General features: G+C 35.6%; 47 protein-coding genes (1 of these 47 running past the window's edge). 27 read left to right on the forward strand and 20 right to left on the reverse strand.

Annotated elements, in window-relative coordinates:
* Nucleotides 1-142: 142 nt before the first annotated feature.
* From rimO to QS62_RS03815, 4 genes are all read right to left on the reverse strand, one after another.
* On the reverse strand, nt 143-1,477 hold the full coding sequence (gene rimO, locus QS62_RS03800) for a 30S ribosomal protein S12 methylthiotransferase RimO (RefSeq protein WP_066106174.1): 1,335 nt from the start codon (nt 1,475-1,477) through the stop codon (nt 143-145).
* 156 nt (nt 1,478-1,633) lie between these two features.
* On the reverse strand, nt 1,634-2,968 hold the full coding sequence (gene gudD / locus QS62_RS03805) for a glucarate dehydratase (RefSeq protein ID WP_066106177.1): 1,335 nt from the start codon (nt 2,966-2,968) through the stop codon (nt 1,634-1,636).
* 47 nt (nt 2,969-3,015) lie between these two features.
* Nucleotides 3,016-4,353, reverse strand: a complete 1,338-nt coding sequence (locus QS62_RS03810; protein WP_066106179.1) for an enolase C-terminal domain-like protein — start codon at nt 4,351-4,353, stop codon at nt 3,016-3,018.
* A gap of 39 nt (nt 4,354-4,392) precedes the next feature.
* Nucleotides 4,393-5,748, reverse strand: a complete 1,356-nt coding sequence (locus tag QS62_RS03815; RefSeq protein ID WP_066106182.1) for an MFS transporter — start codon at nt 5,746-5,748, stop codon at nt 4,393-4,395.
* Between the two features lie 348 nt (nt 5,749-6,096).
* On the opposite strand from QS62_RS03815, the gene garL reads away from it, so the two are divergent.
* The 4 genes from garL to QS62_RS03835 all read left to right on the forward strand — a co-directional run bounded on the left by garL (nt 6,097) and on the right by QS62_RS03835 (nt 10,189).
* Nucleotides 6,097-6,867, forward strand: a complete 771-nt coding sequence (garL, locus tag QS62_RS03820; protein WP_066106187.1) for a 2-dehydro-3-deoxyglucarate aldolase — start codon at nt 6,097-6,099, stop codon at nt 6,865-6,867.
* 46 nt (nt 6,868-6,913) lie between these two features.
* Entirely contained in the window at nt 6,914-7,801 is an 888-nt protein-coding gene (garR, locus tag QS62_RS03825) for a 2-hydroxy-3-oxopropionate reductase (RefSeq protein WP_066106189.1), read from the forward strand.
* 67 nt (nt 7,802-7,868) lie between these two features.
* On the forward strand, nt 7,869-9,011 hold the full coding sequence (locus QS62_RS03830; RefSeq protein ID WP_066106192.1) for a glycerate kinase: 1,143 nt from the start codon (nt 7,869-7,871) through the stop codon (nt 9,009-9,011).
* A gap of 26 nt (nt 9,012-9,037) precedes the next feature.
* Nucleotides 9,038-10,189, forward strand: coding sequence for a CdaR family transcriptional regulator (locus QS62_RS03835; RefSeq protein ID WP_066106195.1), 1,152 nt, complete (start codon nt 9,038-9,040; stop codon nt 10,187-10,189).
* A gap of 289 nt (nt 10,190-10,478) precedes the next feature.
* On the opposite strand, the gene garD is transcribed toward QS62_RS03835, so the two are convergent.
* Nucleotides 10,479-12,035, reverse strand: a complete 1,557-nt coding sequence (gene garD / locus QS62_RS03840) for a galactarate dehydratase (RefSeq protein ID WP_066106198.1) — start codon at nt 12,033-12,035, stop codon at nt 10,479-10,481.
* Nucleotides 12,036-12,579: 544 nt separating this feature from the next.
* On the opposite strand from garD, the gene aceE reads away from it, so the two are divergent.
* The 6 genes from aceE (at nt 12,580) to bioA (ending at nt 24,713) form a co-directional block, all read left to right on the forward strand.
* A complete protein-coding gene (aceE, locus tag QS62_RS03845) occupies nt 12,580-15,243 on the forward strand; it encodes a pyruvate dehydrogenase (acetyl-transferring), homodimeric type (protein WP_066106200.1) in 2,664 nt (887 codons plus the stop codon).
* A 31-nt stretch (nt 15,244-15,274) separates the two neighbouring features.
* Complete coding sequence (gene aceF, locus QS62_RS03850) at nt 15,275-17,161, forward strand: pyruvate dehydrogenase complex dihydrolipoyllysine-residue acetyltransferase (protein ID WP_066106202.1); 1,887 nt, start codon at nt 15,275-15,277, stop codon at nt 17,159-17,161.
* A gap of 103 nt (nt 17,162-17,264) precedes the next feature.
* Nucleotides 17,265-18,689, forward strand: coding sequence for a dihydrolipoyl dehydrogenase (lpdA, locus tag QS62_RS03855; protein WP_066106205.1), 1,425 nt, complete (start codon nt 17,265-17,267; stop codon nt 18,687-18,689).
* 171 nt (nt 18,690-18,860) lie between these two features.
* Nucleotides 18,861-21,263, forward strand: a complete 2,403-nt coding sequence (lon, locus tag QS62_RS03860) for an endopeptidase La (protein WP_066106208.1) — start codon at nt 18,861-18,863, stop codon at nt 21,261-21,263.
* Between the two features lie 116 nt (nt 21,264-21,379).
* Nucleotides 21,380-23,248, forward strand: coding sequence for a peptidylprolyl isomerase (gene ppiD, locus QS62_RS03865; RefSeq protein ID WP_066106211.1), 1,869 nt, complete (start codon nt 21,380-21,382; stop codon nt 23,246-23,248).
* 169 nt (nt 23,249-23,417) lie between these two features.
* The gene (gene bioA, locus QS62_RS03870; protein ID WP_066106214.1) at nt 23,418-24,713 is read left to right on the forward strand and encodes an adenosylmethionine--8-amino-7-oxononanoate transaminase; all 1,296 of its coding nucleotides are present in this window, start codon (nt 23,418-23,420) and stop codon (nt 24,711-24,713) included.
* An 83-nt stretch (nt 24,714-24,796) separates the two neighbouring features.
* Here the strand turns inward: bioA and vapC are convergent, their stop codons facing one another.
* Both vapC and vapB read right to left on the reverse strand, forming a co-directional pair.
* Nucleotides 24,797-25,198, reverse strand: a complete 402-nt coding sequence (vapC, locus tag QS62_RS03875; RefSeq protein ID WP_066106216.1) for a type II toxin-antitoxin system tRNA(fMet)-specific endonuclease VapC — start codon at nt 25,196-25,198, stop codon at nt 24,797-24,799.
* Nucleotides 25,198-25,437, reverse strand: coding sequence for a type II toxin-antitoxin system VapB family antitoxin (gene vapB, locus QS62_RS03880; RefSeq protein ID WP_066106219.1), 240 nt, complete (start codon nt 25,435-25,437; stop codon nt 25,198-25,200). Before vapB ends, vapC begins: the two co-directional genes overlap by 1 nt.
* A 329-nt stretch (nt 25,438-25,766) precedes the next feature.
* Between vapB and bioF the strand changes: the two genes are divergently transcribed.
* From bioF to bioC, 3 genes are read left to right on the forward strand one after another with little or no spacing between them, the layout of a single operon-like run.
* Nucleotides 25,767-26,951 (forward strand): 8-amino-7-oxononanoate synthase, encoded by a 1,185-nt coding sequence (gene bioF / locus QS62_RS03885; RefSeq protein WP_066106222.1) that lies wholly within the window; start codon nt 25,767-25,769, stop codon nt 26,949-26,951.
* Nucleotides 26,948-27,595 carry a DUF452 family protein gene (locus QS62_RS03890; protein ID WP_066106225.1) on the forward strand — a complete coding sequence of 216 codons (648 nt, stop codon included), beginning with the start codon at nt 26,948-26,950 and terminating at the stop codon, nt 27,593-27,595. Before bioF ends, QS62_RS03890 begins: the two co-directional genes overlap by 4 nt.
* Nucleotides 27,586-28,341 carry a malonyl-ACP O-methyltransferase BioC gene (gene bioC / locus QS62_RS03895; RefSeq protein WP_066106228.1) on the forward strand — a complete coding sequence of 252 codons (756 nt, stop codon included), beginning with the start codon at nt 27,586-27,588 and terminating at the stop codon, nt 28,339-28,341. Before QS62_RS03890 ends, bioC begins: the two co-directional genes overlap by 10 nt.
* Nucleotide 28,342: 1 nt before the next feature.
* On the opposite strand, the gene QS62_RS03900 is transcribed toward bioC, so the two are convergent.
* From QS62_RS03900 to pflA, 6 genes are all read right to left on the reverse strand, one after another.
* On the reverse strand, nt 28,343-29,419 hold the full coding sequence (locus tag QS62_RS03900; RefSeq protein WP_066106231.1) for a glycosyltransferase family 9 protein: 1,077 nt from the start codon (nt 29,417-29,419) through the stop codon (nt 28,343-28,345).
* A complete protein-coding gene (locus tag QS62_RS03905) occupies nt 29,419-30,387 on the reverse strand; it encodes a glycosyltransferase family 8 protein (RefSeq protein ID WP_066106234.1) in 969 nt (322 codons plus the stop codon). Before QS62_RS03905 ends, QS62_RS03900 begins: the two co-directional genes overlap by 1 nt.
* A gap of 77 nt (nt 30,388-30,464) precedes the next feature.
* A complete protein-coding gene (gene adk / locus QS62_RS03910; protein ID WP_066106237.1) occupies nt 30,465-31,109 on the reverse strand; it encodes an adenylate kinase in 645 nt (214 codons plus the stop codon).
* Nucleotides 31,110-31,182: 73 nt separating this feature from the next.
* Entirely contained in the window at nt 31,183-32,451 is a 1,269-nt protein-coding gene (locus QS62_RS03915; RefSeq protein ID WP_066106240.1) for an AmpG family muropeptide MFS transporter, read from the reverse strand.
* 18 nt (nt 32,452-32,469) lie between these two features.
* Nucleotides 32,470-33,486: a UDP-glucose 4-epimerase GalE gene (gene galE / locus QS62_RS03920; RefSeq protein ID WP_065238766.1), complete on the reverse strand. Its 1,017-nt coding sequence runs from the start codon at nt 33,484-33,486 to the stop codon at nt 32,470-32,472.
* Nucleotides 33,487-33,511: 25 nt separating this feature from the next.
* A complete protein-coding gene (pflA, locus tag QS62_RS03925) occupies nt 33,512-34,252 on the reverse strand; it encodes a pyruvate formate lyase 1-activating protein (RefSeq protein ID WP_066106243.1) in 741 nt (246 codons plus the stop codon).
* A 561-nt stretch (nt 34,253-34,813) separates the two neighbouring features.
* Between pflA and mutH the strand changes: the two genes are divergently transcribed.
* The 10 genes from mutH to QS62_RS11975 all read left to right on the forward strand — a co-directional run bounded on the left by mutH (nt 34,814) and on the right by QS62_RS11975 (nt 44,455).
* Nucleotides 34,814-35,500, forward strand: coding sequence for a DNA mismatch repair endonuclease MutH (mutH, locus tag QS62_RS03930; protein WP_066106246.1), 687 nt, complete (start codon nt 34,814-34,816; stop codon nt 35,498-35,500).
* Nucleotides 35,501-35,556: 56 nt separating this feature from the next.
* Nucleotides 35,557-36,273 carry a TerC family protein gene (locus QS62_RS03935; protein ID WP_066106249.1) on the forward strand — a complete coding sequence of 239 codons (717 nt, stop codon included), beginning with the start codon at nt 35,557-35,559 and terminating at the stop codon, nt 36,271-36,273.
* Nucleotides 36,274-36,453: 180 nt separating this feature from the next.
* On the forward strand, nt 36,454-37,410 hold the full coding sequence (locus QS62_RS03940) for an AEC family transporter (protein WP_066106252.1): 957 nt from the start codon (nt 36,454-36,456) through the stop codon (nt 37,408-37,410).
* A gap of 208 nt (nt 37,411-37,618) precedes the next feature.
* A complete protein-coding gene (gene thiB / locus QS62_RS03945; protein ID WP_066106255.1) occupies nt 37,619-38,611 on the forward strand; it encodes a thiamine ABC transporter substrate binding subunit in 993 nt (330 codons plus the stop codon).
* A complete protein-coding gene (gene thiP / locus QS62_RS03950) occupies nt 38,611-40,206 on the forward strand; it encodes a thiamine/thiamine pyrophosphate ABC transporter permease (RefSeq protein ID WP_066106258.1) in 1,596 nt (531 codons plus the stop codon). Before thiB ends, thiP begins: the two co-directional genes overlap by 1 nt.
* The gene (thiQ, locus tag QS62_RS03955) at nt 40,199-40,861 is read left to right on the forward strand and encodes a thiamine ABC transporter ATP-binding protein (RefSeq protein ID WP_066106262.1); all 663 of its coding nucleotides are present in this window, start codon (nt 40,199-40,201) and stop codon (nt 40,859-40,861) included. Before thiP ends, thiQ begins: the two co-directional genes overlap by 8 nt.
* A 66-nt stretch (nt 40,862-40,927) precedes the next feature.
* Nucleotides 40,928-41,938: a biotin synthase BioB gene (gene bioB, locus QS62_RS03960; RefSeq protein ID WP_066106264.1), complete on the forward strand. Its 1,011-nt coding sequence runs from the start codon at nt 40,928-40,930 to the stop codon at nt 41,936-41,938.
* Between the two features lie 185 nt (nt 41,939-42,123).
* The gene (gene fic, locus QS62_RS03965; protein WP_066106269.1) at nt 42,124-43,239 is read left to right on the forward strand and encodes a protein adenylyltransferase Fic; all 1,116 of its coding nucleotides are present in this window, start codon (nt 42,124-42,126) and stop codon (nt 43,237-43,239) included.
* Nucleotides 43,240-43,402: 163 nt separating this feature from the next.
* A complete protein-coding gene (locus tag QS62_RS03970; RefSeq protein ID WP_066106272.1) occupies nt 43,403-44,275 on the forward strand; it encodes a VirK/YbjX family protein in 873 nt (290 codons plus the stop codon).
* Between the two features lie 9 nt (nt 44,276-44,284).
* Nucleotides 44,285-44,455 (forward strand): hypothetical protein, encoded by a 171-nt coding sequence (locus QS62_RS11975; RefSeq protein ID WP_156550049.1) that lies wholly within the window; start codon nt 44,285-44,287, stop codon nt 44,453-44,455.
* A 220-nt stretch (nt 44,456-44,675) separates the two neighbouring features.
* Here the strand turns inward: QS62_RS11975 and QS62_RS03975 are convergent, their stop codons facing one another.
* The 7 genes from QS62_RS03975 to QS62_RS04005 all read right to left on the reverse strand — a co-directional run bounded on the left by QS62_RS03975 (nt 44,676) and on the right by QS62_RS04005 (nt 52,322).
* Complete coding sequence (locus tag QS62_RS03975; RefSeq protein ID WP_082966127.1) at nt 44,676-45,944, reverse strand: O-antigen ligase family protein; 1,269 nt, start codon at nt 45,942-45,944, stop codon at nt 44,676-44,678.
* Nucleotides 45,945-46,043: 99 nt separating this feature from the next.
* The gene (infA, locus tag QS62_RS03980; protein WP_013746899.1) at nt 46,044-46,262 is read right to left on the reverse strand and encodes a translation initiation factor IF-1; all 219 of its coding nucleotides are present in this window, start codon (nt 46,260-46,262) and stop codon (nt 46,044-46,046) included.
* 126 nt (nt 46,263-46,388) lie between these two features.
* Nucleotides 46,389-46,961 carry a hypothetical protein gene (locus QS62_RS03985; RefSeq protein WP_197496259.1) on the reverse strand — a complete coding sequence of 191 codons (573 nt, stop codon included), beginning with the start codon at nt 46,959-46,961 and terminating at the stop codon, nt 46,389-46,391.
* 21 nt (nt 46,962-46,982) lie between these two features.
* Nucleotides 46,983-48,413, reverse strand: coding sequence for an undecaprenyl-phosphate galactose phosphotransferase WbaP (gene wbaP / locus QS62_RS03990; RefSeq protein WP_066106275.1), 1,431 nt, complete (start codon nt 48,411-48,413; stop codon nt 46,983-46,985).
* A gap of 138 nt (nt 48,414-48,551) precedes the next feature.
* Nucleotides 48,552-49,943 carry a mannose-1-phosphate guanylyltransferase/mannose-6-phosphate isomerase gene (locus QS62_RS03995; protein WP_066106278.1) on the reverse strand — a complete coding sequence of 464 codons (1,392 nt, stop codon included), beginning with the start codon at nt 49,941-49,943 and terminating at the stop codon, nt 48,552-48,554.
* Between the two features lie 109 nt (nt 49,944-50,052).
* Complete coding sequence (locus QS62_RS04000) at nt 50,053-51,144, reverse strand: glycosyltransferase (RefSeq protein WP_066106281.1); 1,092 nt, start codon at nt 51,142-51,144, stop codon at nt 50,053-50,055.
* 2 nt (nt 51,145-51,146) lie between these two features.
* On the reverse strand, nt 51,147-52,322 hold the full coding sequence (locus QS62_RS04005; RefSeq protein WP_066106285.1) for a glycosyltransferase family 4 protein: 1,176 nt from the start codon (nt 52,320-52,322) through the stop codon (nt 51,147-51,149).
* 282 nt (nt 52,323-52,604) lie between these two features.
* Between QS62_RS04005 and QS62_RS04010 the strand changes: the two genes are divergently transcribed.
* The 4 genes in view from QS62_RS04010 to QS62_RS04025 are tightly spaced (at most 1 nt apart) and all read left to right on the forward strand, a layout consistent with a single transcriptional unit that may run on beyond the window.
* Nucleotides 52,605-53,396: an ABC transporter permease gene (locus QS62_RS04010; RefSeq protein WP_066106367.1), complete on the forward strand. Its 792-nt coding sequence runs from the start codon at nt 52,605-52,607 to the stop codon at nt 53,394-53,396.
* Nucleotides 53,393-54,628, forward strand: a complete 1,236-nt coding sequence (locus QS62_RS04015; RefSeq protein WP_066106288.1) for an ABC transporter ATP-binding protein — start codon at nt 53,393-53,395, stop codon at nt 54,626-54,628. Before QS62_RS04010 ends, QS62_RS04015 begins: the two co-directional genes overlap by 4 nt.
* A complete protein-coding gene (locus QS62_RS04020) occupies nt 54,625-55,899 on the forward strand; it encodes an FkbM family methyltransferase (protein WP_082966128.1) in 1,275 nt (424 codons plus the stop codon). Before QS62_RS04015 ends, QS62_RS04020 begins: the two co-directional genes overlap by 4 nt.
* A gap of 1 nt (nt 55,900) precedes the next feature.
* Nucleotides 55,901-57,671, forward strand: partial view of a glycosyltransferase gene (locus QS62_RS04025; protein WP_066106294.1) — the beginning only. Its footprint extends 1,844 nt past the window's final position; the window shows 1,771 of its 3,615 coding nt (coding positions 1-1,771); its start codon is at nt 55,901-55,903; the stop codon falls past the right edge of the window.

Below are 57,671 nucleotides of genomic sequence, written 5' to 3' on the forward strand. Positions count from 1 at the left end.
CTCATTCCAATAAGATTTTCAGGCAAGAGTGAGAGGGAACCCAAAGCTATTTTATAGAAGTTTTTGCTAAAATTTAGGTTTGTTAGCGGTCTGAAGTGCCCGATTGGGCACTTTTTAAATGATGGAAAAATTGAAGGACAAGTTAGATAGTTCCCCACAAATCATATTCATCAGCATTGTGGATTTTTACCATTACAACATCACCAACTTTCACTTCTTGATCGCTTAAGTTATCAATATAAACCATACCATCAATCTCAGGAGCATCTGCCATTGAACGACCAACGATACCTTCCTCATCAATTTCATCGATCATCACTGGCAAAGTTTTACCAATTTTTTGTTGTAAACGTGCTGCGGAAATTTGTTGTTGCAGCTGCATAAAACGATGGAAACGTTCTTCTTTAACTTCTTCTGGTACTTGATCTGCCATTTCAGTGGCTGGTGCACCTTCAACAGGGCTAAATTTAAAACAACCAACACGATCTAATTGTGCTTCTTGAATAAAATCGAGCAACATTTGGAAATCTTCTTCAGTTTCTCCTGGGAAGCCAACAATAAAGGTTGAACGTAAAGTTAATTCTGGGCAAATTTCACGCCATTGTTTAATCCGCTCTAACGTGCGATCAATCGCCCCTGGACGTTTCATTGCTTTAAGAATTTTAGGGCTAGCGTGTTGTAATGGAATATCCAAATAAGGTAGGATTTTTCCTTGCGCCATCAATGGAATTAATTTATCCACGTGTGGATAAGGATAAACATAATGCAAACGTACCCAAACACCTAATGTGCCAAGTTGTTCACATAAGGTAATGAGATCATTTTTGATCGGCATACCGTTCCAGAAAACGGTTTTCGATTTTTGCTCTTTTTGATTTTTATCTAACGCATAAGCTGAAGTATCTTGCGACACAATCAGTAATTCTTTAACGCCAGCATCTACTAAACGTTTTGCTTCGTCTAAGATAGTATTAATTGGACGGCTATCCAAATCACCACGCATTGAAGGGATAATACAGAAAGTGCAACGATGATCGCAGCCTTCTGAAATTTTGACATAAGCGTAATGTTTTGGTGTTAGCTTAACGCCTTGTTTTGGTACAACATTGATATAAGGATTATATTCTGGTTTTGGTGCATATTTATGAACATGGTTCATTACTGCTTCATAACTATGTGGCCCAGTAATTTCCAATACTTTTGGATGCACTTCACGAATTTGATTTTCTTTCGCCCCTAAACAACCAGTAACAATCACTTTGCCATTTTCTTCTAATGCTTCACCAATTGCTTCAAGTGATTCTTGGACTGCACTGTCAATAAATCCGCAGGTATTCACAATCACTAAATCTGCATTTTCATAGGTTGGCACAATGTTATAACCCTCTGCACGTAATTCCGTCAGAATACGTTCAGAATCCACTAAATTTTTCGGACAACCAAGACTTAAAAAGCCAATATTTGGAGTAGTAGTCATATCTTTTGTTATATTCGTAGTAGAGTTTTTAATAGGTGGCGAATTGTACAGAATTTATGAAGTGAATGCTAATGTTTGTTGGGGAATATTGATGAGAAAAATTCGCCAATAGCAAAGGCTATTGGCGAATTGGTTAGTAGTGCAAATACTAGTAAATTATCTTACTAAACAAGGTTTCTTGTTATCGAAAGTCCATCCTGGGATAAGGAATTGCATTGCCATTGCATCATCACGAGCACCTAGTCCCATATTTTTATAAAGTTCGTGAGCTTTCATTACTTGATCCATATCGAGTTCAATACCAAGACCTGGTTTTTTCGGTACTTCAACTAAACCATTAACAATTTTTAATGGCTCTTTAGTAAGACGTTGATTACCTTCTTGCCAGATCCAGTGTGTATCGATAGCAGTAATATCGCCAGGCGCAGCAGCGGCAACATGTGTAAACATTGCTAAAGATACATCAAAGTGGTTGTTAGAGTGTGAACCCCAAGTTAAACCCCATTCATTACACATTTGTGCAACACGAACAGAACCTTGCATTGTCCAGAAGTGTGGATCAGCAAGAGGAATATCAACAGATTGTAATGAGATAGTATGTCCCATTTGACGCCAGTCAGTAGCAATCATATTCGTTGCTGTCGGTAATCCAGTAGCGCGACGGAATTCTGCCATTACTTCGCGACCAGAATAACCTTGTTCTGCACCACAAGGGTCTTCAGCGTAAGCAAGAACACCACGTAGTTGTTTACCAACTTTGATTGCTTCATCGAGCGACCAAGCACCATTTGGGTCTAATGTAACACGTGCATTAGGGAAGCGTTTAGCCAATGCAGTTACTGCTTCTGCTTCAGCTTCACTATGTAATACACCACCTTTGAGTTTAAAATCGTTGAAGCCATATTTTTCATATGCCGCTTCAGCAAGGCGAACAACGGCTTCTGGTGTTAATGCTTCTTCGTGACGGATACGATACCATTCACAAGGATCATTTTCTTGGCTTTGATAAGCTAAAGTGGTTTTCTTTCTATCGCCAATAAAGAAGAGATAACCTAACATTTCCACCGCGTCACGTTGTTGTCCATCACCTAATAATGAGGCCACAGACACGTTTAAGAATTGTCCTAATAAGTCAAGCATCGCTGCTTCAATAGCAGTCACAACGTGAATAGTTGTTCTTAAATCGAAAGTTTGTAAACCACGACCGCCTGCATCACGATCAGAGAAAGTTTTACGAACAGCTTCCATTACGTTTTTATATTCGCCTAAACCTTTACCTAATACTAAAGGTTTAGCATCTTCTAAAGTTTGACGAATTTTTTCACCGCCCGGGACTTCACCTACACCAGTATGACCACTGTTATCTTTTAGAATGACAATATTACGAGTGAAGTAAGGGGAATGCGCACCACTTAAATTTAATAACATACTGTCATGGCCGGCAACAGGGATGACTTGCATTTCAGTGATAATTGGGGTTGATGAACTCATAGTAAACTCCTATTTTTTTCTAAAATTAGTGAATAATAAATCTTAACTTAACGTACCATTGCTGGTCGTTTGCGATCAAATTTCCAACCAGGATAATAGAACTGCATTGGAATTGCATCATTGCGAGCGCCACTTGGTAACTTCTTATGTAGTTCATGAGCAAGCAAGACTTTTTCCATATCGAGTTCGATACCTAAGCCTGGTTTATCATTGAGTTTGATTTTTCCATTAACAATTTCTAATGGTTCTTTAGTTAGGTGTAGATCACCTTCTTGCCAAATCCAATGCGTATCTAATGCAGTTGGATTTCCAGGTGCAGCAGCGCCAACGTGTGTAAACATGGCTAATGAGATATCAAAATGGTTGTTTGAATGACAGCCCCAAGTTAAGCCCCATTCGTTGCATAATTGTGCAACTCGGCTTGCGCCTGTCAGTGTCCAGAAATGAGGATCAGCAAGAGGGATATCTACAGCTTGCAACATAATAGAATGTGCCATTTCACGCCAGTTAGTGGCAACCATGTTAGTTGCAGTTGGAATACCGGTAGCGCGACGGAATTCAGCCATCACTTCTCGGCCTGAGTAGCCTTGTTCTGCTCCGCAAGGATCTTCTGCATAGGTTAGAACATGGTGCATATTTTTACATAAGCGGATAGCTTCTTCTAAAGACCAACAACCATTTGGATCAAGCGTAATTCGTGCATCTGGAAAATGCTTTTTCAATGCAGTGACAGTTTCAATTTCTACTTCACCAGCGAAAACACCGCCTTTCATTTTAAAATCTTTAAAACCATAACGGTCTTTTGCAGCAGCAGCCAATTCAACAACAGCTTCTGTAGTCATTGCGGTTTGGCGTCTAATACGATACCACTCATGTTTACCGTTAGTTGGTTGTTGGTAAGGGAGATCAGTAATATGGTCATCACCAACATAAAATAGATAACCAAGAACAGTGACTTCATCGCGTTGTTTACCAGGGCCGAGTAATTCCGCAACAGGAACATTTAGGAATTGCCCCATTAAATCAAGTAATGCCGCTTCTAATGCTGCAACAGCATTAACACGTAATTCAAAAGTCCAAGCGCCTTTACCAAAAGTATCATAATCTGCGTCAAGATAACCATTGTGCATATCATTGACGATACGATTTAAAATTGAAATTGGGCGACCAACTACGTGTGGAATGGCTTCTTTTAATGCGTTTAGAATAGTTTCACCACCTGGTGCTTCACCTACGCCGGTATGACCAGCGCTATCTTTTAAGATCACTAAATTACGGGTGAAATAAGGGGAGTGAGCTCCCCCTACATTCATTAGCATACTATCGTACCCTGCAACTGGGATAACTTGCATTTCAGTGATTTGTGGTACAGATTGAGTATTCATTTTTGCTACCTCATTAAATGTTGGTATATATCAGTACAATTATTTGATTGGTTTTAATTCCATACGTTTAATTGGTCCAACGATGAAGAGGAAGCTAAATGCTGCAACTAAAGCGTGGACTGCAACGAAGACTAATGCCCATTCGAAGTGACCTGTACTTTTCACGATATAACCGATAGCGATTGGTGAAACGATACCAGATAAGTTACCGCACATATTAAATAAACCGCCTGCTAAACCACTGATTTCTTTTGGTGCAGTATCAGCCATTACCGCCCAACCTAATGCACCAACACCTTTACCGAAGAATGCAAGTGACATAAAGAGAACAACCATATAAATTGAATCTACATAGTTACAGAATATCATGGTCATTGAACCTAACATACCAAGTACGATTGGTGTTTTACGTGCGATAGAGAGTGAGTTTGTTTTCTTCATTAACGCATCTGAAATCACACCGCCAGCGAGACCACCTAAAAAACCACAGATAGCTGGGATAGCAGCGATAAAGCCAACAGATTTAAGATCTAATCCTCTTTCAGTCGCTAAATAGACTGGGAACCAAGTGATAAAGAAGAAAGTTAAGCAGTTAATACAGTATTGACCGAGATAAACACCGAGTAACATACGATTGCTGAGAAGTTGTTTTACATAACCAAATTTAGGACCTTCGTTTTTACCATCTTTTTTACCTTGATCCATATTAGTTAATGCACCACCAGCTTCAATATAGTCAATTTCAGCCTGATTGACTTTTGGGTGATCTTTTGGATTATAGATAACTTTTAACCAAACAACGCTGATTAATAGACCTACAGTACCCATAAAGATAAAGACAGACTCCCAACCTAATTCAGCTGTCAACCATCCCATAATTGGTGCAAAGATTACTGTTGCAAAGTATTGGGCAGAGTTGAAAATAGCAACCGCAGTAGCACGTTCTTTTGCAGGGAACCAAGCTGCTGCAATTCGACTGTTTCCTGGGAAAGATGGTGATTCAGCTAAACCAACAAGGAAACGCAGAGAGAAGAGAATAATTAATGCCCAAGCACCAGAGAATAAACCAACGGCGCCTTGTAGTAAGGTAAAGAGTGACCAGAATACAATTCCTAAAAAGTACACTTTTTTAGAACCGAATTTATCAAGTAGCCAACCACCAGGTAATTGACCTAATACATATGCCCAGGAGAAAGCTGAAAATACCCAGCCCATACCGGCAGCATCAATACCAATAGCATCAGACATTGGTTTACCTGCAATTGCTAAGGTAGCTCGGTCACCATAGTTAATTGCAGTAACAAAGAAGAGTAATACCACAATGGCCCAACGGACATTGGTACGTTTAATTACTTCTGCAGTAGTAGAAGTAGAATTGAGAGTGTTGTCGTTCATAATGATGACTCCTATGGGTTACAGATTTAAGTGTCCAGCATTATAGGAAAACACCCCATTTTAAGAATTAACGGAATATCAGAAGATCAGGCTGCCAAAATAAAATTTATTTGTGCATTTGCCAGAGAAAATGTGATTGTTATCACAAAAAAAGACATTTTTAGTCCATTTTTCGTGTAAAAAGTAACCATTGTTAAAATCAGTTTTGTGATTTTTTATCATTGAATTGTGCTATTGCATAGTTTAATAGCTAAAAAAGTTTTTATATTTGTGCTGTTGAATAGTGTTAATTTAAAAAGGCTCTATTAGACTTTTTCACAAATTATTTCCCACTGAAAGGACAAGGTTATGAACGAAAAATATCTTCCAAATCTATTTAAGCAAAAATTACTACAAGGTGAAACGCTAATTGGTTGTTGGAGTGCATTAGGTAATCCAATTACAACTGAAGTTTTAGGATTAGCAGGTTTTGACTGGTTGTTATTAGATGGTGAACATGCTCCAAATGATGTTTTATCTTTTATTCCCCAATTGATGGCTTTAAAAGATAGCAGCAGTATGCCAATCGTACGTCCGCCACAAAATGAACCAGTAGTGATCAAACGTTTGTTAGATATTGGTTTCTATAATTTCTTGATTCCATATGTAGAAACAGCAGAAGAAGCTGTACAAGCAGTGGCATCTACTCGTTATCCACCAGCGGGAATTAGAGGTGTATCTGTTTCTCATCGTAGCAATGGTTATGCAACAGTACCTAACTATTTTTCTATGATTAATGACAATATTGCAGTGATTGTACAAATTGAAAGCCAATTGGCGGTAGATAATGTAGATGAAATTGCTGCAGTGGAAGGTGTGGATTGTATTTTCGTTGGACCAGGTGATCTTTCAGCTGCGTTAGGTTATTTAGGCCAACCAAATCATCCTGAAGTACAAAAAGTAATTAAACAAATTTTTGAGTGTGCGAAGAAACATGGCAAAGCGTGTGGAATCTTGGCACCAGTAGAACAAGATGCACGCCGTTATCTTGAATGGGGTGCAACTTTTGTTGCAGTAGGTAGTGATTTAGGTGTGTTCCGCGGAGCGACCCAAAACTTATGCAACACATTTAAAAAGTAATTAAGTAAACATTGTATATTTTCCATTAATAAAAAGAGGTGAAATTATGAAAATCGGATTTATCGGACTTGGTATTATGGGTAAACCAATGAGTAAAAACTTGTTAAAAGCAGGTTATTCTTTGGTAGTAATGGATCGCAATCAAGAAGTAGTAAAAGAAGTTGTTGCTGCTGGTGCAGTGAGTGCTGAAACACCAAAAGCAGTAGCAGAACAAGTAGATGTAATCATCACCATGTTACCAAATTCACCACATGTTAAATCAGTTGTTTTAGGTGAAAATGGCGTTGTAGAAGGAGCGAAAGCAGGTAGCGTTGTGATTGATATGAGTTCTATCGCACCATTAGCAAGCCGCGAAATTTATGCTGAATTAGAGAAAAAAGGCATTGATATGCTAGATGCACCAGTTAGCGGCGGTGAACCTAAAGCAATCGATGGTACTTTATCTGTTATGGTCGGCGGTAAAAAAGAAGTATTCGATAAATATTATGACATCATGAAAGCAATGGCTGGTTCAGTAGTTTATACTGGCGACATTGGTGCAGGTAATGTAACAAAATTGGCTAACCAAGTTATTGTTGCATTAAATATTGCGGCGATGTCAGAAGCATTGATGCTTGCGACCAAAGCAGGTGTAGATCCAGAATTAGTGTATCAAGCAATTCGTGGTGGCTTGGCAGGAAGTACAGTATTAGATGCGAAAGCACCAATGGTATTAGATCGTAATTTCAAACCAGGCTTCCGTATTGATTTACATATTAAAGATTTAGCAAATGCAATTGATACATCTCATGGTGTAGGAGCATACTTACCACTAACAGCATCAGTAATGGAAATGATGCAAGCATTAAAAGTGGATGAATTAGGTAGTGCTGATCATAGTGCATTAGCTCGTTACTATGAGAAATTAGCAGGCACAGAAATTAAACGTTTCTAAGGAATATTGAGAGGAGCTATATGCTCCTCTGTTTCCCTAAGGAAAAGATTAAAGCGAGATTGTTAACATGAAAGTTGTAATTGCACCCGATTCTTATAAAGAGAGTCTTTCCGCAATGCGGGTGGCGAATGTTATAGAAAAGGGATTTAAACAAGTTTTTCCCGATGCAGAATATGTAAAAGTGCCTGTTGCTGACGGGGGAGAAGGTACAGTTGAAACCATGGTGGAAGCTACCAATGGTAAAGTTATTACAGTTGATGTTGTTGGACCACTCGGTGAAGTTATGCCGGCGTTTTGGGGCATTTCAGGTGACGAAAAAACAGCTTTCATTGAAATTGCTTCTGCCAGCGGACTAGAACAGGTGCCATTAGAAAAACGCAATCCGTTAATTACGACAACTTATGGTGTTGGTCAATTAATTCTTTCAGCATTAGATTATGGTGTTACACACTTTATTGTTGGTTTAGGTGGTAGTGCTACTAATGATGCAGGAGCAGGAATGCTGCAAGCATTAGGTGTTCAGTTATTGGATAGCGAAGGCAAGCAAATTGGTTATGGTGGAGCAGAGTTAGCTCGTTTGGCTAAGATAGATGTTTCTGGTTTAGATGCAAGATTGGCAAATTGTCAATTTGAAATTGCTTGTGATGTGACTAACCCATTAACAGGAGAGCGTGGCGCTTCAGCTATTTTTGGACCACAAAAAGGTGCAACTCCAGAAATGGTAAAACAACTGGATTCAGCATTAAAACATTTTGCAAACATTATTGAGCGTGATCTTGGTATTGCGGTAGCAGAAATTCCAGGAACAGGTGCGGCTGGTGGTTTAGGTGCGGCATTTGCTGGATTTTTACATGGAAGTTTAAAAAGCGGTATCAAAATTATTGTTGAATTATTGGCATTAGATAAAAAAGTAGCTGATGCAGATTTGGTGATTACTGGCGAAGGCCGCATTGATCACCAGAGCATTAATGGTAAAGTACCTGTAGGCGTTGCTGCAGTGGCGAAAAAATACCATGTTCCAGTAATTGGCATTGCCGGTTCTTTAGGTAAAGATATTGAAGTAGTGCATGATTATGGTATTGATGCTGTATTCAGTATCTTGAATAAAGTTTGCACTTTCCCAGAAGCAATGCAAGATGCAGAGCAAAATCTTGAGATTACTGCACGTAATGTGGCTGAAGTCATAAAAATGCAATTTTCAGCTTCTTAATTGAAAAAATGATAAATGGGTGAGTTATGACAGTGTATTTATTGGATGAAAAACTAGCGCAGAAAATTGTCGAACGCACAATGGATATTATTAACTGTAATATTAATATTATGGATGCGAAAGGCAGAATTATTGCTAGCGGCGATTTAAATCGTGTAGGTGAAATTCATGATGGTGCGCTACTTGCCCTTTCTCAAGGAAGAATCGTTGATATTGATAAAGCAGTTATTCATAGTCTGCATGGTGTGAGGCCAGGGATTAATTTACCGTTAAAATTGGATGGTAAGATTATTGGTGTTATTGGTTTAACAGGTGACCCGACTAGTTTAAAAGAATTTGGTCGTTTAGTCTGTATGACTGCTGAAATGATGCTCGAACAAGCTAGATTGTTTGATATGTTGGCGCAAGATACTCGTTTAAAAGAAGAGTTAGTATTGAATCTGATCAATAATAAGGACAATTCAGCAAGTTTAGTTGATTGGGCTAATCGGTTAGGTGTCGATCTTTCAATGCCGAGAATTGCCTGTGTTATCGAAGTGGATAGCGGGCAATTAAGTATTGAAAATGCGCGTAGTGAATTACAAAATCTACAATCTTTGCTGAAAGTACCAGAACGCGATAACTTAGTGGCAATTTCATCGTTAACTGAATTAGTTGTATTAAAACCCGCACTAAACGCATTTGGACGCTGGGATGTCCAAGAACATTTAAATCGTATTCAACAATTACTTTCACGTATGAATGAAAATGCAAAATTAAATGTTCGTATTGCTTTAGGCCATTATTTTCCGGGTGAAAATGGGGTTTCGCTTTCTTATCATACTGCAAAAACCACTTTAAAAATTGGTAAAGCTCGCTTACCAAAACAACGTATTTATAACTATCAAGAGCTCATTCTGCCAGTGTTATTAGATCAATTAAAAGACGGTTGGCAGAAAGAAGAGTTAGAACGTCCGATTCGTAAATTACAACTAATGGATACTAATGGTATCTTATGCAAAACATTATCAGTTTGGTTTGAAAATAATATGCAAACTGTTGCAACAGCTAAGGCGTTATATGTGCATCGCAACACTTTGGAATATCGTTTAAATAAAATAGCTGATTTAACAGGATTGAATCTTAATAGTACAGATGATCGTTTCTTGCTATATATGGCATTGCATGTTACATCTTGATTATTAATTTTGATTTAATTACAGAGTAAAAAGTATTAAGGACATGGATGTCCTTTTTTATTATCTAAAAGAAAGTGTTTACCTAAGAAAATTAGTATTAGACATACTGCTAAATTGCTTTTAGATATTATGCTGGAACGAATTGTTCACTCATATAACCTCAAGATAAGTTCTTAATGGAGTTGATTGTAAGGACATGTAGTTCGTAATGAATAGATATAATAGATAAACAGATATAGAAAAGGCTTAGAATTTCTTCTAAGCCTTAGTTGTTTCTAACAATGTTAAATCAGGTCACAGGCGCTGGATTAAATACGGATAATGCGTTATGTAAACCCCATTTATCTGACCAAGTGGTTTTACGTCCGCTAGCAACATCAAGAATATAATGGAATATTTCCCAACCCACATCTTCAATAGTTGCCTCACCTGTTGCAATAGTTCCTGCATTGATATCCATTAAATCGAACCAACGATTTGCTAAATCACTGCGAGTAGCAACTTTAATCACTGGTAATGCAGCTAAACCATAAGGTGTACCACGTCCAGTAGTGAATACTTGTACTGTAATACCAGACGCAAGTTGTTGAGTACCACAAACAAAGTCACTTGCTGGAGTTGCAGCATAAATTAGACCTTTTTTGGTTGGACGTTGGCCAGGCGATAATACTTCAACGATTGCGCTAGAACCGGATTTTGCAATTGAACCTAAAGCTTTTTCAACCACGTTAGCTAAACCACCTTTTTTATTTCCTGGTGATGGATTTGCACTGCGATCGGTTTTTCCCATATTGAGATAATCATCATACCATTGCATCTCTTCTAATAGACGCTTACCGACTTCTTCATTAATTGCTCGAGGCGTTAATAAATGAATCGCATCACGTACTTCTGTTACTTCTGAGAACATTACAGTAGCACCGCAACGTACTAATAAATCTGAAGCATAACCAACAGCAGGGTTGGCTGTAACACCAGAGAAAGCATCACTGCCACCGCATTGCATACCGACTACTAAGTCAGATACAGAGCAAGTTTCACGTTTGCGTTGATTAAGTCTTTCCAAATGTTGTTTAGCCGTTTCAAGGATAGATTTAAGCATAGCTTGAAAGCCAACAAATTGTTCATCTTGTAAGCTAGTGATAGTGGCATCTTCTAGTGAGATTGGATAAACATCAGGAGTTCCTTCTAATAAACGGCTTGGTTGTAATTTTTCGCAACCTAAACCAATTACCATAATTTCGCCACCAAAATTAGGGTTAAGTGCAATATTGTGAATAGTTCTGATTGGTACAATGGCAGCAGGAGCATTGATCGCTACACCACAACCATAGAGGTGATTTAAACCAACAACACCATCTACATTAGGATAATGCGGCAACAATTCTTTTTCGATAATTTTCACAACATAATCGACCACACCAGCAACACAATGAACGCTGGTGGTAATGCCTAGCATATTTTTGGTACCGACGCTGCCATCTTTATTACGATATCCTTCAAAAGTATAACCTGTTAATGGTTCTAAATCAGGAGCTGGTCGAGTTGCAAGTGGTAGTGTTGCTAATGGCGGAGCTTTTGGTAACTCTACTAAAGATTCATCAATCCAGCTGCCTTTAGCAATATCTTTCACTGCATAACCAATAATTTCGCCATAGCGAATAATCGGAGATTGTTGAGGAATATCAGTGAGAGCTACTTTGTGGCCTTGTGGAATGTGTTCAACAAGTGTTAAACCATCAGGAAATTGTGTGCCAGCAGGCAGACCATTGCTATTGACGATAATAGCAACATTATCGGTAGTGTGCACTTTGATATATAGTGGTGCGGATTGGGCATTATTCATAATAGATCACTCCATAGTTATTTTAATGTTGTACTACATTATAGAAAGAGAATAGAAAAATAAGATTGTGCAAATGCCCAAGTATCTCTGGTGAAAAAATAATATTTTACGGAAGATTAATGATAGTACGTGATGACGATCACAAAATAGCAAAAAGACTAATAGTATTCAGTGCAATTGCAAAATAAAGGCATAGCAAAAAGGCAAAAATTAATAGAATGATTTGGGCGATAGCCTAAAGACAAGCCATTTAGAATCTTTTCATAATGGTAAAAACAAAGGATAGACCAAGCTACCTATTAAGTGTGACAGTAGTCATAAAATAGACAATTTTAGAAAATTTTGTTATTTTGAAACTAATTTCAACTATCTTTATTTCAAAAAATCTAATAAAATTTCTAAAATTAGTTAATAAATTGTGAAGTCCATTCGCTGATTTCACAGGTCTAATTTAACAGAACATGTTTTATCAGTCGCTTAATACTTTTGTTATTAAAAGTATTACAGCATTTTGTCAACTTATAATACATAAAAGGAAGAACCCATGTCGGATATGGTAAAAAATGACGTGGATCCGATTGAAACCAACGATTGGTTGTTGGCAATCGATTCAGTGATTCGTGAAGAGGGTGTTGAACGAGCTCAATATATTATTGAACAACTTATTCAACGTGCGAGAGCAAATAATGTTTCACTTCCTACTGGAATGACAACAGACTATATCAATACTATTCCTGTTAGCGAAGAGCCTAATTACCCAGGTAATTTAGATCTTGAACGTCGTATTCGTGGTGCAGTTCGCTGGAATGCGATTATGGCAGTATTACGTGCCTCTAAGAAAGATCTTGAATTAGGCGGACATATGGCCTCTTTCCAATCTTCTGCGACTTTATATGAAGTTTGTTTCAATCATTTCTTCAAAGCTCGTAACGAGAAAAATGGCGGTGATTTAGTGTTCTTCCAAGGTCATATCGCACCAGGAATTTATGCGCGTGCATTTGTTGAAGGCCGTTTAACAGAAGAACAAATGGATAATTTCCGTCAAGAAGTTCATGGTAAAGGTTTATCTTCTTACCCTCACCCAAGATTATTACCAGAATTCTGGCAATTCCCAACTGTATCAATGGGCTTAGGGCCATTGAATGCGATTTATCAAGCGCGTTTCTTAAAATATTTAAATAATCGTGGCTTAAAAGACACTACAGATCAAACTGTTTATGCGTTCTTAGGCGATGGTGAAATGGACGAAGTAGAATCACGTGGTGCGTTAGCGTTCGCTGCTCGTGAAAAATTAGATAACTTAATCTTCGTAATCAACTGTAACTTACAACGTCTTGATGGCCCAGTAACTGGTAACGGTAAGATCATCCAAGAATTAGAAAGTAACTTTAACGGCGCAGGCTGGGAAGTTATTAAAGTTGTTTGGGGACGTCGTTGGGATCGCTTACTACAAAAAGATACTTCAGGTAAATTACTACAATTGATGATGGAAGTTGTTGATGGCGATTACCAAACAATGAAGTCAAAAGATGGTGCTTATGTTCGTGAACACTTCTTTGGCCGTTACCCTGAAACAGCAGAATTAGTTAAAGATATGACAGACGATGAAATCTGGGCATTAAATCGTGGTGGTCATGATCCAGTTAAAGTATTCGCTGCATTAAATAAAGCAAAACAAGTTAAAGATAAACCAGTTGTATTACTTGTTAAAACCATTAAAGGTTATGGTATGGGTGATGCAGCAGAAGGTAAAAATATCGCTCACCAAGTTAAGAAAATGGATATGTCAGGCGTTAAACATGTTCGTGATCGTTTCAATATTCCAGTTTCTGATGCTGATATCGAAAAATTACCATACATTAAATTTGAAGAAGGTTCAGAAGAGTACAAATATCTCCATGAACGTCGTCAAGCGTTACATGGTTATGTACCAACTCGTTTACCTCGTTTTACACAACAATTTGATGTTCCTGCAATTGAAGAGTTTTCACAATTGTTTGAAGCACAATCTCGTCCAATTTCAACCACTATGGCGTTTGTGCGTACATTAAATGTGTTATTGAAAGATAAATCAATTGGTAAACACATTGTGCCAATTATTGCGGACGAAGCACGTACTTTCGGTATGGAAGGTCTATTCCGTCAAATTGGTATTTATAACCCACATGGTCAAAACTATATGCCTCAAGACCGCGAACAAGTGGCTTACTATCGTGAAGCTGTAGATGGTCAAGTGTTACAAGAAGGTATCAATGAACAAGGGGCAACTGCGTCTTGGTTAGCGGCTGCAACTTCATACAGCACCAATGATTTACCAATGATTCCATTCTTTGTGTACTACTCAATGTTTGGTTTCCAACGTGTTGGTGATTTAATGTGGTTAGCTGGTGACCAACGTGCAAGAGGCTTTATGATCGGCGGTACATCTGGTCGTACAACCTTAAATGGTGAAGGCTTACAACACGAAGATGGTCATAGCCATATTCAATCTTTAACTATTCCAAGTTGTGTATCTTATGATCCTGCGTTCGCATTCGAAGTACCAGTAATTATCCAAGATGGTGTACGTCGTATGTATGGCCCAGATCAAGAAGATATTTACTATTACATCACAACCTTAAATGAAACTTACGATCAACCTGCAATGCCGAAAGGTGCAGAAGAAGGTATTCGTAAGGGTATCTATAAATTTGAAACTGTAACTGGTCAAGGTAAAGGCAAAGTTCAATTATTAGGTTCAGGTGCAATCCTTCGTCATGTTCGCGAAGCTGCTCAATTATTAGCAAATGACTTCGGTGTATCTTCTGATGTGTACAGCGTAACATCATTCACAGAGCTTGCGAGAGAAGGTAACGAAATCGAACGTTACAACACATTACACCCTGAAGCAGAAGCGAAAGTGCCTTATATCACTAAAGTGATGAATGATGTACCAGCGATTGCAGCAACAGATTATATGCGTCTATTTGCGGATCAAGTACGTGCGTATGTTCCAGCAAGCAGCTATTTAGTATTAGGTACTGATGGTTTCGGTCGTTCAGATAGTCGTGAAAACTTACGTTCACACTTTGAAGTTGATGCGAAACATGTTGCTGTTGCAGCATTGGCTCAATTAGTCAAAGCAGGTACTTTAGATAAGAAAGTACTTGTAGAAGCGATTAGCAAATATGGTATTGATGCAGATAAAGCATACTCTTTACACGCATAATTAACTGTAACAATCACAAGGATATAAAATCATGTCAAAACAAATTCTTATACCTGATATCGGCGGTGATGAAGTTACTGTAACAGAAGTTATGGTCAAAGTTGGTGACACTGTTGAAGTAGATCAAAGTGTAATCAATGTAGAAGGTGATAAGGCTTCAATGGAAGTTCCAGCGCCAGAAGCAGGTGTAATTAAAGAACTTTTAGTAAAAGTTGGTGATAAAGTTTCTACTGGTACACCAATGTTCGTATTAGAAGAAGCAGGTGCAGCAGCACCTGCCTCAGCGCCAGCAGCGGCGCCAGCGGCTGCACCGGCACCAAAAGCAGCGGCATCAGTTGTTGATGTTAATGTTCCTGATATTGGTGGCGATGAAGTGAATGTTACTGAGATTATGGTGAGTGTTGGTGATAGCGTTACTGCAGAGCAATCACTTATTACTGTTGAAGGTGATAAAGCTTCAATGGAAGTACCGGCACCATTCGCAGGTGTAGTAAAAGAAATTTTAGTAAAATCAGGTGATAAAGTTTCAACTGGTTCATTGATTATGCGTTTTGAAGTCGCAGGCGCAGCACCAGCCGCTTCTGCTCCAGCAGTAGAAGCACCAGCAGCGGCACCTGCAGCAGCTGGCGGGGTACAAGATGTTAATGTACCTGATATCGGTGGTGATGAAGTGAATGTTACTGAAATTATGGTGAAAGTAGGGGATAGCGTAAGCGAAGAGCAATCTCTTATCACTGTTGAAGGTGACAAAGCTTCAATGGAAGTTCCTGCACCATTTGCTGGTGTAGTAAAAGAAATTTTAGTGAAATCAGGTGATAAAGTTTCTACTGGTTCATTAATTATGCGTTTTGAAGTCGCAGGCGCAGCGCCAGCAGCGGCTCCAGCTCCAGCACCACAAGCAGCAGCTCCGGCAGCAACACCTGCTCCTGCAGCAGCGGCAGCACCAGCAGCATCAACTGAAGATGTTACTGCAAGTGCAAGTTTTGCACATGCAACACCAGTGGTACGTCGTTTAGCACGTGAATTTGGTGTGAACTTAGATAAAGTTAAAGGTACTGGTCGTAAAGGACGTATCTTAAAAGAAGACGTTCAAGCTTATGTGAAGAATGCGGTCAAGATCGCAGAATCTGGTGCAGCAGCTCCAGCAGCGGCAGCAGGTAATGCGGGCGCAGGTTTAGGCTTATTACCATGGCCGAAAGTTGATTTCAGCAAATTTGGTGAAACTGAAGAAGTTGAATTAAGTCGTATTAAGAAGATCTCTGGTGCGAACTTACATCGTAACTGGGTAATGATTCCTCATGTTACTCAATGGGATAAAGCAGACATTACTGAATTAGAAAAATTCAGAAAAGAACAAAATGTACTTGCTGAAAAACAAAAACTTGATGTTAAAATTACTCCGCTTGTCTTTATTATGAAAGCTGTTGCGAAAGCATTGGAAGCATATCCAAACTTCAATAGCTCAATTACTGAAGATGCACAGCGTTTAATCTTGAAGAAATACATCAACATTGGTGTGGCAGTAGATACACCAAATGGTTTAGTTGTACCTGTATTTAGAGATGTAAATAAGAAAGGGGTAATCGAGCTTTCTCGTGAACTTGCTGAAATTTCTAAGAAAGCACGTGCTGGTAAATTAACTGCATCTGATATGCAAGGTGGTTGTTTCACTATTTCAAGCCTAGGTGGTATTGGTGGTACTCACTTTACTCCGATTGTAAATGCGCCAGAAGTGGCAATTTTAGGGGTATCTAAGTCTGAAATGACACCAGTTTGGAATGGTAAAGAATTCACTCCACGTTTAATGTTGCCATTATCATTGTCTTACGATCACCGCGTGATTGATGGGGCAGATGGTGCACGCTTTATTACCTATATCAGTGGTGTGTTGTCGGATTTACGCCGCTTAGTCATGTAGTAATGGAAGCAAAAGCCTGAGGATTCAGGCTTTTGTTACAAATTAAATTTAAAATACCGAATCTAACGATAAGATGTTAGAAAAGGGAAAAACGAGGCTTAACATGAATAAAGAAATTAAGACACAAGTGGTCGTATTAGGTGCTGGTCCTGCAGGATACTCTGCTGCATTCCGTTGTGCGGACTTAGGTTTAGAAACTGTAATTATTGAACGTTTCTCAACCTTAGGTGGGGTTTGTTTAAATGTTGGTTGTATCCCGTCTAAAGCATTATTGCATGTAGCTAAAGTCATTGAAGAAGCAAAATCTTTAGCACAACATGGTATTGTTTTTGGCGAACCAAAAACAGACATTGAAAAAATTCGTGGTTGGAAAGAGAAAGTAATTAGCCAATTAACTGGCGGTTTAGCTGGTATGGCGAAAATGCGTAAAGTTCAAATTGTTAATGGTTATGGTAAATTTGCTAGCGCCAACAGCATTATTGTTGCTGGTGAAGATGGCGAAACCAAAATTACCTTTGATAATGCGATTATTGCGGCAGGTTCTCGTCCAATTCAATTACCATTTATTCCACATGATGATCCGCGTGTTTGGGATTCTACTGATGCGTTGAAACTTAAAGAAGTTCCAGAAAAATTATTAATTATGGGCGGTGGTATCATCGGTCTTGAGATGGGAACTGTTTATCATGCACTTGGTTCACAAATTGATGTTGTGGAAATGTTTGATCAAGTGATTCCAGCTGCTGATAAAGATGTTGTGAAGATCTTTACTAAACGTATTGAGAAAAAATTCAACCTATTATTAGAAACTAAAGTAACTGCTGTTGAAGCAAAAGAAGACGGTATTTATGTTTCTATGGAAGGTAAAGGTGCAAACGAAACTCGCCGTTATGATGCAGTGTTAGTGGCTATCGGTCGTACACCAAATGGTAAATTAATTGATGCACATGTTGCTGGTGTGGAAGTAGATGAACGCGGCTTTATCCGTACAGATAAACAAATGCGTACAAACGTTCCTCATATCTTTGCTATCGGTGATATCGTTGGTCAGCCAATGTTAGCTCACAAAGGTGTTCACGAAGGTCACGTTGCTGCTGAAGTTATCGCAGGACAAAAACACTACTTCGATCCGAAAGTAATTCCATCAATTGCTTATACTGAACCAGAAGTAGCTTGGGTTGGTAAAACTGAGAAAGAGTGTAAAGCAGAAGGTATTGCTTACGAAGTGGCAACTTTCCCATGGGCAGCATCAGGTCGTGCAATCGCATCTGACTGTTCAGATGGTATGACTAAACTTATCTTTGATAAGAATACTCATCGTGTGATTGGTGGTGCAATTGTTGGTACTAACGGTGGTGAATTGTTAGGTGAAATCGGTTTAGCGATTGAAATGGGCTGTGATGCTGAAGACTTAGCATTAACTATCCATGCTCACCCAACCTTACATGAATCAGTTGGTCTTGCTGCAGAAGTATTTGAAGGTACTGTAACTGACTTACCAAACGCAAAAGCGAAAAAGAAAAAATAATTTGTTAGCAAATTAGTTTTTTCGTAATACAATCTAAAAGTCTGCACTTTAGCGAAAGTTGGAGTGCAGATTTTTTACTTATTTCTCGCGAAAATGAAGTAGAGCTCTTGAGATTAACAAAAGCTCCCCCATATACCTCGAATTCCGTGCAATAGACAAGAGAAGAAGAATATGAATAAAGAATTATCAGATACAAAACAAATTCCTGTCTTACCATTACGAGATGTCGTTGTTTTCCCTCATATTGTGATGCCACTTTATGTTGGACGAGCAAAATCAATTCGTAGTCTCGATGAGGCAATGGAAAGTGGTAGAGATGTTTTACTTGTTACGCAAAAAGAAGCAAATCTAGAAGAACCAAGAGCAGAGGATATTTATCAAGTTGGTACCATTGCAACTATATTGCAATTATTGAAATTACCAGATGGTACAGTAAAAGTTTTAGTTGAAGGGAAAAGCAGAGCGAAGATTGAACATTTTGCAGATGATGAATACTTTTCTGCGTTAGTGACTGAAATTCCAGAAATTATTGACAACCAACAAGAGTTAAATGTTATCCAAAATACGGTGTTAACCGAATTAGACAAATTCTCAACACAGCAACACAATAAGATGAAACCGGAAGTGTTAGCCGCGTTAAAAGATATTGATGCGCCAGAGAAATTGTCTGATACCTTAGCAGGTAATATGCCGTTAAGTATTGAGAAAAAACAAAGCTTATTGGAAGAGGCTGATGTTCTAAAACGTTTTGAAGCGTTGATCGGGTTAATTCAAACTGAAATGGAAATTAACAGTATTGATAAGAAAATCCGCGATCGTGTAAAGAAACAAATGGAGAAAAATCAACGCGATTATTACCTCAATGAGCAAATTAAAGCAATTCAAAAAGAGCTTGGTGAAGTAGAAGGCGTTGAAAATGAAATTCAGCAATTAAAGAAAAAAATTGCTGATGCCAAAATGCCAAAAGCCGTTGAAGAAAAAGCAGAAGCAGAATTACAAAAATTAAAGATGATGTCACCAATGTCAGCAGAAGCGACAGTAGTACGCAGTTACATTGACTGGATGGTGCAAGTGCCATGGCATAAGCGCACCAAAGTGAAAAAAGATTTAAAACAAGCAGAAGAAGTTTTAAATAATGATCATTATGGTTTAGAGCGTGTTAAAGAGCGTATTTTGGAATATTTAGCGGTACAAACTCGTACCAATCAAATGCGCGGGCCGATTTTGTGTCTAGTTGGACCTCCAGGGGTAGGTAAAACTTCATTAGGACAATCTATCGCTCAGGCTACTGGTCGTAAGTATGTGCGTATGGCGCTAGGTGGGGTACGTGATGAAGCGGAAATTCGTGGGCATCGTCGTACTTATATCGGAGCATTACCGGGTAAACTTATTCAAAATATGGCAAAAGTAGGCGTAAAAAATCCGCTCTTCTTGCTAGATGAAATTGATAAGTTGGGTGCGGATATGCGTGGTGACCCGGCGTCTGCATTATTGGAAGTGTTAGATCCAGAACAAAATAATACCTTCAGCGATCACTATCTTGAAGTGGATTATGATCTTTCTGATGTAATGTTTGTAGCTACCTCAAACTCAATGAATATTCCTGGTCCATTGCTTGACCGTATGGAAGTTATTCGTCTTTCTGGTTATACCGAAGATGAAAAATTAAATATTGCTACTCGCCATTTATTGAAGAAACAAATTGAACGTAATGGTTTGAAAGAGAAAGAATTAGTTCTTAAAGAAGAAGCTATTCTGGACATTATTCGCTATTACACTCGTGAAGCTGGTGTGCGTAGTTTGGAACGTGAAATTTCCAAAATTTGTCGTAAAGCAGTGAAGAATTTGTTGCTTGATAAGAGTTTGAAACAAGTTGTTGTTGATAGCAGTAATCTACACGATTACCTAGGCGTTAGACGTTTTGAATATGGTAAGGCAGATAACCAAAATCGTATTGGTGAAGTGACTGGATTAGCTTGGACAGAAGTGGGTGGTGATTTATTAACAATTGAATCAGCTTCAGTATCAGGTAAAGGTAAACTTAACTACACTGGTTCGCTTGGTGATGTCATGAAAGAGTCTATCCAAGCTGCAATGACAGTGGTGCGTGCAAGAGCGGAACAATTAGGCATTAGTCCTGATTTCTACGAAAAACGTGATATTCATATTCACGTACCAGAAGGAGCAACACCAAAAGATGGTCCAAGTGCGGGGATTGCAATGTGTACCGCGTTAGTTTCTTGCTTAACAGGTAATCCGGTTCGAGCTGATGTAGCGATGACAGGCGAAATTACCTTACGTGGTAAAGTGTTACCAATTGGTGGTCTAAAAGAAAAATTATTAGCTGCGCATCGTGGTGGCATTAAACGAGTCTTGATTCCGAAAGATAATGTGAAAGATCTAGAGGAAATTCCAGAAAATGCGAAAGCAGCTTTGGATATTCGTCCAGTTGAAACGATTGATGAAGTGTTAGCTTTGGCGTTGGAAAAACCACCGGTGGGAATCGAGGTTATTAAGGATCTTGCCAAACCAAAGAAGCGTACCACTAAAAGTGTTACCTCAACGGTTAATTAAATGACAAAAAGCTGGTTGAAATAAAGCAACCAGCTTTTTAATAGGTGCAGTAGAAGCAACTTTTCTATATAATTTCGCACATTATTGTCTTTTATTCATATAAGGAAAATCTCACTATGATGGAGAAACTGCGCGGATACACAAATAGTGTTGTCTGGAAAGTATTAATGGGGGTAATTGCCGTTTCGTTTGTATTGAGTGGCGTTGCTGGCTATTTAATTTCACGTCAAAATACATCCGCAGCGACAGTGAATGGTGTTGAAATTTCTCAACAATTATTCCAACAACAATACCAAGCGCAATATCAACAATTAGCAATGCAAATGGGTGATAAATTTGCTGCTGTGGCAGATTCAGCAGAATTTACCAATGGTTTGCGTAAATCAGTATTGGAACGTTTAATTAATGAAGAGTTATTACGTCAATATATTGATGAATTAAATCTAGGGGTTGGCGATGAAGCGGTAAAACAAGCGATTGTGATGAATCCAAATTTCCAAAAAGACGGCAAATTTGATAATGCGCTTTATCAACAATTATTAACAAGCAATAATTTAACTTCAGAGCAGTATGCGAATCTTGTGCGTCAAGATTTAGTTATGTCGCAATTAATGAATTCATTGTTAGGAACAGATTTCTTAACTGCGGAACAACAGCAACAATTTGTGAAGTTATTTTTCCAAAAACGTACTGTTCGTTTAGCCACTTTCCCAATTGCACCAATAGCAGAAAAACAAGTCATTTCAGATCAAGAAGTAGAAAATTATTACAATCAGCATAAAGCAGCTTTTGCGACACCTGAATTAGTAAAAGTGCAATATATTGATTTGAATAAAGATGATTTAGCGAAGAATCTACAAGTTAGTGATGTGGAAATTGCGCAATATTATCAAGACAATAAAGCGCAATTTATAGGACAAGCCAGCCAACATCTTGAACATATTCAAGTTGCTACAGAAGCAGAAGCAAAAGATATTTATCAAAAATTACAACAAGGTGAAAACTTTGAACAATTAGCGAAAAAATATTCGATTGATAAATTAACCGCAGTGAATGGCGGTGATTTAAGCTGGGTAGTGCCAGGACAATTGCCAAAAGCGTTTGAAACAGCAGCTGATGCGACAGCAGTAGGTGCTTATAGCCAACCAACAAAAGTAGATGGCAAATATCACATTATTAAAGTATTAGATCGTAAAGAAGCAAAAGTGTTACCACTAGAACAAGTGAAAAACAAAATTGCTGATTTAGTGCGTCAAGATTTAGCTACACGCCAATATTTTAGTGTTGAAAAAGCAGTGGCAGATAAAGGTTTTGAAGATCAAAGTGGTTTAGCAGCAGCGGCAAAAGAGGGTAATTTAACAGTTAAAGAAACTGATTACTTTGCACGTGATGATGTACCAGCTGCATTAAATTTCAGCAATGTAGTGAGTGAAATCTTTAGCCCTGATTTAGTGCAAGGAGGTATGAATTCATCAATGATTAGCGTTGGTGAAAATCATAGCGTAATGTTCAGAGTGATGGACTATAAAGCGGCAGGTACTAAATCTTTAGCAGAAGCAAAACCACAAATTGTAACCTTATTACAACGCCAAAAAGCGGAAAAAATCGAGTTAGAACGAGTAAAAGCCTTAGTTGCGAAGTTACAAGCTGGCGATACCTCAGCAGTAGAGTTTAAACAAGATTTAACAACGGTTTATGCAGAAAGCAAAAATCCAACTTTAGATAAGCAAATTTTTGCAATGCCAAAGCCAGCGGATAATAAACCGACTTATCATGTTGGCGCAGAAGATAATGGCGATATCGTGGTCATTGCTTTAGATAAAGTGGAAGATGGACAACTTTCACCAGAGCAAGAGCAAGCGTTTGTTACTCAATTAATGCAAATTCGTCAAAATGATTTGCAATCTACTTTATTAAAAGCGTTAAGGGAAAAAGCAAAAGTAGAAGTGAATCAAGAGATGTTAGATCAATTACAAGATCAGTAATTGAGATAGTTAATATCAATATGAAAGCTCCGTAAATTGCGGAGCTTTTAATTATTTATCAAGTGTATCTTTTAATTAGCTTTTTGATTTGGGTAGATTTACACCTACAAACCCTTTAGTGTATTTGCACACAATCTAATAAAAAATATCAATAACCCCTAGCATAATTATGAATTTAGACAATCTACTTACCATTGACCGAGAAAGTATCTGGCATCCTTATACTTCTATCATTAATCCTCCAACCATCTATCCCGTTGAGCGAGCCGACGGCGTGATTATTACCTTAAAAGATGGGCGTCAATTAATAGATGGTATGTCATCTTGGTGGGCTGCATTGCATGGTTATAACCATCCAGTATTAAATCAGGCAGCAGAGCAACAATTAAGTAAAATGAGCCATATTATGTTCGGTGGTTTTACTCACGAACCAGCGGTGCAATTAGCACAAACGCTATTAAATATTTTGCCACCAGAGCTAAATAAAATCTTTTTTGCTGATAGCGGTTCTGTCGCTGTTGAAGTGGCAATGAAAATGGCGATTCAATATCAACAAGCGAAAGGTGAAAGCCAACGCTACCAATTTGCCACAATTCGTTCTGGTTATCATGGTGATACTTGGCACGCAATGTCTGTTTGCGATCCTATTACTGGAATGCACTCATTATTTAGTAAAAGTTTACCTATTCAATATTTTTTACCACAACCGAGCGTGAAATTTGGCGAAGAGTGGAATGAAGCGGCGATTGCACCACTACAAGATCTGCTTGAAAAATATCATCAAAATTTAGCTGGATTGATTTTAGAACCAGTCGTACAAGGTGCAGGTGGTATGTATTTCTATTCCCCAATTTATTTACAGAAAGCGAAAGCCTTATGTGAACAATATGGTGTTTTATTAATTTTTGATGAAATTGCTACAGGGTTTGGACGTACTGGCAAACTATTTGCTTATCAGCACGCCAATGTGATCCCAGATATTATCTGTTTAGGAAAAGCGCTTACGGGCGGTTATTTAACGTTATCAGCAACTATTACTAGCGAAAAAGTGGCAGAAATCATCTGCTCAGGTGAAGCGCAATGCTTTATGCATGGTCCAACTTTTATGGGTAACCCATTAGCGTGTGCAATCGCTAATGCTTCAATCAAACTATTATTAGAAAGTGATTGGCAAGCGAAAGTGCAGCGTATTGAGCAACAATTAAAACAAGGATTAGCTGTTGCCAAAGATTGGCATTGTGTGCAAGAAGTCAGAGTATTAGGAGCGATCGGTGTTATTGAAATGAAACAACCAGTTAATATGGCAACATTACAACCTCGTTTTGTTGAACAAGGTGTCTGGTTACGCCCATTTGGTAAGCTAGTTTATGTAATGCCACCGTTTATTATTAGCGATAAGGAACTAGATAAACTAATTAAGGGAATGTTAAAAGCAATAAAACAAGAGTATCAACTTGGATCATAATTAGTTGTAGAAGCTCAGATTTAATCTGACTAGCACTATAATTTTAAATAGGGACTGTCAGATTGAGTTTGATCTTCTACAATTTATTTACTCCAGTCTATTACTCTTAAACCATTTATTTTGGCAAATTCTTTGACATTATTTGTCACAACGGTTAAGCCTAAACTTCTTGCATGCCCAGCAATCATCGCATCATATGGACCAATAGGCTGCCCAATTTTAGCCAATTCAGCTCTTATTTGACCACTATGATATGTGGCTCCCTCATCATAATCTAGAACAGTTAATCTTGAACAAAATGATTCAATAACTGATAAATTTTGTGCGACTTTTGTACTCTTTTCAGCACCATAAATAAGCTCCATTAAAGTAATGGAGCTTATACAAATCATTGCTTGATTTTCATTAAATATTGGTAACAAATGTTCAGGCTTATTTTTTATGGTAAAAATGGCAATATTAGTATCTAACATATACTTTAGCATTAGAATGACTCTCTTTCCTGCATTTGTGGTTGTTCTCTATCTAACATAAAATCATCAGATACTGTATTCCCATCATAAAACCAACTATCCCAAACATTATTTAATGGCGTGATAATACGAGTATTGCCTTGAATGATAATATTCACTTTTTTTGTGGTGTTTGGTAATTCTGCGATTTTAGGGATTCTAATCGCTTGACTTTTATTATTCATAAAAACTGTTGCAGTTACTATAGTCATAACCATCTCCTTTTTGTATATATTTTTTGTATATACTACAGATTTTTTGATATCTGTAAATCATTTCTTATTTTATATTGTTCACTTTAGGCTTTCTTGTGGCATAGCCTACTTTTAATTGGTGATCACAATATCATTTATCTGGTATAGGACTATGAGTGATAAGACAACTAATAGCTTCTAATTATTCGGTAATAAAGTGTAGAATAAAGCACAAACGTTTCTTTTTTATTGAGATTGAATTTTGCACTTATATTTTAAACATGAAATTCTCATTTTTGAGTGATTTTTCAGATTAAATCTGATCTTCTACAATTAAATAAAATCTTATGTACTCATCATTTAAAACAAAACTACAACAACTTTCCGAGATAGGACAAAAACGAGCGTTCCCAGAGATTAGCCATTCAGGAAAATGGATAGAACAGAATGAACAAAGATTGCTTAATCTTTCTTCTAATGACTATTTAGGCTTAGCGGCGGATAACCAATTATTGGCAGCGTTTTTATCACAGATCAAAGATAGCGAAATACCTTTAACCAGCTCATCTTCTCGGTTGCTGACAGGCAATTTTCCAATTTATGCAGAATTGGAACAACGCATTGCTAATGACTTTCAGCGTGAAGCCTGTTTGCTATTCAATAGCGGTTATCACGCTAATATTGGGATTTTGCCAGCGGTGGCAGATCGCAATACGCTGATTGTGGCGGATAAATTGGTTCACGCTAGCTTAATTGATGGTATTCGTTTAGCAGAGTGTAAATGGTTACGTTATCGCCATAACGATTATCAACATCTTGCCGATATTCTAGCGAAACAGGCGTCACGATATGAACGCATCATTATTGTGACCGAAAGTGTATTTAGTATGGATGGTGATATTGCTGATTTAGCCACACTAATCCAACTAAAACGGCAATATCAAAATGTATTGCTCTATGTTGATGAAGCTCACGCTGTTGGAGTATTTGGTAAAAATGGCTTAGGAATTGCTGAACAACAAAATTGTATTGCTGAAATTGATTTTTTAGTTGGGACTTTTGGTAAAGCCCTAGCTTCAATGGGAGCGTATGTTGTTTGCGATCAAGTGATTAAAGACTATCTGATTAATACGATGCGACCGCTGATTTTTTCCACTGCGTTACCGCCTTTCAATGTTGCTTGGACAAATTTTTTATGGCAGCAGTTACCACAATTACAATCGCAACGTGAACATTTAGCTCAATTAAGCCAAAGGTTACGCTATTTTATTCAGCAAGAGTTAGGGCAACCAATGCCGAGCAGCACCAATGTCGTGCCTTATATTATTGGCGATAATCAGCAAACAGTAATAATTGCCACTCAATTACAACAGAACGGTTTATATGCGTTACCAATTCGTCCGCCAACAGTACCAAAAGGAACGGCAAGGATTCGTTTTTCCTTAACCGCAGCAATCATTGATGAAGAATTGACCCAATTAATTGAGGTATTGCGAGTAGTACAGCAACAGAGAATGGAGAATCTGGAATGAAATTACAATATAACAAACAAGGATGTACAGATTTAATCGTTTATTTTGCGGGTTGGGGAACGCCGCCAAGCGTGGTGCAACATTTGGATAATGTTAATAAATATGATGTATTGATTTGCTATGATTACCAAGATCTTGCATTAGAGTTTGATTTTTCGCCTTACCAAAATATTTATCTAGTAGCTTGGTCAATGGGGGTTTGGGTGGCGGAACAAGTAATGCAAAATGTGCAACTCACAAAAGCTATAGCAATTAATGGTACAAGTTATCCACGTCACGATCAATTTGGTATTCCTGAAGCCATTTTTGATGGCACATTGACTGGACTCGATCAATCTAATCGCCATAAATTCGAGCGTCGTATGTGTCAAAGTAGGACGTTATTAGCGGAATATCAGTCATTAGCTGATTATCGTGAGTTTGATAATATTTATCAGGAATTATCCTATTTATCGCAATGTATTTGTGAAATACCACCGAAAAAAGAGTTTCATTGGGATATTGCGTGGATTGGATCGCAAGACAGAATTTTTCCCGTAGAAAATCAGCAAGCCTATTGGCAAACTCGTTGTCAGATTCAAATGATTGCAGCAGGGCATTATCTATTCCCATATTTACAAAATTGGCAAGATTTATGGCGTTAATCAATAAAAACCAAATAAAAAATCGCTTTGCGGCTGCACAAGCTAGTTATCCGCAAAATGCACTTGCTCAACAACAAATTAACCAGCACTTAATCCAACTATTAGCGAAAACTGAGCGTCGGCATTTTCAGCAGATATTGGAAATTGGTTGTGGTACAGGCGATTTCACCGCTCGTTTACTGGATTATGCAACGGTGGAACGCTTTTATTTAAACGATCTCTATCAAAGTGAATCGATTACAGATTTGTTAAGAAAACAAGCACACTGGCAATTTATTGAGGGAGATATTGAACAGTTACCTTTAAGCGAAAAGTTTGACTTGATTGCTTCGGCTTCGACAGTGCAATGGTTAGAAGACAAACCGCAATTCTTACAACGTTGTGCCACCCAACTTAAAGCATATGGAACTTTATTATTCAATAGTTTTGCTCCAGACAATTTATCTGAGATTAGAGAACTAACGGGGATTGGTTTAGTGTATCCGCAAGTTGAACAATGGCAACAGTGGTTAAAGTCTTCTTTTACGATTCAACATCTGTCGGTTGAAACCATTCAACTGAGTTTTCCTTCACCTCTAGCGGTTTTGCAACATTTACGTAATACCGGCGTTACTGCTACACAAAAACAGTTCTGGACAAAACAGAAATTACAACGCTTTGTTGCAGAGTACCAAGATCGTTTTAGTAATAAAAACGGACAGGTAAGTTTGACTTACTGTCCGTTGTATGTGGTGGCTGTTAAATGACTTATTTTATCAACGAATGTAATTGTTGATTTAGCCATATAATAGATTCAGTAAGCTCAAAGCCAAAAGTGTCATTAGCACTTGTGCCAGGTGTTGCAGGAATATTTGCGATAAATGGAACATTGTTATTAGGTTTTGCAAACCATCTTGCGATATTTTTCGGGAAGTTTGCATAAAAGCAGAGCAATGGTTTATTCAACGCACAGGCAAGATGAACCGAACCACTATCAACTGCAATCACTAAATCACTTGATTGTATAAGTTCCAAGTATTGGTTAAGAGGCATACTTGGCATTAATTTAATTGAAAGCGGTTGAATCTCTGCCGCAGTTAATATTTTCATATATTCGTCAGCACAATCTGCAGAAACGTTGACCAAAATATCGAGATGATTAATCAAAGTTTTATCAAGATTTTTTAGTAGATTGGCAATTTCATTTGCAGGAACAATACGTTTACTGCCTTGTGGGGCAATTAATATTCTTATTTTATCTTTCGCCCATAAAGATGCCACCTGTGAAGTCTGCTTTATTGGCAAAGATAATTCACATTTTCCTTCAGGGATAGAGAAATAATTTTTAAAAATTGAATGACTAATAAAGTCGATAGTGTGGCAATTTTCTAATTCAGTAGTTTGAATATCAAAATTGTGAATTTCTTGCGTATTTAAAACGGGTTTATATTTCTTATCAAAAATAATCGTAAATTTAGGGGATAAGATCTTATCTAGGATAACAGTTGAGGTATTAAAGGCGTCAGGCATATCTAATAAAATATCCCAACGTTTTCTTTGCTTGATAAAAGATAAGAATTTCTTCTCTACTAATTCATTAATTTCAGGATTTAATGCATAGATTGTGCGACTATTTTTGGTAACAATCATACCAAGACGAGCATTTGGATAGATCGTTCTTAACTGTGTTATATAAGCGTTATTAACAACAGAGTCACCTAAAGCATAACCAGTTGGGCGAATTAAAATGGAATTTACCTGATAAAAATCGAAATTTTTTGCCTTTTGTTTATATGCGAAAGGCAGAATAAATAGTTTTTTAATGATCGATTTTACTAAATTCATTATTTTTCCTTAGCTTTATCAAAGTTGAAATGGTAATAAAGATGATAGATATAGCTTGGTAGATAACGACGTATTTTATACCACAATAATCCAATCGCTGAGCGTTTTTTTCTTGATTTTAGGGGGATGTGTTTCCACGGAGAATGACGATATAAATAGTCATATAAAAAAGTCTCTTTTTTAAGAGACTCTAAATGCCAGGCTTTTGTACCTCCGGCAAAATGGACAATAAATTTTGGCATTTTTAATATGGCAATAGAACTATCTATATTAAATTTTTTTACATCAATTTTCTTTAATGTATCAGTTAATGAATACATAAAATTAAATCTTGGATTTAAATAATAAACGTCATTTTCAAAAAGAAAATTTAATATATCTTGATCTTGAAATTCCAGTGCAGTTCCAAAATTACTTAGGTAGTTCTTAATTCTTATCGGGGAGGATTTTTGCGAAAACTTTTTGAGATTAATTAGTAGTACTCCAGCATTAAAATAAATATGAGGATCTTTAACGCCTATCTTATTTTTATATGTGTTATTCCCCCCCCCCTGAACTAATTCTAATAAATGATCATAAACTGCAGCGATTGATTTATTATGTAATGGGGTATTCCAAAGAGCAGTGATATCATTTGTAATAATTGTATCTACATCAATATAAATTACTTTTTCTACAGAAGATAAATATTGTGCAATATTTAATCTAAAATAAGTTGTGATTGTAATGGAAGGAATTGTAAGAGAAAAACCAGAAAATTCTTCAATGTTTACCTGAATAAAAGTTATTTCTGAAGATAAAGCTTCTTTAATTATTTTTTGGGAATTTAGGGTAATATCTGAATGTAATACATAAAAATGGATTGGGGTAGTGGTATATCGCTCAATGGACATCATAGAAATAGCCATATAGCGTGCATAATTTTCATCACATGCGTAACAAATATTAATTATTTCAGGATTGTTCATAACTCTTTAAGTTAAATATGTTAGACAATAAAAAAATAATAATCCTCCAGGGGAGGATTATTACTAGTATGTGAAAACTAACCCAAAATCTCTGCAAGTTTTTGGCTGACTTGTTCTACTGGTAAAGTACCATCTAGGCGGAAATATTGTGTTTTTCCTGCTGCTGCTTCTTTACTGTAGTAATCTATTAATGGTTTAGTAGTAGAGTGGTAAACTTTTAAACGATCTAATACAGTTTCAGGTTTATCATCAGCACGAATAATTAAATCTTCACCCGTAACATCATCTTTACCTTCAACTTTTGGTGGGTTGTAAACGATGTGGTAGCTGCGTCCTGAAGCTGGGTGTACACGACGACCGCTCATACGTTCTACGATCACTTCATCAGGTACATCAAACTCTAAAACGAAGTCAATCGCAATCCCTGCTGCTTTTAATGCGTCGGCTTGTGGAATAGTGCGAGGGAAACCGTCTAATAAGAAACCTTTTGCACAATCGTCTTGAGCAACACGATCTTTTACTAAGGCAATAATTAAATCATCTGGTACTAATTGCCCAGCGTCCATTAATACTTTCGCTTTTTTGCCTAATTCAGTACCTGCTTTGATCGCAGCACGCAACATATCCCCAGTAGAAATTTGTGGGATACCGTATTTGTTCATAATAAATTGTGCTTGCGTACCTTTTCCTGCACCTGGTGCGCCTAAAAGAATAATTTTCATAAAATACCTCATTGTGTCAAAAATATAAGTACCTTACCTATATGTGTTAGTAAACTCAAGCCCAAACTTAAATTTATTGTTTTGTTGCTGAATCTTTGTAAGGAGCAACCCAAAATAGGCAAATCATTCCAGGTACGGCTAAGAAGAAACAGAGCCAATAGAAATGATAATAACCTAATTGTTCAATTAACCAACCAGCACTAGAACCGAGTAATGTACGAGGTAGTGCTGCTAAGCTGGTAAATAAAGCGAGTTGGGTAGCGGTATAGAGCGGATTGGTTTCACGAGCCATAAAAGCTACAAAGGCGGATGTGCCTAAACCGACGCCGATATATTCACCACTCACCACGACTGCTAATGCAATTAATTCAAAAGTGCCTACTTGCGTAAATTTGCCAAAACTGGCTAGCCAAGCGAAGCCCAAAATAGTCACAATTTGCACCAAACCAAATAGCCATAACGCCCGATTAATGCCTATTTTCAGCATAATTACGCCACCGACTAAACTAGCGATAATCATTGGCCATAATCCTGCATTTTTAGCGACTAGTGCAATATCAGTGCTGCTATAACCCATATCCACATAAAAAGGTGTCATCAATGCAGTCGCCATCGTATCGCCTAATTTATACAGGCACATAAAGGCTAAAACCGTTAGCATCCCTTTTGCACCCTTACGTTGATAGAATTCCACAAATGGATTGATGATATTGTCTTTTAAACTGCGTGATTGCACTGTTACTTGTGGTTCCCATGCAATAAGCAAAGTGGCTAGTATGCCAGGCAGCATAAAGAGAGCAGTAATAATAAAAACCGTTTGCCAGCTGTAATAAGCGGTTAAGAAAATAGAAAGTGATCCGGGAATTAATCCTGCCAAACGGTAGGCATTGACATGAATAGAGTTACCTAAGCCCAGTTCTTGATCTGTTAAAATTTCACGACGATAAGCATCTAATACAATATCTTGTGAAGCAGAGAAAAAGGCAACAATAGTGGCAAGAGCAGCGATAGTGGAAATGTTTTGTTGTGGTTCTAACCAAGCAAAACCAGCCAGAGAGAGCACTAATAATAGTTGTAAGACAAGCGTCCAGCCCCGTCGTCGCCCAAGAAAGGGTAAAACAAAACGGTCTAATGCTGGCGACCAGAGAAATTTCCATGTATAAGGTAAGCCGATTAAAGTAAAGAGTCCGATAGTTTTAAGATCGATATGTTCGGTTCTTAGCCAATAAGGAATGAGGCTGACTAAAATATAAAGCGGTAAACCAGAACTAAAACCAGTAAATACACAAATAAGCATATTTCGACTAAAGATTTGCTGCATCAGAGAGGTATTTACTGGCATTAGTTGTTCCTTAGTTAATTAATCACGATAACCGTTCGGGTTATTTTTTTGCCAATTCCATGTATCTTTCATCATTTGTTCTAAGCCACGTTCTGTTTTCCAACCGAGCTCTTTTAGAGCAAGTGATGGATCGGAATAGCAGGTAGCAATATCGCCCGGGCGACGATCAGTTAAACGATATGGAATTTTAATATTATTCACTTTTTCAAAGGCATGTACCATATCTAAAACAGAATAACCTGTGCCTGTACCTAAATTATAGATATGTAAGCCAGCATCATTTTCGTGACGATCTAATGCTTTTAAATGACCGATCGCTAAATCAACTACGTGAATATAATCACGTACGCCTGTACCATCGTGTGTTGGGTAGTCACTACCAAAGACAGAAAGTTGTTGTAATTTACCAATCGCCACTTGGCTAATATAAGGCAAGAGGTTGTTTGGAATACCGTTTGGGTCTTCGCCGATTAAACCGCTTTCGTGTGCACCAACTGGGTTGAAATAACGTAAGATCGTCATACTGAATTGTGGGATTGCTTTCACTACGTCCATAATGATACGTTCAACCATAAATTTAGAGGTGCCATAAGGGTTGGTAGTACCGCCAACTTTGCAAGATTCGGTAATTGGAATGATTTCCGGATCACCATAAACTGTTGCTGAAGAACTAAATACAAAGTTAAAGACGCCAGCTTGACGCATTTCATCTAATAAAGTAAGTGAGCCTTCAACATTGTTACGATAATATTCGATTGGTTTCGCTACACTTTCGCCAACCGCTTTTAAACCAGCAAAATGAATTACTGATTCGATTTTATGCTCAGCAAAAATACGTTTTAGTAATGCACGATCAAGTACATCACCTTGATAGAAAGTTACGGATTTTCCAGTGATTTGTTTGACACGATCGAGTGATTTTGCTGATGAATTGCAAAGGTTATCTAATACAATAACTTCTTTATTGGCATTTAATAATTCCACTACTGTATGTGAACCGATATATCCTGCGCCGCCTGTAACCAATACAGCCATATTAGCCTCCTTTAAGCTAAGTAAATTAGAATTTTACTGTTAAACCAAATGTTTCTAATTGAGCCTTAATTTTCTCTAATGACTCTTTTGTTGGTGGCTTAACATCTTCGAGTTCATATTTTAAGCCGAGTGTTTCCCATTTATGCTTACCAAGTTGGTGATAAGGAAGTAACTCAACTTTTTCGATATTTTTCATATCCTTAATAAATTCGCCAAGCAGTTGTACAGAATGTTCATCATCGGTATAACCCGGCACAACCACATAACGAATCCAGGTTTTTTGGTTGCGTTTTTCTAGATATTTGGCAAATTCAAGGGTGCGTTTATTAGGCACGCCGATAAGGTTTTGGTGAATAGTGTCATCAAGTTGTTTTAAGTCGAGTAATACTAGATCGGTTACATCTAATAATTCATCAATGACATGGTCATAATGACGCACAAAACCATTGGTATCTAAACAGGTGTTAATGCCTTGTTCTTTACAGGCGCGGAACCAATCACGTACAAATTCTGCTTGTAAAATCGCCTCACCACCGGAAGCAGTTACGCCGCCACCAGAAGCGTTCATAAAGTGACGATATGTCACCACCTCTTTCATTAATTCTTCAACGGTAATATCTTTGCCGCCATGGAGATCCCATGTGTCACGATTATGGCAATATTTGCAACGCATTAAACAGCCTTGCATAAACAGAATAAAACGAATTCCCGGTCCATCAACGGTACCGCACGACTCAAATGAATGAATTCTTCCAATTGTTGACATATATTTAACTGCCTTATAGTCCTTATAATTATAGAGAAAAGTAAGCCTTCAAAATTTTTTTAATTTTAACTGAATTTGTTGTAAAACTCGACAGGAATTGTTTTCAGTGAAAAAATAAAATTTAACTGTCATATCAATTGTGGATAACTTTGTGGAATTTTGTGGTTTAAATTGTGTGGATAAATGAAAGTGCCATTTTTGTTTTTGATTTTTAAGAAAAAAATTTTTTTCCACTGATTTTGGCTAATTGTTTAAAAAATATCTCTCCACATCATGAAAGCAGATAAAAATTTAATAAAATGTCTTTTTGTTTTTAATCAATTGTTAAATTTAAAAAAATCAATACTGTTTATTTATTCAGGGTGTGAGTTATTCAGAGAAATTGTGGATAAAATTGTGATTGAATAAGCGTAAATTCACGTATAATTTATTTGCTGTTGTTTTTTTAGACATTGATAAAAATAAAAATCTTGTAAAATCATATTGTTATAAAATTCTGTTGAAAAAATAGAAAATTGAAAAAATGCTGGTTATTTTTTGAGCTTTTAATAAGGAGTGGTGATGAAACCACCAATAACGGAACAACAATTAATGGAGCGAGCATATCAATTAGCGGGGAGAACGCTGGCTGATATTGCGCAACAATTAGGGCAACCTGTGCCGGAAAATTTACGACGAGATAAAGGGTGGGTTGGTACTTTGATTGAATGTGCATTAGGTGCACAAGCGGGTAGTAAGCCGGAACAAGATTTTGCCAAATTGGGCATTGAGTTAAAAACTATCCCGATTAATCGTTATGGTGAACCGCTAGAAACGACTTTCGTTTGTTTAGCACCATTAACAGATAATCATGGCATTGTATGGGAATGTTCTCATGTACGTTACAAATTATCAAAAGTATTGTGGATTCCTGTAGAAGGCGAACGTACCATTCCATTGCGTGAACGACGTGTCGGTCAACCTATTTTGTGGCAGCCATCAATTGAGGAAGAAAATCAGCTACGGCAGGATTGGGAAGAGTTGATGGAATTGATTGTATTAGGTGATGTGAAAAAAATTACTGCGCGGATTGGCGAGGTACTGCAATTACGTCCGAAAGGTGCCAACAGTAAAGTATTAACAAAAGGTGTTGGGGAAAAGGGGGAAACAATTGATACTTTGCCATTAGGCTTTTATTTACGCAAAAACTTTACCGCACAAATTTTGCGAAATTTTCAGCTGGGGAAATATTCCTTTCCATCTGATTAGTCGGTATAGTATGACGCTTTTATTTTTTAGCTTAGTGAGTCATTAAAGGAGCATTTATGTTGGAGTGGATTAGCAGTCCGGAAGCGTGGATTGCCTTATTTACCTTAACTGCATTAGAGATCGTTTTAGGGATCGATAATATTATTTTTATTAGTATTTTAGTTGGGCGTTTACCAGCTCATCAACGTCAGTCAGGACGTATTTTAGGGCTAAGTTTGGCGATGGGAACACGTATTTTGTTGTTGTTGTCATTGGCATGGATTATGCGTTTGACTGAACCATTATTTGAGGTTGCCGGCTATGCTATTTCTGGACGTGATTTGATTTTACTGTTAGGAGGCTTATTCCTATTGGTAAAAAGTACTTTAGAAATTCACCATAGTATGGAAGAGAGTGCAACAGAAGAACAAAAAGCACCAAAAAAAGTGAGTTTTTTAGCAGTATTAATTCAAATTGCTTTGTTGGATATTGTGTTCTCATTAGACTCTGTAATTACGGCAGTAGGAATGGCAAATCATGTTGAAGTTATGATCATTGCAATTATTTTAGCGGTTGGAGTAATGATGATTGCGGCAAAACCAATTGGCGATTTTGTCGAAGCACATCCAACGTTAAAAATTTTGGCACTCTCTTTCTTAATTTTGATTGGGGTATCGTTAATTGGTGAAGGTCTATCATTCCATATTCCAAAAGGCTACATCTATTTTGCAATGGGCTTCTCGGTTTGCGTTGAGATGATCAATTTAAGAATGCGCCAACATCTAAAGAAATAAGATAATTATTATCTGACCGATAGATATTTTTAAATTTAAGCTGTATTTCAATAGTGGTAACATAGGTTGCCTAGAGCTAAGAAATACAGCTTTTTATATTGTTTATTCCTTTCTCTTTTCTTTGCTATAAAAATTTTCTAGCATATTAATTTTTACAATATATTAACAAGGAATGTCGCAATGGATGGGTTTCTCGATTCTATCTCATTCTCGATTGGTGTTACGCTGCCTAATATTTTGATGTTATTTCTAGGTATTTATCTGCGCCATGTTGGAATGATTAATGATCAATTTTGTCAACAAGGCTCCAAATTAGTGTTCAATATCACTTTGCCTGCGTTGTTATTCTTAAGTATTATCGAAAATCCGACTGATTATGGCGCTCAACTACAAATTATTGTTGCAGGGTATGCTGGCTGCTTACTTATCTTTGTGTTAGGTGAAATTTTTGCCGCAAAATTTATTCAAGATAAACGTGAGCGTGGTACTTTTGTGCAAGGCGTCTTTCGTGGTAATAGTGGAATTATTGGGTTATCGCTTTGTGCTAATGCTTATGGTTCTAGCGGTATTGCCGCTGCATCAGTCTATACTGCGTTGATTACATTACTTTATAACGTATTAGCAGTGATTACATTAAGTCGTTCCTTATCTGATAATGGAAAACCAAGTTTTTCTAGCATTCTGAAACAATTGATCAAAAATCCATTGATCTTATCGATTATGGTAGCGTTAGTTATCAGTAAGTTAGGTTTTACTATTCCAAAATCGTTAATTAGTACGGGTGATTACTTGTCACGAATGACATTGCCATTAGCATTGTTATGTACGGGAGCAAGTTTAAATTTTAGAGGTATGGATCCTTCATCAAAAATTGCATTTCAATCGAGTATTGGGCGTGTGGTTGTTGCACCTATTGTATTAGTATTAGTTGCGCGTTTATGTGGCGTAACGGGTTTAGGTTTAGGCGTGATTTTTTTGATGACAGCAACACCAGCCGCAGCAGCGAGTTATCCAATGGTACGTAGTATGGGCGGAAATGCGAAAACTGCTGCCAATATTGTTGGTATCACTACTATTGGTTCAATTATCAGCTCTGCCATTGGTATTGTCATCTTAAAACAATTAAATTGGATGTAAGAAAGGATTGTTTAATTAAGCACAATTTCGTATAGTAACTGCCGTTCTCAACGGGGTGCATTATTTTATTAAGAATATTGATAGAGTAAGGCTGAGATAATACCCGTCGAACCTGAACTGATTAGTCGCAGCGGAGGGATTTGAGAAGCACGTTACTGCTATTCAAAATCCTGTTCATTGCAGTTATGTTATGAAATAGGAAGTTACCATGTTCAAAAAAATTATTGTTGCTAGCGCTTTAACTGTTAGCACCGTTTCATTTGCCGCACCAACATTAAATGTTTATACCTATGACTCTTTTGCCTCTGATTGGGGTCCTGGTCCAAAATTAGAACAACTATTTGAAAAAAATTGTCAATGTGATCTGAAATTTATCGCTTTTGATGACAGTATCACGATGTTCAATCGTTTACGTTTAGAAGGGAAGAAAAGTAAGGCTGATGTAGCGTTAGGTTTTGATCAAAGTTTATTAGAAGCGGCAACGCAATCGAAATTATTTGCTACTTCTTCAGTCGATTTGTCAGGATTAAAGCTGCCGCTATCATGGCAAGATCAAACTTATATTCCTTATGATTTTGGTAGTTATGCTTTTATTTATGATAAAACGAAATTAACTAACCCTCCGAAAAGTTTAAAAGAGTTAGTGGAACGTGAAGATTTGCGGGTTATTTATCAAGATCCTCGTACTAGCTCCGTTGGACGCGGTTTATTATTGTGGATGAATCAAGTTTATCCGCAAGACCAAGTAGCAGCAGCGTGGCAAAAATTGGCTAAACATACGGTTACAGTGGGCAAGGGTTGGACAGATACTTATGGCGCTTTCTTAAAAGGGGAAAGTGATGTGGTGTTAAGTTATCGAACTTCACCGCTATATCATTTACTCAATGAACAAAAAGATCAGTATGCAGCAACTGTTTTTGCCGAGGGTAATGTGTTACAGATTGAAGTTGCTGCAAAATTAAAAGCGAGTAAACAAGGCAAATTAGCCGATCAATTTTTGCAATTTTTGCTTAGTCCAGAAGCACAAAAAATTATTAGCGAAAGTAATGTGATGTTTGCGGTAACTGCTGCGGCTATTGAACCTCATTATGATCAATTACGTCAGCAAGTGTTATCAGAGAAAACGTTAGATACGACAAAAGTAACCCATCAACAAGCGAAAGCGTGGTTATCGGTTTGGCAAAATGCTTTAGCTAAATAATGACGATAATGCGCAAAATTAGTCGTTATTCTTATTGGTTTTCAGGCGTTACTGTCTTAATCATTCTTGCCGTCATTTATGGCGGCAGTTTGTTGCATTTATTGCAATATAGCCAATTTTCACAGTGGGCAGAATTATTACAAAATGCTTATTTAAAACAAGTAATTGTATTTAGTTTTTATCAAGCAGGGCTCTCAGCTTTACTCTCAATTGTATTTGGCTTATTAGTAGCTAGAGCATTGTTTTATTTAGAGTTCTCGGGTAAGGCATTGCTATTAAAAATCTTTTCATTAACTTATGTTTTGCCTGCCTTAGTTGCGATCTTTGGCTTATTAGGAGTATATGGCTTTAATGGCTGGCTAAATCAATTCTTACGCTTATTTGGCTGGCAACTTCCTGATATTTATGGTTTAAGCGGGATTTTATTAGCTCATTTATTTTTTAATATTCCGCTTAGTGCCAAAGTGTTACATCAACGGCTAAATCAGTTATCACCATCACAATTTAAACTTGCTGCTCAACTCAATTTACGCGGTTGGTGTTTTTTTCGTTGGGTAGAGTTACCGTTTCTTAAACCGGTTTGTTTTAGTCTATTTGGACTGATTTTTTTGCTCTGTTTTACCAGCTTTACCATTGTATTAACTTTAGGTGGCGGACCAAAATATACCACATTAGAAGTGGCGATTTACCAAGCGATAACTTTTGATTTTGAATTAGAAACCGCAGCATTATTAGCAATTTTACAGTTCCTCTTCTGTTTTGTGTTGTTTACGATTAATAGCCGTTTTGCACGTTATCAACAGTTGGGCAATATATCACAGCAAAATTGGCGTTTACCGTTATCGAAGCAACAACGTTACTGGCATTGTTTGATTTTGATCTTGGCAGGATTGTTTATTATTACGCCATTAGTGGAAACGTTGATTGCTGGATTAACTGCCCGCCAATTCTGGCAACAACTATTACAACCAGAATTATGGCAGGCGATACTATTCTCACTATTATTAGCGCCAACGGCAGCAATATTATGTTTACTATTGACAGTGGCATTATTGCTAACAACAAGACAACTTTATTGGCGAGGAAAGCAGGCGAGTAGCCAGCTGTTATTAAATATTGGCACTATTATTTTGGCGATTCCGACATTAGTTTTAGCTACCGGATTGTTTTTATTATTAGGACAAATTGATGCGGATATTGTGACACTATTTTTGTTAGTGGCTTTATGTAATGCATTAGTAGCAATGCCATTTGCTTTACAACTTTTAACACCGGCGTTTTATAACAATGTGCTCAATTATCAGCGTTTATGTTTATCACTCAATATTCGTGGTTGGCAACGTTGGCGAGTTGTTGAAAAGGCAACATTATTAAAGCCATTGCGTTCAGCCTTTGCTTTAGCAGCGGCTATTTCATTAGGTGATTTTACTGCAATCGCTTTATTTGGTAATGATAGTTTTACTTCTTTGCCACTATTATTGTACCGACAATTAGGGCATTACCAGCATGATGGCGCAGCAGTAACAGCAATGATTTTATTGGTTTTTTATTTCTTAATTTTCTTATTTACGGAACAGAGCAAAGGCAATGATTAATCTCAAACAAGTGAAATATGCTTATCCACCAATGCCAATGGAGTTTGACCTAGAGTTAGCAGCAAGTGAAAAAACGGCGGTAATTGGCGCTAGTGGCGCAGGGAAATCGACATTGCTTAATTTAATTGCCGGTTTTGAGCAGGTTGCACAAGGGGAAATTTGGCTAGATGGTGTAAATCATACGACAACAGAGCCGCATCAACGCCCGATTTCGATGCTATTTCAGGATAATAATCTATTCAACCATCTTACCGTAGCAGAGAATATTGCATTAGGTTTAAAACCAAGTTTATCGCTTAATCAACAAGAACAGAAAGCTATTGAACAAGTGGCAGAGCAGGTTGGTTTGCAAGAGTATTTAAAGCGTTTACCAGAAACTTTATCTGGCGGGCAGAAACAGCGTGTTGCCTTAGCGAGAACATTATTGCGTAATTGTCCGATTTTATTGTTAGATGAACCGTTTTCTGCACTTGATCCCGAGTTGCGGCAAGAGATGTTGGTGTTAGTGAATCAGATTTGTACGGAGAAAAAGTTGTGCTTATTACTGGTGACTCATCAATTAAGTGAAGTTATTGGCATTATGGATCGAGTTATTCGTATTGATAATGGTAGGATCTCTGAAAATTATTTGGTAGATCGGGAAAACAGTCGCTAGAATATGGCACTTTGTTAGCAAAGTTGAACTTTGCGATTAATAAGGATAATAACAAAAGGATACGTTATGACAACAACTACAATTCAAGTGCCTTCTATTACGCCACATCCAACAGTAGAGTATTGGTCAGTATGTAAAGTAGAAGCATTATTTGAAACGCCTTTCCTTGATTTAGTTTATCGTGCAGCACAAGTCCATCGTGAAAATTTCAATCCGCAAGCGATTCAACTTTCTACCTTAATGTCGATTAAAACTGGCGGTTGCCCAGAAGATTGTGGTTATTGCCCTCAGTCAGCACGCTATCAAACTGGGGTACAAAATGAAAAACTACTTGATATTGAGGATATTGTCGCTAAAGCCAAAATTGCTAAAGAGCGTGGTGCAGGGCGTTTTTGTATGGGAGCAGCATGGCGTGGTCCGAAACCAAAAGATATTGAAAAAGTTTCTGCGATTATTAAAGCGGTAAAGGAATTAGGGTTAGAAACTTGTGGTACTTTTGGTTTATTGCAAGATGGTATGGCAGAACAGTTAAAAGAAGCAGGTTTAGATTATTACAACCATAATATTGATACGGCGCCAGAGCATTATCACGATGTAATTAGTACACGCCGTTTTGAAGATCGTATTAGTACTTTAGGTAAAGTACGCCAAGCAGGTTTGAAAGTTTGTTGCGGTGGTATTGTTGGTATGAATGAGACACGCAAAGAGCGTGCGGGATTAATTGCGAGCTTAGCGAACCTCGATCCGCAACCTGAATCTGTGCCAATTAATCAGTTGGTGAAAGTGGAAGGGACACCAATGATGGAAGCGGAAGATTTGGATTGGACAGAGTTTGTACGCACGATTGCAGTTGCTCGTATTACGATGCCAAGAAGTTATGTCCGCCTTTCTGCTGGTCGTCATAAAATGCCAGAGGCGATGCAAGCAATGTGCTTTATGGCTGGCGCTAATTCCATTTTCTATGGTGATAAGTTATTGGTAACAGGCAATAACGAAGAAGATCACGACCAAATGTTAATGGCTAAGTTGGATTTAGTGCCGGAGACATTGGAAAATAGAAAAGAAAATGAAGCATAATTTTTAAGTTTTTCAATTAGTTAATTCTTTTATACAACCTCATACTGTTTAAGTGTGAGGTTGTTTTTTTTGGTGGTATATAAACAATATGTTTAAAAAATCGAAAAATTTAAACATATTTTGTTGATATGTTTATTGCATAAACATATACTGAAAATATGTTTAAAAAATTGGAATTTTTAAAGATGACAACTTGGAATCCTGAAATTGCGTATAACTTACTCCCTGAATTACCGCCATCAGAAGATTTAGAAACCAAAGAAATTTTAAAGCAAACTATCTTAGCGAGAGCTGCATTAGCTGAGTTAAAACAAGCTGCAGAATTGATACCTAATCAATCTATGCTGATTAATACATTACCAGTTATGGAAGCGAAAGCGAGTAGTGAAATTGAAAATATTATGACGACAACAGATAAGTTGTTTCAATCTTTGCAGTTTGATCATGAGGAGCATGATCCTGCTACAAAAGAGGCTTTACAATATCGAACAGCACTATTTGCTGGATACAAAAGTTTAGAAAGATTACCCCTTTGTACAAAAACAGCTGTCTTAGTATGTAGTGAAATTAAAGGCAGAGAGATGGATATTCGTAAAGTAAGTGGTACGGCATTGCGTAATGGATTAACAGGAGAAACCATTTATACGCCACCAGTTGGTGAACAACTTATTCGAGATAAATTGGCTAATTGGGAAAAGTTTATTCACCAAAATGATGTGCTTGATCCACTAATTATACTTGCAGTTGCACATTATCAATTTGAAGCAATTCACCCTTTTACTGACGGAAATGGCAGAACAGGAAGAATATTAAATAGTTTATTATTGATTGATAAAGGCTTATTAAGCCTGCCAATTCTTTATTTAAGTCGTTATATTATCCAAAATAAAAGCGATTATTATCGTTTGTTATTGAATGTTACTAGAAATAATAATTGGCAAGATTGGATTATTTATATTTTAAAAGGAATTGAAGATACTGCAATTTGGACAGTTAAAAAAATTGAAGCAATAAGAGCATTATTAGAAGACACAAAGATTTATATTCAGAATAGATTACCACAAATTTATCAAAGAGAATTGGTAGATTTGTTATTTGAACAACCCTATACGCGAATATTAAATTTAGAGAAAGCTGGAATAGCTAAGCGCCAAACAGCTTCAAAATATTTAAAAGAGTTATGCGATATTGGTGTATTAGAAGAAATTACTGTAGGGAGAGATAAATTGTTTATTCACGTAAAATTGATGGAGTTATTGCGAGGAGAGAGTAATCAGTTTACGTCCTATAACATAGCTTGAAACATTATGATATTTTCAAGCCATTGTCTGATGGTAACGTATGAATATTTTGTGCGTTGGTGAGTAAATGTATTTATTCTATAACGAACCAATGGACAAAAAAATGCAACTCTTGGTGATTTATGAGAAAATATAGGAATTTTTTGGAAAAAAAATTATAGCTATGTCGAATAATTATTATCAATGGCCGCAGCCAATTTCTATTTATCCTGATCGAGAAAATAAATCTTACCGATTAAAACGTTTTCGTTTTCAGCTGAGAACCTTAATACATTATCATAGCATTAAAAAGTTTACTCGGTTTGTTAATCAGCATTCTTGGTTAGTAGAGTTACTTAATCCTCGTGCAGACTGGAGTTATCCTGTGGCACATCGTTTTTTAGATAAGCGTTTTAGTACACAACAACGTTTTGATACAATTTGCGATAATCTTACTTTTCTTCCACAGAAATTTACTTCACTTGGGTTGAAACCACTGTGGGAGCAATCTATCAACTTCGGTGAAGTGATCCCCGATTTCGAATTGATTTTGACGCTAAATAATCATCAACCAATGGAAGGTTACTGGGCATTGGAATTACTCCATAAGCCAAGTGATGAGTTAATGTATTTACTCACTTTTGGCAAGGTGGACAATGCGTTATTGATAGCGGTGATTCAAGGAGCAAACTGCAAAGGTTCAAAAGAATTTGTTAAGCTGTTAACTAAAAAATGTCATGGTTTACGCCCAGCCTATCTTATGATTGAAGCGATGAAAGCACTCACTATCCATTTGGGTTACTCGCAACTGTTAGGTATTCCACAAAAATATCAGAATAAATCTCGCTTTTTCCGCAACAAGCGCTATGTAGTCAATTATGATGTAATATTTCAAGAAAGTGGTGGAAAGTTGCAAAAATACTGGCAACTACCGCTGCAAATTGAAATGAAAAAGCTAGAAGATATTCCTAGCAATAAGCGTTCAATGTATCGTAAACGTTATGCGATGTTGAATGATTTATCTGAAGCCATAGGAAAAGGTTTGAAAGTTATTTAAAGGTTAGCAATGCCTAGATTTATTGATCTGTACTTAAAAGTAGGGTTTATTATCCAACAAACAGAAGGCAGATTTTTTAGGATTAAATATACTCAAACATTTGAACAACAAGTCATTGATTTTTATTTTAAACATCACGAAAGTATGTTATTGAGTTGCCGTACTTTTAATATTCATTAATACTTTGGATTGTTCAATTTCGACATTCAGGGATTAATGGCTTGCTATCTTTCATATTAAGCGAATTTATTCCCCTGACTTCAAATATCAAGTTATCTAGATTTCAATGAGGAGGGGGGGGGGAGGAGTAGATAGGAAGAGTGCCAGTTTACATTAAATATTCTTCCTATCACTTTTATTTATTTCGCAATTTTTAAATTGTACTACTACTGAATAATGATTATATGTTTTTGGGGTTAATAACATTATTTTTATAATTTAGAATCATTGCATAAAATAATACTGTCAAAAAGAAATAAAACATATTGCCTGAATTGTGGGCAAAAAAGACTTGGGTTAATCCATAAGACATTACTGATGTAATATGAATAATACCTAGAGTGGCGAGTAATTTAATTTCTAAATGATCGTTATTTTCTCGATAAGCCTTAAAATATTGCCATAGAGGTAAAAGAAAAATACCTAATAAGGCAAATAGACCAATAACACCTCGTTCTAAAGTATCATTAATATATTGATTATGGGCATGCCCTAAACTAGCAGGATATTGTGCAAGGATACCCTGTGAACCTTGGAGTTTACGTTGTTCTTTTGCTCCTTCATGTCCCCAACCAAAAATTGGTTTTTCTTGAATTGATATTAATGAAGCTTGCCAAAGTTCCAGTCTTGCTCCCACAGATGTACCTGCATTTTCTTCTTGTCCGAAATTTCTAATTTCAGTACGTGCATTTTCAATTTGAGATAATACTTTTGTGGATGGAATAGATAATAAAGTAATAAAAATAAGAACTAACGAAGTTAAGAAACCAATAATAATTTTTTTTGATAAAGAATTTCTGTTTAAGTAAAACAAAATAACTACAATAAAAGGCATTAGCAACCATCCACCTCTAGTGGCAGAGAGAAAGCTACCTAGCATACCGCCTAAAGAACCAAATGCACAAAATAAAGCTAAATAATATTGTCTTTTTTGCCAGCAATAAAACATCAAAACCAAATTAAATACACCTAATGACATAGACATATCACCAGATTGAATAACATAGGTAGTATCAGAGAGTGCTCGATCGTAGTTTAAAATAAATTTTTGATAAACTGCATAAATAGCAGTTGCAATTCCACCAAATGGGATACTAAATAATAATATTTTTAATGAAATAGTGTAATTAGATGGAATAAAAAATATTAATAAGAAAAATAAGGCTCGACTTGGTCCATCTAAAACTTTAATAGAATCTTGATGAAATAGAATACAAAAAATATAGAGAATAAAATAAATAATAAAAGGATATAAAAAATAATAATAGTCCTGATTTATTTTAGGAAAAGTTCTATCTTTGATTAGAGAAGTAAAGATAAAAAAAATAGCAATAATAGGTAAAATTATTCCTACGCCATAAGCCTTAGGCAAAATAACAAGAGTAATAAAAAAGTAACAAACAACTAGATTTGAAAAATTTTTTAAGTAGTGATGATACGTAAGATTCATAGCAAAGTACTCAAGAATATATTACTTAATTATTACTAATGATAAGACTTCAGATTAAATATTCTCCTTGTAGTAATTACAAGGAGAGTGATTTTCAGTTTAACGACTACGGAAAACAATACGACCTTTGCTTAAATCATAAGGCGTCATTTCAACGGTAACTTTATCGCCTGTCAAAATACGAATGTAGTTTTTTCGCATTTTCCCTGAGATATGAGCTGTTACCACATGTCCGTTTTCCAATTCAACACGGAACATTGTGTTAGGCAAGGTTTCTAAAATGGTTCCTTGCATTTCAATACTATCTTCTTTTGCCATGTTTCCTCTAAAAGTTAACAACAATAATGGATTAATCAAATAAAAAGCTACCATCGGTAGCTACTTAAAACCGCGTAATTATACACATTAAAAGAAAAATCTAAAAGGGAGAGCGATTAAATTCTCTTATTTTGCTGGTCGAATAATTTCATAAGTACAATTGAATGCAGCTTTTGCGATTCTATAAGTATCTTTATGATCAGTTGGTACTCTGACAATAGCATCGCCAGGATAAGCTTTCATTTCTTCTCCCCATGGTGCTATGAATTGAAATTGGCCTTCTTTGGCTGTAACTATGAAATATTCCATTTCATTGCCTTTAGGGCGATAAGTTTGCCATTCATTACTTAAATTAGGGTTTTTATCTGTTAGTGGTCCTTCATATCGCTGTACGAATTTTTTTGCTGATACTAAGATTTCTTCATTACCAGTTTCCGGACAACGATTTTTCACTACCATATCACCGGCTTTTGCTGGAGAACTTTGTGTTTCCTTCCCTTCATTTTTAATAATAGTTACAACAACTTCATCTAATTTAGCTGGACGAGCATCAACGAGTTTGGTCTTTTTCGCTAAACCAACTCTGTTTTCTTGTACTGCAGAATTAAATAATGACTGAATATCGACGGTTTGTGCAGCAGAAATAGTTGAAACGAAAAGAGTAATAATAGGAATAGCTCGAATAGTGCTTGGTAACATTTGACACTCCTTCAATAGAAATTAGTAAGCTCCTGTCTTATTAAAAACAATTTTAACTGTTTTTAATAAGATAACGATATCATTCCAGATAGACCAGTTTTTTACATACCATGCATCATAATATACTCTGGTTTTATAATCGACATTGTTTCTACCACTTACTTGCCATAAACCAGTCATACCTGGTTTAGCCATTAGATAATAATCAACATCATCTTTATATCGGATCAATTCACTACGTACAATGGGTCTAGGGCCAACTAAACTCATTTCTCCTTTTAAAACATTAAATAATTGTGGTAGTTCGTCTAAACTAGTAGTCCTTAGAAATTTACCTATTTTGGTAATCCGAGGATCGTTTTTTAGCTTAAAATCTTTCTCCCATTCAGCTTTTGCAGCAGGATCATTTCTCAGTAATTCTTGTAAAACTTCTTGTGAATTCAGAACCATAGAGCGGAATTTTAAACATTTGAATGCTTTTTTGTTTCTACCGATACGAGTTTGTCCATATATTGCGTGGCCGCCGTCTTTTGCAATAAGTAGATATAATAAAATCAGTAATGGTGATGAGATGATAATCAATAGAATAGAACCAATAATATCTATAGTCCGTTTAAAAATTCTAGACGATAATTTTGCTAAATTGTTATGAACGCGTAATAGCATTACTTCATAACTGAATAAAAAAGACATATCAGTTCCATAGAGGGGAATACCTCTCATAGTTGGTATGATTGAAACAGAACGACAACCACTCTTGGACAAAAAACGTAACCATAAGTCCAGTTGTTCTAATTCATGTTCTTCTAATGCAATAATAAATTGTGTAGTTTCATTCTCTACAAGATCAAGAATGTTAATTTGTTGTGCATTTATGATTGGAACAGATAAAGTTTTTATCATATCCGTTTCGTTTTCATAATCATTAACATTGACAAAATATTTTATTCTTAATCCTAAATAGGGTTCACTCATTAAAGCATTATAAGCATCTAATGCATTTTGATGAGTACCAATTACGACAGTATCTTTTAAATAAACCCCAGTTTTTATTAAGTATTTTTTTAGAAAAAAACGTCCTAATGGGAAAAGTATTAGAGTAATCAGCCATGTTATTCCAAAGAAATAACGTGAGAAAAATAATTTAGAAAAACCAATAATTGCTAGTTCAAACGTAGCAAAAATCAGTAGTGTACGAATAATTTCTTTTAACTCAGACCAGTAAGGTTTTCTATAAGTGTAGTGGCGCAAGCGAAACCAGAACCATGCAACACATAAAATAGCGAGGAATGTATGGATAGTTACTCGTTCAGAAAAGTCAGATATTGGTATAAAAGCTGACATATCTACTCCAGATAATCTGAAGAAGAAACAAGAAATAAAAAAAGGCAATAAAAAAAGTACAAAATCTGTACAAATTATTAGAGATCTATGAGAAAAGAATCTATACATAATTATATAAGAGGTTATATTTTTAACATATTTAAAAATAACAAATAATTAGTTTTATCGAACATAATATAAAGGTGATTATATATAATCACCTTATTGCCAAATCATATATTTAGTTTCACAACTATGAACAGTTTCTTATTCACATACTACAATATCATCATCATTTAAATAGCTACCAGATTGAACTTCAATCAATTCTAATGGGATTTTCCCTGGATTTTCTATTTTGTGTTCCACGCCTACTGGAATATAAATAGATTGATTTTCTGTTAATAAACTGACTTCGTTATGTTTTGTAACTTTTGCCGTTCCAGCGACTACAATCCAATGCTCGGCCCTATGATAGTGAATTTGAGTTTTTTGACTTTCACCAGGTTTTATTGTGATACGTTTAACTCTATAGCGATGACCATTATCTATTGAATCAGCCTTTCCCCAAGGACGATAGACTTCCCGATGTTCTAGATATTCTCTTCGATCTTCACTTTTAAGTTTTTCCACAATTTGTTTTACTTCTTGTACTTTTGATCTGTCTGCGACTAAAACTGCATCTTTAGTATCTACAATAACAATATTTTCAAGTCCTACTGCAGCAACAAGTTTATTTGGTGCATATATATAACAACCAGATGAATTATTAGTTATTACATCACCACGATGCACATTTTGATTTTTATCTTTATCTGAGACTTCCCAAAGAGCAGACCAAGAACCAACATCACTCCAACCAGCATCCATAGGTACAACGACAGCTTTATCTGTTTTTTCCATAACAGCGTAGTCAACAGAATCACTAGGGCATTTTAAAAATCCTTCTTTATTAATAAAGATGAAGTCAGATTGGAAAGTAGTTTTTTGATATGCCAATTCACAAGAGTTGTAAATTTCAGGTGAGAATTTTTTTAACTCAGCTAAATAAGTAGTAGCTTTGAACATAAAACAGCCACTATTCCAATAATAATTTTTAGAAGCAACATACTCTTTTGCAATTTCTAGATTAGGCTTTTCAACGAACTCTTCAACTTCATATGCTTCTTCTGAAATCAATTGTCCTCTATGTATATAACCGTAACCAGTTTCTGGTGCCGTAGGTACAATTCCAAAGGTAACTAATTTACCTTGTTCTGCTTGTGGAATTGCATATTTGATAGATTGTTGGAATGATTCTTTATTTAATACAATATGATCTGCTGCTAATACTAATAAGATAGGGTCATCACCATTTTTAATCGATTCAAATGCAGCTAATGCAATTGCTGGAGCTGTATTCCGTCCTACAGGTTCTAAAATAATTTTTGATTTTGTGCCATATTCACGTAGTTGTTCAGCAGTAATAAATTGATGTTGCTCATTCGTAATAATGATTGGATCTAATGTTGACATGTTTTGTACACGATCTAATGTAGCCTGTAGCATCGTTAAAGAATTCTTATCATCTAAAGATAAAAATTGTTTAGGGAACATTGAACGAGATAAAGGCCATAATCTGGAGCCTGAACCTCCAGCCATAATAACAGGGATAAACATAAATAATATTTCCATTCAAAATTTAAAACGAACGAATTGTACTTATAATTAAATTAGTATTCAAGATTTAAAATTTTCTTAGTATTATTAATCTATTTGTAATTTAAAATTATTGATTAATGACATTATTAATGTGATTTTGTATTTTTATTTTAAAAGCTTCTTTAGAAAAAGATAATGCATGTTTTCTAATTACGTTTGGATTAAACTTCTCGATATTTTTTTCAAAGTATAAAACAGCATCATTTAAACTATTTTCTGTTTGCGGATGAAACAGAATTCCTGTTACATCATTAATGACAGAATCTAACGCGCCTCCTTTAGCAAAAGCAATAACCGGTTTTCCACATGCCATTGCCTCTACTGGGACTATACCGAAATCTTCTATTCCTGGGAAAATTAATGCTTTGCATTTCATCAAATATTCTTTTACTTTTGCAGTTGGTTGGTAACCTAAAAATTGAATATTTGGTTTTGCTATACTTTTCAAGGTGTCTAGTTGTTCACCTTCTCCGATAATGATAAGTTTTTTTCCTGTTTGATTAAATGCATTGACAGCTAAGTCAACTCTCTTATAACTGACAAGTTGTCCTAGCATTAAATAATAATCTTCGCTGTGATCAGATAATTCAAATTCGTCAATGTTTACAGGAGGATAAATTACTTCACTTGTTCGACCATAGTAGCTTTTAATTCTATCAGAAATAAAATGACTGTTAGCAATAAAACTAGTTACTTGTTGACTTGTGAGTTGATCCCAACGTCGGATGTAATGGAATAAAGGCGCAGAAATGAACCGTTTAAATCTACCCATTTTCAATTTATATCCAGCATACATGTCCCAGACATATCGCATTGGTGAATTGCAATAACAAATATGAGGGACACCAGGAGCAGGAATAATACCTTTAGCTGGGCCGGATTCAATAGAAATAATAAGTTCATATTCAGATAAATCCAACTCTTCTAGCGCTAATGGCATTATAGGAAGATAAGATTGATATAGCTTAGTAGCAAAAGGTAATTTAGCAATAAAAGTAGTATAAATTCTATGTTTGGAAATTATAGAATTTTGAAATTTATTTGCTTGATAAACATGAGTGAATATATCGGCATCAGGGAAAAGTTCACATAATGCTTCAAGAACTTTTTCTCCTCCTCTCATATTTATTAACCAATGATGTATTATTGCAATTTTCATGATCAGTTATTCATAATAGAAATTAGATTATCGACAGTTTTTTCCCAATGAAAATAAGACGCTCTGTTTAAACCAGATTGTACAAGGTTTGTATATAGGCTTTCTTCTTCTAGGAGCTGCATTATAGCAGAACTGATTTGTTCTATAGAAGAAGGATCCACCAGCATAGCTGCATTTCCAGCTACTTCTGCCATAGCTCCATAATTTGAGGTGATTACAGGTGTTCCGCTAGCCATAGCCTCAATAATTGGCAAACCAAAACCTTCATATAATGAAGGGTAAACGAATACTTTTGCACTAGAATAAATAACTTTTACAGCTTCGTCTGAAAGATAACCAGTGATAACTGCTTGCTTTTTTATAATTAACTCTTCTAAATAAGAAAACAATTCAGAATTTTTCCATCCCTTATGCCCAACAAGAACAAGAGGATATTTATTTTTAATTTGTTCAGGCAGTTGTCTATATGCTTTTACTAAACTTAAAAGATTTTTTCTTGGTTCTAAGGTACAAACGCTTAAAATATAAGATTTTTCCTTCAAATTTAATTTTGATAATAGAATATCGTCTCTTCTATTACTACAAAAATCAGGATTTACACCTAAATATAATGTAATTATCTTATTTTTATAACTGGGATAAAGATGAATAAGTTTTTCACGAATAGTATCTGAATCAACAACGATTTTAGTCGAATTCTTCATAATATTAGGAAGTTGAGCAGTCAAGTAATTAACTCGTTCTTTAGGATGAAACTCCGGATGATGAATAAAAGATAAATCGTGGATAGTAGTAATTATTTTTCCTGTATAACTAAATGGAACAAAATTTGGCTCGAAATAGATGAAATTGTTTTCAGCATAAGATTTTAACTTTAAGTTTAAAATAATAGATTCTATCTTATGTTTGACCAAATAAACTTTAGGCATTTTTTTAATACAATTGATAATAAAGCTTTTTATATTACTATGTTTAAAATTATGAGTAATAACAGACGTTGAAGATAGTCTATGAATTAACGAGTTTATTTGTTGCTGTGTCAGGATTTGATTATTTCGTATACCAACAATAATAACATCTTTTTGTAATAAAAATTTAACAATGTTGAATGTATAATAGCCAATTCCTGTCAAAGGAAGTTTTAGTGTATTTAGGTTAACAATGATTTTATGTTCCATAATAATATTTATTGCTCACAACACAGGTGATTTTTTGAAGTTTAGCTTAAAGTGATTATAAAAGTCTAGAAAGAATTAGAAATGGAGTCACTTACATCAATCTATTCACTATGTGAATATAAAATATCCGATTTACGGTAATCGAAAAATAGAATTCGTAAAAACTACAGTATATAATACGGGAATTTTACTGTTATCATCCACATGTTAACTATGTTTATCTACACATAGTTAGCTCTAAAGCTTAGAAACTAGAGATAAAAAGTTGGAATTATTGTGAAAATGAGTTTTTTGCAGAATATATGGTCATATAGATTTTTTATAGTAAGTTCTATCAAAACAGAATTTAAGAGCAGATTTGCTAGAAGTCGCTTAGGGGGAGTTTGGATGATTATCCACCCACTAGCGCAAGTTGCAATTTATGCATTAGTTTTGTCAGCAGTGTTATCAGCCAAACTTCCTGGCATCAATAATCGTTATGCTTATGCAATTTATCTAATGGCTGGAACAATGTGTTGGTCATTATTTGCTGAAATTTTTGGTCGAAGTCTAAATATTTTTATTGATAATGGTAATTTGATCAAAAAGATGTCATTTCCAAAGATAACATTACCGCTGATTGCTATTGGTTCCGCTCTTGTCAATAATATATTGATGTTTTTTGCTATTCTTTTAGTATTTGGATTGTTAGGACATATCCCATCCATATATATTCTTTGGTTGCCATTATTGTTATGCTTGACTATTGCATTAGCAGTAGGGTTTGGTATGGTGCTTGGAATTATCAATGTTTTTATTAGAGACGTCGGACAGATTGTTTCCATTTTGCTTAATTTTTGGTTTTGGTTAACGCCCGTAGTTTATGTGGCAGATATGTTACCAGAAAGTTATAGACATCTTTTTTATTACAATCCTATGGTTGGGATAGTAATAAATTATCAAAATGTCATGGTTTATGATAAAAATATTGATTTTTCTCTTTTAATTTATCCTAGTATTTTTTCTTTAATAACAGTTTGCTTAGCAATATTTATGTATATAAAAGGCAATGAAGATATGGCGGATGTACTATGAGTGATACTATTTTATCTGTTCATAATATAGGAAAGGCATATAGAACATATAGAAATGAATTCTATAGAATTTTATCTTGGTTTGGGATAAATACGAATGCAAAAAATGAAACTTGGACTTTAAAAAATATTAATTTTTCTATTAAACCAGGAGAAGCTGTAGGCATTATTGGGCAAAATGGTGCAGGGAAAAGTACATTACTAAAAATAATCACTGGTACATTAAAGCCTACAACAGGAAAAATTTCAGTAAATGGAAAAATATCAGCAATATTAGAATTAGGTATGGGTTTTCATCCTGATTTAACCGGAAGGCAAAATGTTTATCATTCGGCAGGTCTTATGGGGTATACATATGAAAATGTAGATCAAGTCATAAATGATATTGAAGAGTTTGCTGAAATAGGAGAATATTTTGATCAACCTGTTCGATTATATAGTAGTGGTATGCAAGTAAGAGTTGCTTTTGCTGTAGCAACAGCATTTAGGCCAGAAATACTTATAGTTGATGAAGCGTTATCTGTAGGAGATGCTTATTTTCAACACAAAAGTTTTGAAAAAATTAGGGAATTTAGAGAGCAAGGAACAAGCTTGTTATTTGTTTCACATGATAAAGCGGCTATTTTATCACTTTGTGATAGGGCTATTCTTTTAGACAAAGGAATAGTTATTAAAGATGGGGAACCAGAAGAGGTAACCGATTATTATAATGCTCTGATTGCACAGAAATCAGAGTCCACTAGTAATATTAAGCAGGAAAAATTAAGCAATGGCTCAATTGCAACAATATCAGGAACTGGAGAGGCAACAGTAAAAGAGATCTCATTGAGAGATAAATATGGAGATATTGTTGAAACAGTTGGCGTTGGCGATGATGTTATGCTGAAAATAATAGTAGAAGTTAGGGAAGATTTACCAACATTAGTGCTTGGATATGGTATTAAAGATCGTCTTGGACAAGTTATTTTTGGTACTAATACATATTTAATGAAGCAAGTTTTACATAATGTACGTAAAAATGAACTATATGAGTTTAATATTAATTTCCCAGCTAATTTTGGTCTAGGAAGTTATTCAATACAAACGGCATTAGTGGATAAAGATACCCACTTAACAGCAAATTATGAATGGAGAGATATGGCATTAATGTTTTCTGTTATCAACATTAATAAAAATCAATTTGCTGGCTTGATGTGGAATGAACCTAAAATAGAAATTAATAGGATAATATGATGATCAGTTATGCACAAAATTTTGAAGATGTAATGCTTTGGCGTGCATTAAAAAATATTAAAAATGGGTTTTATGTTGATGTTGGAGCCGCATGGCCGGAAAAAGATTCAGTTACAAAATTATTTTACGATAATGGGTGGAATGGTATAAATATAGAACCGAATCCAAATTTCATAAACCAGTATTTTGCATTGAGAGACAGAGATATTAATCTCATGGTTGCTGTTAGCAATGAGGAGTCGATTTCAAATTTTAATATCATAGAAGATACTGGGTTATCATCTTTAGACTCAAACATTATTAATACTCATGAGCATGGTGGGTTTCATTCTCATGAAACAAATGTGCAAGTCAAAACGTTGTCTGCTATCTTGTCCGAATATCGTCCTGAAAATGACATACATTTTTTAAAAGTAGATATTGAAGGATATGAAAAACAAGCATTATTAAGTAATGATTGGTCACGTTTTAGACCATGGGTAGTAGTTGTAGAAGCAACTCTCCCATTGACGCAAACAGAGAATCATGAAACATGGGAATATATATTATTGGAAGCTAATTATAGTTTTGTTTATGCAGATGGTTTAAATAGATTTTATGTGGCAAATGAACATAGTGAACTAGAAAAGGCATTTAAATATCCACCGAATGTTTTTGATGGTTTTATTAGAAATGAACAGTATAATTCGAATGTTTTAGCTTTAGAACTAAGTACTAAAAATGAAGAACTTAATCAAGAAATATCAACATTAACAGTAAATTTGTCTAAATTGAATCAAGAGCATACGACATTAAATCTTGAGTTTCAAAAACTTACTGAGAGAAATGAAGCACTTCTTAAGCAGTTTTTTGAGGTAGAAACCTTATATAATAATGTTATTAATAGTAATTCTTGGAAAATAATGAAACCTTTTAGAATATTGCGTAAATTTATAAGATGGCTATATATAGGGGGATATCACTGGATCACATTTTCCCCTACAAGTAGGCCGAGAAGGATAATAATAAAGGCTTTATCTCATCTAAAGTTTTTTTTCAAAGAACATCCTATTGCAGAAAAAATGCTATCAAAATTCTTAAATAAATTTCCTATTGTAAAATATTATATAAATAAACTATTGAATAATAATAATGTTGTTATATATAAAAATGATGCTGATGCTAATAGTGATAATAATATAAGTATTATAACAGAATGCGATTTATCACCTAGAGCAAGAAGAATATATTTTAGATTAAAAAGAGAAGTAGAAAATAAGGAAAAGAACTAAAATGAGAATAGTTATAGATTTACAAGGCATGCAAACTGAAAGTAGATTTAGAGGTATTGGTAGATATTCTATGTCTTTAGTAAAAGCAATCATTAGGAATAATACTACTCATAATATTATAGTAGCTTTATCTAATTTATTTCCAGATACAATTAAGCATATTAAAGATGAATTAAGAAATCTATTACCAGAAGAGAATATTAAAGTTTGGAATGCTATAGGTCCAGTGAGAGGTAATGATAAGAATAATGAGGATAGAAGAAATATATCAGAATTAATTAGAGAACTATTTTTGGCTAGCTTAGAACCGGATTTAGTAATCCTTACCAGTCTTTTTGAAGGTCATATTGATGATGCTATTACTAGTATTAAAAAAATTGATCTGAGTATAAAGACAGGGGTTATATTATATGATCTCATACCATACATAAATAGCAATATATATTTAGAAGGAGATGAGGTTTATTCGGATTATTATCTATCTAAGATTGAATATTTGAAAAAGGCAGATATATTATTTGCTATCTCAGAAAGTTCAAGAAATGAAGCTATAAATTATTTAAGTATAGAACCTAATAGAATTTATAATATATCATCTTCAATTGATGAAAAATTTATTAAAACATCTGTATCTGAAAATAAGAGTACAGAAATCTTACATAAATATAATGTAGATAGTAAATTTATAATGTATGCACCAGGCGGTTTTGATATAAGAAAAAATTTTGAAAATCTTATTAGTGCATATGGGATGTTAGAAGATGATATCAAGAGTAGATATAAACTGGTGATAGTAAGTAAGATAGACGATTATCATAGGAATATCCTATTAAATTTTGCGAAGAAAGCTTTCATAAATGAAGATCAATTTATTATTACAGGTTATGTGACTGACAGTGAATTAGTAGCTCTTTATTCTAATTGTGATTTGTTTGTTTTTCCTTCTTTGCATGAAGGTTTTGGACTTCCTGTCTTAGAAGCTATGAGTTGTGGTGCAATTGTAATAGGATCAAATACAACGAGTATTCCGGAAGTAATAGGATGTAAGGATGCTTTATTTGATCCCAATGATCCATTATCTATAAAAAATAAGATTTCTGAGGCTTTGATTGATGATAAATTAAGGGAAAAACTTAAGAATCATAATAAAAAACAAATACAAAAATTTTCATGGGATATAAGTGCTAAAAATGTCATCAATATAATAGAGAAAAATATATATTATGAGCCTAATAAAATTCAAGTTACATTAGATTTTATCATAGATAAAATATCTATGTTAGCTATAGGTAGTGATGATGATACTTTACGTAAGATAGCTTCTGTAATTGATTTTAATTTTAATACTTCACTACGTATCATGAATAAATCAAGTAATAAACATATGATACGTTTAGAAGGTCCTTTTGATTCATCATATAGTTTAGCAATAGTAAATAGAGAGTTTGCAAGAGCTCTCAATTCTTTAGGGCATACCGTAATATTACACTCTACTGAAGGACCAGGAGATTTTTCACCAAATAAGGAATTTCTTGATAAGAATAAAGATATAGAATTATTGAACTTAAGAGCTGTTGATGAGGCTTATCAGAAGTATGAAATAATGAGTAGAAACTTGTATCCTCCAAGAGTGAGTGATATGACAGGATTTATAAATTTTTTACATTGTTATGCTTGGGAAGAATCTGGGTTTCCACAAAATTGGGTTAGTGATTTTAATTTAAATTTAGATGGTATTGGGTGTACATCATATCATGTGAGGAAAATTCTCA

Source organism: Gallibacterium salpingitidis, from assembly GCF_001678495.1.
GTDB classification, from domain to species: Bacteria; Pseudomonadota; Gammaproteobacteria; order Enterobacterales; family Pasteurellaceae; genus Gallibacterium; species Gallibacterium salpingitidis.

Bases quoted from the DNA above. Each gene is read 5' to 3' on its own strand.
- QS62_RS03985 (WP_197496259.1), bottom strand. From the start codon at position 46,961: ATGTTACCAAGCACTATTCGAGCTATTCCTATTATTACTCTTTTCGTT.
- adk (WP_066106237.1), bottom strand. From the start codon at position 31,109: ATGAAAATTATTCTTTTAGGCGCACCAGGTGCAGGAAAAGGTACGCAA.
- thiB (WP_066106255.1), top strand. From the start codon at position 37,619: ATGTTCAAAAAAATTATTGTTGCTAGCGCTTTAACTGTTAGCACCGTT.
- QS62_RS11975 (WP_156550049.1), top strand. From the start codon at position 44,285: ATGCCTAGATTTATTGATCTGTACTTAAAAGTAGGGTTTATTATCCAA.
- wbaP (WP_066106275.1), bottom strand. From the start codon at position 48,413: ATGTATAGATTCTTTTCTCATAGATCTCTAATAATTTGTACAGATTTT.
- infA (WP_013746899.1), bottom strand. From the start codon at position 46,262: ATGGCAAAAGAAGATAGTATTGAAATGCAAGGAACCATTTTAGAAACC.
- bioA (WP_066106214.1), top strand. From the start codon at position 23,418: ATGAATTTAGACAATCTACTTACCATTGACCGAGAAAGTATCTGGCAT.
- thiQ (WP_066106262.1), top strand. From the start codon at position 40,199: ATGATTAATCTCAAACAAGTGAAATATGCTTATCCACCAATGCCAATG.
- lon (WP_066106208.1), top strand. From the start codon at position 18,861: ATGAATAAAGAATTATCAGATACAAAACAAATTCCTGTCTTACCATTA.
- lpdA (WP_066106205.1), top strand. From the start codon at position 17,265: ATGAATAAAGAAATTAAGACACAAGTGGTCGTATTAGGTGCTGGTCCT.
- garD (WP_066106198.1), bottom strand. From the start codon at position 12,035: ATGAATAATGCCCAATCCGCACCACTATATATCAAAGTGCACACTACC.
- QS62_RS03810 (WP_066106179.1), bottom strand. From the start codon at position 4,353: ATGAATACTCAATCTGTACCACAAATCACTGAAATGCAAGTTATCCCA.
- garR (WP_066106189.1), top strand. From the start codon at position 6,914: ATGAAAATCGGATTTATCGGACTTGGTATTATGGGTAAACCAATGAGT.
- vapB (WP_066106219.1), bottom strand. From the start codon at position 25,437: ATGACTATAGTAACTGCAACAGTTTTTATGAATAATAAAAGTCAAGCG.
- thiP (WP_066106258.1), top strand. From the start codon at position 38,611: ATGACGATAATGCGCAAAATTAGTCGTTATTCTTATTGGTTTTCAGGC.
- QS62_RS03935 (WP_066106249.1), top strand. From the start codon at position 35,557: ATGTTGGAGTGGATTAGCAGTCCGGAAGCGTGGATTGCCTTATTTACC.
- bioF (WP_066106222.1), top strand. From the start codon at position 25,767: ATGTACTCATCATTTAAAACAAAACTACAACAACTTTCCGAGATAGGA.
- QS62_RS03900 (WP_066106231.1), bottom strand. From the start codon at position 29,419: ATGAATTTAGTAAAATCGATCATTAAAAAACTATTTATTCTGCCTTTC.
- rimO (WP_066106174.1), bottom strand. From the start codon at position 1,477: ATGACTACTACTCCAAATATTGGCTTTTTAAGTCTTGGTTGTCCGAAA.
- mutH (WP_066106246.1), top strand. From the start codon at position 34,814: ATGAAACCACCAATAACGGAACAACAATTAATGGAGCGAGCATATCAA.
- QS62_RS04005 (WP_066106285.1), bottom strand. From the start codon at position 52,322: ATGGAACATAAAATCATTGTTAACCTAAATACACTAAAACTTCCTTTG.
- fic (WP_066106269.1), top strand. From the start codon at position 42,124: ATGACAACTTGGAATCCTGAAATTGCGTATAACTTACTCCCTGAATTA.
- pflA (WP_066106243.1), bottom strand. From the start codon at position 34,252: ATGTCAACAATTGGAAGAATTCATTCATTTGAGTCGTGCGGTACCGTT.
- aceE (WP_066106200.1), top strand. From the start codon at position 12,580: ATGTCGGATATGGTAAAAAATGACGTGGATCCGATTGAAACCAACGAT.
- QS62_RS04015 (WP_066106288.1), top strand. From the start codon at position 53,393: ATGAGTGATACTATTTTATCTGTTCATAATATAGGAAAGGCATATAGA.
- bioB (WP_066106264.1), top strand. From the start codon at position 40,928: ATGACAACAACTACAATTCAAGTGCCTTCTATTACGCCACATCCAACA.
- QS62_RS03905 (WP_066106234.1), bottom strand. From the start codon at position 30,387: ATGAACAATCCTGAAATAATTAATATTTGTTACGCATGTGATGAAAAT.
- bioC (WP_066106228.1), top strand. From the start codon at position 27,586: ATGGCGTTAATCAATAAAAACCAAATAAAAAATCGCTTTGCGGCTGCA.
- vapC (WP_066106216.1), bottom strand. From the start codon at position 25,198: ATGCTAAAGTATATGTTAGATACTAATATTGCCATTTTTACCATAAAA.
- QS62_RS04020 (WP_082966128.1), top strand. From the start codon at position 54,625: ATGATGATCAGTTATGCACAAAATTTTGAAGATGTAATGCTTTGGCGT.
- ppiD (WP_066106211.1), top strand. From the start codon at position 21,380: ATGATGGAGAAACTGCGCGGATACACAAATAGTGTTGTCTGGAAAGTA.
- galE (WP_065238766.1), bottom strand. From the start codon at position 33,486: ATGGCTGTATTGGTTACAGGCGGCGCAGGATATATCGGTTCACATACA.
- garL (WP_066106187.1), top strand. From the start codon at position 6,097: ATGAACGAAAAATATCTTCCAAATCTATTTAAGCAAAAATTACTACAA.
- gudD (WP_066106177.1), bottom strand. From the start codon at position 2,968: ATGAGTTCATCAACCCCAATTATCACTGAAATGCAAGTCATCCCTGTT.
- QS62_RS03940 (WP_066106252.1), top strand. From the start codon at position 36,454: ATGGATGGGTTTCTCGATTCTATCTCATTCTCGATTGGTGTTACGCTG.
- QS62_RS03890 (WP_066106225.1), top strand. From the start codon at position 26,948: ATGAAATTACAATATAACAAACAAGGATGTACAGATTTAATCGTTTAT.
- QS62_RS03830 (WP_066106192.1), top strand. From the start codon at position 7,869: ATGAAAGTTGTAATTGCACCCGATTCTTATAAAGAGAGTCTTTCCGCA.
- QS62_RS03835 (WP_066106195.1), top strand. From the start codon at position 9,038: ATGACAGTGTATTTATTGGATGAAAAACTAGCGCAGAAAATTGTCGAA.
- QS62_RS03815 (WP_066106182.1), bottom strand. From the start codon at position 5,748: ATGAACGACAACACTCTCAATTCTACTTCTACTACTGCAGAAGTAATT.
- QS62_RS03970 (WP_066106272.1), top strand. From the start codon at position 43,403: ATGTCGAATAATTATTATCAATGGCCGCAGCCAATTTCTATTTATCCT.
- QS62_RS03995 (WP_066106278.1), bottom strand. From the start codon at position 49,943: ATGTTTATCCCTGTTATTATGGCTGGAGGTTCAGGCTCCAGATTATGG.
- aceF (WP_066106202.1), top strand. From the start codon at position 15,275: ATGTCAAAACAAATTCTTATACCTGATATCGGCGGTGATGAAGTTACT.
- QS62_RS04010 (WP_066106367.1), top strand. From the start codon at position 52,605: ATGAGTTTTTTGCAGAATATATGGTCATATAGATTTTTTATAGTAAGT.
- QS62_RS04000 (WP_066106281.1), bottom strand. From the start codon at position 51,144: ATGAAAATTGCAATAATACATCATTGGTTAATAAATATGAGAGGAGGA.
- QS62_RS03915 (WP_066106240.1), bottom strand. From the start codon at position 32,451: ATGCCAGTAAATACCTCTCTGATGCAGCAAATCTTTAGTCGAAATATG.
- QS62_RS03975 (WP_082966127.1), bottom strand. From the start codon at position 45,944: ATGAATCTTACGTATCATCACTACTTAAAAAATTTTTCAAATCTAGTT.